This window comes from Streptosporangium sp. NPDC048047 (assembly GCF_040653115.1).
Classification (GTDB): domain Bacteria; phylum Actinomycetota; class Actinomycetes; order Streptosporangiales; family Streptosporangiaceae; genus Streptosporangium.
In genome coordinates this window covers 1-57671 of sequence record NZ_JBEZNH010000040.1, presented here as the reverse complement: position 1 = coordinate 57671, position 57671 = coordinate 1, and the positions used below count along the sequence as shown (strand labels likewise).

Genomic DNA, 57671 nt, shown 5'->3' with positions numbered 1-57671 from the left:
CACCGCCGCCTGCACCAGCAACTCGCCCGCACCCGTAAGGGCAGCAACCGCCGCAAGCGCGTGGCCGCCAAACTGGGCACGCTCCTGCAACGGGTCCGCTCCCGCCGCGCGGACTTCAACGCCCAGACCGCCGCGACGCTCACCAGCCGGTACGGCACCATTGTGCTGGAAGACCTCAAAACGAAGAGCATGACAACCAGCGCGAAAGGCACCGTCGAGCAGCCCGGTTCGCGGGTCACTCAGAAGTCCGGCCTGAACAAGGCCATCTTGGACAAGGGCTGGTACGGACTCGAACTCGCGCTGAACAACGCGGCCCGGTACACGGGCACCGAAGTGATCAAGGTACTGGCGGCGTACACGTCTCAGACGTGCTCGGCGTGCAGGGCGGTGGATGCGGCATCGCGCGAGAGCCAAGCGCGATTCGCCTGCACCTCCTGCGGACATGCCGAACACTCCGACGTGAACGCCGCCAAGAACATCAAGGCCGCCGGGCTGGCGGTCTCAGGACGTGGAGACCTCGCCGTTGGGCGGTCCGTGAAGCGTCAACCACCCCGAACCGCCACGCGGCAGCATGCCGCGCTGGCGGCACGGGGAATCCCGATCCTTTAGGGTCGGGAGGAAGTCAAGGGGAGCGATGGACACACTGCACAAGGCCGTGCGGATCGCCCTGACGGAGGCGGCGGACCCGGGCAAGGCCGAGGCGATGCGGGCCTACATGAAGTCGGACCTGCCCTTCCTCGGGGCCCAGGCGGTGCCGCGCCGTACGGCGCTGCGGAGGGTCTTCGGCGAGCACCCGCTGCGGGACGCGCACGAGTGGCGCGAGGCGGCGCTGACGCTGTGGCGGGACGCCGAGTACCGCGAGGAGCGCTACGCCGCGATCGAGCTGACCGGTTTCCGGCTCTACCGGGCCCACCAGACGCTCGACGCGCTGCCGATGTACGAGGAGATGATCGTCACCGGGGCGTGGTGGGACTACGTCGACGAGCTGGCCGTCCACCGCGTCGGCGGCCTGCTGGCGGCCTTCCCCGACGTCATGCGCCCGCTCATGCTGCGCTGGGCCCGCGACCGCGACCTGTGGCGGCGCCGTACGGCCATCCTGTGCCAGAACCGGTTCCGGGGCGCCACCGACCCCGGTCTGCTGCACGCCTGCATCGAGCCGAGCCTGTCCGACAACGACTTCTTCGCCCGCAAGGCGATCGGCTGGGCGCTGCGCGAGTACGCCAAGACCAATCCGGGCGAGGTGCTCCGCTACGTGGACCACATGGGCATCACCGGCCTGAGCCGCCGCGAGGCACTGAAGAACCTGACGGACCCCGGGAACCCGAGGGGCGGCCCGAGGGGCCCGAAGCGCCCGGAGGCGTGAGGACCGCGGGGAGCTGGGAGGCCGCCCGCCGGCCCCCGGTCCGGCGCCGCCGGGCGGCCCCTCCCGGGGAAGGAGGAGAGGCCACCCGCCGGACCGTGCCGGCGGGGCGTCAGCGGGGCGTCACTTGAGCGCCCCGGCGGTCAGGCCCTTCTGGATCTGGCTCTGGAAGATCGTGTAGACCACGAGCATCGGCAGGATCGCCATGCTGAGCGCCGCGAACAGGGCCGACCAGTCGGCGTCGTAGCCCGCGGCGGTGGAGATGTCGGCGATGCCCTGGGTGAGCACCCACTTGTCCCGGTCGGAGTTGAGCAGCACCAGCGGGAGCTGGTACTGGTTCCACTGCCCCAGCACGTTGAAGATCGTCACGCTGACGATGCCCGGCCGGGCCATGGGCAGCATGATCTGGAAGAACACCCGGGTGTGCGAGGCCCCGTCCACGAACGCGGCCTCGGCCACCGCGCCGGGCAGCGTCCGGAAGAACGCGGCCAGGAAGAACACGGTGAACGGCAGCGAGTAGGCGATGTAGACCAGGACCAGCCCGGCGTGGGTGTTCAGCCCGATGAACGGCCCGACCACCGGGAGCGTCCCCATGTTCTGCACCACGAAGAACAGCGGGGTCAGCGCGAGGTAGACCGGGAAGGCCAGGCCCGAGACGAACAGGAGATAGATCGCCCGGTTGCCGAAGAACCGGTAGCGGGCCAGCACGTAGGCGGCCATGGAGCCGAACAGCATGGTGCCGGACACGCCGAACGCCACGACGACCACACTGTTGATCATGTACTGGCCGATGTGAGCCTGGTCCCACGCCCGCGCCCAGTTGTCGAGGCGCAGGACGGCCGGCAGCGACCAGGCGTCGCCGAAGATCTCGTCCTCACTCTTGACCGACGCCAGGAAGGTCCACGCGATCGGGATCACGACCAGGACCGTCCACACCAGCAGAGCGAGGTGCGTCAGGACCCCGAACGGGCCGAGCCGCCGCCTGCGCTCCTCCCGGGCGAGGGCCCGGCTCCGGGGAATCGCCGCTTCCGCCACTAGAACTCGATTCGCTCACGCCGCGACAGGCGCAGGGCCAGCGCCGCGAACCCGATGGTGAAGAAGAAGAGCACCACGCCCATCGCCGAGGCGTAGCCGAACTTGAAGTACTGGAAGGCCGTGCGGTAGATCTCCGCGGCCATCACGGTCGTGGAGTGGTCGGGCCCGCCGTGCTCGGCCGTCATCACCCACACGATCGCGAAGACGTCCAGCGCCGCGATGCCGAGGTAGACCCAGCCGACCTGGATGGTGTCCCACAGCAGCGGCAGGGTGATCCGGAAGAAGAGCTGCGCTCCCCCGGCGCCGTCGATCGCCGCCGCCTCGAACAGGTCGCGCGGGATGGAGGCGATGCCGGCCGAGAACAGCACCACGTAGAAGCCGACCGCCTGCCAGACGAGCACGCCGAGGATCGACCACAGCGCCACGCCGGTGTCGGACAGGAAGCCGACGGGCTCGAACCCGAGGGCCATCAGCGGCGCGTTGAGCATGCCGCTGCGGTCGGGCCGGAAGACCTGCTGGAACAGCACCGCGACCACGGCGACGGCCAGCACCTGGGGGAAGAAGAACACCACCCGGTAGAACTTCGACCCCCACACGCCCGCGGCGCCGCCCCGTCCCCCGGCGTTGAGCAGGAAGGCGAAGAACAGGGCGATGCCGATGGTGAGCAGCGGCATCAGGATCAGCAGGAGCAGGTTGTGGCCGACCGCCGTCCAGAAGACGTCGTCCGCGAAGAGCCTGCGGAAGTTCTCCACGCCGACGAACCGGGGGGACGCGGTGACCCCGCGCCAGTCGGTGAGCGCGATGTAGAACGCCTGCGCGTAGGGGGCGATCACGTAGATCAGGTACAGCGCCACCGGGACCGCGAGGAACCCGGTGACGAACCTCAGCCTGCCGTGGTTCACCGGCCGTCCTCCGCTTCCCCGGCCGTCGCGCCCGCCGCGCCCGCCGCATGCTCCGTACGCGCCGGACGCGGAGCCCCTGCCGTATGAGCCGTGCCGCCGCTCACCCCGCCTACCTCGAGAACTTCTTCACGGAGGAGTCGTTCTTGATGGAGTCGGCCTTCTTCTGCGCGCGGTCCGCCCACTGGTCGACGGTGAGCTTGCCGTTCATGAGCTGCCCGGACGCGGCGGCCACCTCGTCGTGCAGCTCGGCGTACCACTTGCGGAACAGGAACCAGACCGTGTTGTCGCCGGCGGCGGTCAGCGCGTCGGAGGAGCTCTTCAGGCCCGGCTTGAGGGTGCGTCCCTCACCGGCGCCCTTGACGATGGTCAGCGTGGAGACCAGCTCCATGAACTTGCCGGCGCCCTCCTTGGAGAGCATCGCGCGCATGTACTCCATGCCCGCCCGGGGGTTGCCCGACTTGGACGGCACGACGTACTCCTCGCCCGGCTGGGCGTGCAGCGCGCCGTACGGCAGGGCGTCGGAGGAGGTGAAGTCCGGCAGCGGGAACATCGCGTAGCCGAAGTCGGCGGGGGTGGTGTCCTTCTGCTCGTTCTCCAGCCAGGAGCCGCAGGGCAGCATGGCGACCTGGCCCTTGTTGTGGGCGGTCTGGGTCTGGATGTGGTCCAGTCCCGCGGTGCCCTGCAGGAGGTACTTGGCGCCGAGCTCGGCGAAGGCGGCGGCGGCCTTCTTGACCGGTTCGGCCTTCCAGGCGCCGTCCTCGAGGTTGTCGATGTTCTTCAGCACGTCCTTGCCGCCGATCTTCGCGGCGAGCGTGAGGATGGTCTCGTAGATGTAGTAGGGGTGCTTTCCGGCGTAGGTGAACGGCGCGGCCTTGCCGGACTTCTTGATGGTCTCGCAGAGCTTGAGGAACTCGTCCCAGGTCTTGGGCGGCTGCCAGCCCTCGGCGTCGAAGAGCTTCTTGGAGTACCAGATGCCCCAGACGGTGTTGGCGTAGTTGAGGACGTACGGCGTGCCGTCGTAGCTGCCCAGTTCGATCGCGACGGGGTCGATCGTGTCGCGCACCTTGACGGCCGGGTCCTCCCAGCTCGGCGCGTCGAACAGCGGGGTGAGGTCGGCGAGCTGGCCGTCCTGGACGAGAGCGCCGAAGTCCATGGCGTTGGCGCCGGAGTTGTTGATGAACTCCGGGGGGTTGCCGCCGGCGAAGCGCGGCTGGAGGGTCTTGGCGACCTCCTTGGTCGCGTTGTGCTTGATCTCCAGCTTGGGGTGCTTGGCCTTGATCAGCGCTTCGTGGATGTCCTTGGCGTAGGCGTCGCCGAAGCCGCCGTCGAAGATCCAGATCTCCAGGGGCTTGTCCTCGGCGAAGCCGAGCGGGTTGGCCGCGCTGGTGGCTCCGGCGGCCGGCGCGGACTGGGAGGCTCCGCCGCCGGTGCCCGCGGGGGTGGCGCAGGCGGACAGCGCGGGCAGCGCGATTCCCGCGAGGACCGCGCTGCGCAGCAGCTCGCGCCGGGACAGTTGGGTCATTCTTCCTCCTGGGGGGTGATCAGGCACCTCGCCGGATCCTTCCGGCGTAGCGGTTCTCAAGGTCGCGGTTGTGCTCGTCGCCGCCGGTCACGTTGGCGGACCGGTAGACCGGCGGCGTGCGGCCCGCCTCGGCCAGGGCGCGCACCACCTCGGCGACGACCATCTGGGCCAGCAGGGCGGAGGTGATGGTGGAGACCGCGCCGAACGTGCCGCCGCCCGGCAGCGGCATGACCGCGTCGCCGTACGGCGCGCCGTTGTCGAGGACCACGTCGGCGAGGTCGAGGAGCTTGCGGCCCGAGGGGTGGCGGGAGGTCATCTCCGTGCTGTGCCGTACGGAGGTCAGGGCGACCAGGGCGTGGCCCTTCTCCTTGACGACGGAGGCCAGCTCCACCACCGAGCCGTTCACCCCCGAGCTGGAGATCAGCACGAACGCGTCCTGGGGCCGCACGGGGGCGAGGTCGTAGATCCGCCGGGCGACCTCGGGGTCGCGCTCCAGCTCGCCGGGGGCGCCGAGGAGGACGTCCACCGGGGCTCCGCCGTACAGGACGAGGTCGCGCAGCGCGAGGCGGTTGGTCGGCACGAGCCCGCCCGCGCGGCCGGCGATCTCCATCGCGATGGCCTCGGAGTGGCCGGAGCCGAACGCCTGGATGACGCCGTCGTCCAGGACGGACGCGGTCAGCAGCGCGGCGGCCCGTCCCACCGCCTCCGCCTGCGTGCGGGCGACCTCGTCCATCAGCGTCCGCACCTCGCGGGCGTAGTCCGCGGCTCCGATCCCCATGCCGGTCTCCACTCGTCAGTTCCTTTCCACGCGGTGGCTCTCGAGCGCCCGGATGGTGAGCTCGAACGCCCGGTCGGTCTGCTCGTAGGTGCGCTGCGCGACGGCGACGTAGACGGTGTCGAGGACGAACAGCTGGGAGTGGACGGCGGCCAGGCCGCCCAGCCGGAAGGTGGTCTCCCTGCTGGCGGTGGTCAGCACCAGGCGGGCGAGGTCGGCCAGCGGGGAGCGGGCGAAGGAGGTGACGGCGACGGTCGTCGCGCCGCGGGCGGCGGCCTCGGCGAGCGGTTCCAGGACCTCGCGGGTGCGGCCTTGGTGGGAGACCCCGATCGCGACGTCGCCGGGGGCCAGCAGCGCCGCCTCGGCGAGGGACTCGTGGGCGTCGGCGTGGCTCCAGCAGGGCATCCCGATCCGGCGCAGCCGCCCGGCCATCATGCCCGCCGCGGACCCGCTGGTGGAGACGCCGAAGATCAGCGTCCGGCCGGCGGCGACGACGGCGTCGGCGACCCGCGCGACGACGGCGGCGTCGAGCTGGGCCGCGGTCTCCTGGATGAGCCGGGAGTCGGCGGCGGCCATCACGCCGATCGCGACGTCGAGGGGGTCGGTGGGGGCGATCTCGTGGCCGACGCCGGCGTCCCAGTGGGCCTGCGCGGCCCGCCCGGTCTCGGTGGCCAGCGCGACCCGCAGCCCGGCGTAGCCGCTGAAGCCGAAGACCCGGCAGAACCGGGTGACGGTCGCCGGGGAGCTGCCGCTGCGCTCGGCGAGCGCCATGATCGTGGAACGGGCGGCCGCGGCCGGGTCGGCCAGGATGGCCTCGCCGACCCGGCGGAGGGCTCCGGGCAGCGTGGGCGTCTCGGTCTGGATGCGTCCGAGCGCGCCTGCGGCCACAGACATTCCTTTCATCCGTCGGGAGGTTGGATGAAAATTATTCTTACCCAGGGACCGCGTCAACCCCTTGCCGCTTTCCGATGGAAAGTGATCCTTTGACGAAGGAAATCATGCGAATTCCTGGAAACCGCGTTGATTTCGTCGGCACCCCCTGCTTTCATGCCATTCGGCTACATCACGGCGGGCCCGCCCGCGGGCCCGGCTCGCCGCTCCGACGGCGGGCCGGGCCGCCGATACCATCCGATCATGCGGATCTCCCAGCTCAGCGCCGCCACGGACGTCCCCGTCCCGACCATCAAGTACTACCTGCGTGAGGGCCTCCTTCCTCCCGGGGAGCAGACGTCGGCCACCCGGGCGGAGTACGGCGAGGGCCACGTGCGCCGGCTGCGCCTCATCCGCGCACTGCTGGAGGTGGGCCGGCTGCCCATCGCCGCCATCCGCAAGGTGCTCGCCGCCGTGGACGACGAGGGCCTGGACATGCACACCGTGCTCGGCACCGCCCACTACGCCCTCGCGCCCGGGGTCGAACCCCGGTCCGGCGACGAGGACTGGCGGCGCGCCCGCGCCGAGGCGGACCGGCTGATCGGCGACCTCGGCTGGCGGATCACCCCCCTCGCACCCGCCCGCGACGAGCTGGCCCAGGCCGTCCTGACCCTCGACCGGCTCGGCATGCCCGCCACGGACGAGAAGCTGCGGTCCTACGCCGGGGCCGCGCTCCGGCTGGTCACCGAGAACGAGACCGGCGTCATCCCCTTCGCCGGCCCCCGGGAGAGCGCGGTCGAGGCGCTGGTGGTACTGACCGTGGTGTACGGCCGGATCTTCGACGCCATGCGCCGCCTGGCCCAGGAGTCGGTCTCGGCGGATCTCTTCGAGGCCGGCGCGCCCAGGACACCCTGAACCCGACAATCATCCCAAAACCGGACAAATGGGCATCGGTAACATTCTGTTCACATACGGGCAACAGCCGGGAAATCCCCCCTTGCGAGTCTTGCAGCGCACCAGACATCTCTCTCCTCAAGGAAGTCCCGCGGATGACCTTCAAGGCCGAATACATCTGGATCGACGGCACCAAGCCGACCGCCAAGCTGCGCTCCAAGACCAGGATCCTGGCGGACGGCGCCGAGCCTCCGCTCTGGGGCTTCGACGGTTCCAGCACCAACCAGGCCGAGGGGTCGTCCTCCGACCGCGTGCTCAAGCCGGTCTTCACCTGCCCGGACCCGATCCGCGGCGGTGACAACGTGCTCGTGCTCTGCGAGGTCCTGAACACCGACATGACCCCGCACGTCAGCAACACCCGGGCCAGGCTCGTGGAGGTCGCCGAGCGGTTCGCCGGCCAGGAGTCCTGGTTCGGCATCGAGCAGGAGTACACCTTCTTCAAGGAGGGCCGCCCGCTCGGCTTCCCGCAGGGCGGCTTCCCCGCCCCGCAGGGCGGCTACTACTGCGGCGTCGGCGCCGACGAGGTCTTCGGCCGCGACGTCGTCGAGAAGCACCTCGACCTGTGCCTGGAGGCCGGTCTGGCGATCTCCGGCATCAACGCCGAGGTCATGCCCGGCCAGTGGGAGTTCCAGGTCGGCCCGGCCGGTCCCGTCGAGGTCTCCGACCATCTGTGGGTGGCCCGCTGGCTGCTCTACCGCGTCGCCGAGGACTTCGACATCGCCGCCACGCTCGACGCCAAGCCGGTGAAGGGCGACTGGAACGGCGCCGGCGCGCACACGAACTTCTCCACCAAGGCGATGCGCGAGGGCTACGACGCGATCATCACCGCCTGCGAGGCGCTCGCCGAGAACGCGCTGGAGCACGTCAGGAACTACGGCGCCGACGTCGAGGACCGCCTCACCGGCCACCACGAGACCGCCCGCTGGGACCAGTTCAGCTACGGCGTCTCCGACCGCGGCGCCTCGGTGCGCATCCCGTGGCAGGTCGAGGTGGACAAGAAGGGCTACATCGAGGACCGCCGCCCCAACGCCAACGTCGACCCCTACACGGTCACCCGTCTCATGGTGGACACCTGCTGCACGGCGCTGGAGAAGGCCGGCCAGGTCTGACCGTCCCCGCCGCCCCTCGTCCGGGCCGCGGCCGCCCCCGTCCGGGGCGGTCGCGGCCCTTCGCCGTCCCCGGGGTGCTCCTGTACGGAATATGGGGCCGAATTTGGCAGTTTGGGACAACACTAAACGGTGACAGCGCGCCGTAGCATGACTGCGATGCGAGACGTCGTGGAGCAGTTGCAACGCCTGGGCATGTCGGGCTACGAGGCCAAGGCGTACGTCACGCTGGTCGGGGCCGGACGGCCGCTCAACGGCTACGAGGTGGCCAAACGCTCGGGCGTGCCGCGCAGCACGGTCTACGAGACGCTGGGCAAGCTGGTGTCTCGGGGCGCCGCCTACGAACTGCACGAGGAGGAGGGCGTCGTCGGCTACCAGCCGCTGCCGCCCGCGGCCCTGCTTGAGCGCATGCGCCGGGAGTTCGACGACTCGATGGAGTCGCTGCAGTCCTCGCTGCCCACGATCGCCGCGCCGCCCGAGGTTCCGCCGACCCACAACCTCAGGGACGCCGAGTCGCTGCTCACCCGTGCCGGGGACGTGGTGGCCGCGGCCCGCTCCTCCCTGCTCGTCGCCGCCTGGCCGGAGGAGACGGCGCGGCTGTCCCCGCTGGTCCGCAGGGCCGCGAAGCGCGGGGTCGAGGTGTCGGAGACGTGCTCCGGGGCCGAACGGGGCCCGGTGGGGGACGCGACGGGGGACATGACCGGGTCCGGGCGGGACGTGGCCGGGGGCACGGCCGGTGAGGACGCCGGGAGCCGTCTCCTCGTCGTCGTGGGCGACCGCCGGGAGGCCCTGATCGGCGGCCTGGCGAACGGCGCGGGCTGGGGTGTGTACACCCAGGACCGCGCCGTGGTGCTGCTGGCCGAGCGATACATCGCCGGCGTCCGCCGTTGATCTTTCGGGGTGTCCGATATAGGTATGACCACCTATGACATCCTTCAAGGAAGCGCCGTCTCCTGGAAGGCAGATAATGGATAAACCGGTCATCGTTACGGTTGACGACGACCCGGGCGTGTCGCGGTCGGTGGCGCGTGACCTGCGACGCCGCTACAGCCACTCCTACCGCGTCGTCCGGGCCGAGACGGCGGCCCAGGGCATGGAGAGCCTTCGCGAGCTACGGCTGCGCGGCGACGACGTCGCGGCCGTCCTCGCCGACTACCGCATGCCCCAGATGAACGGCGTGGAGTTCCTGGAGCAGGCCATGGACCTGTACCCCCATGCCCGCCGCGTGCTCCTCACCGCCTACGCCGACACCGACGCGGCGATCCAGGCGATCAACGTCGTGGACCTCGACCACTACATGCTCAAGCCGTGGGACCCGCCGGAGGAGAAGCTCTACCCGGTGCTGGACGCCCAGCTCGACGCCTGGCAGCGGACCGACCGGCGCGAGGCCGGCGAGCTGCGGGTGGTGGGCGCCCGCTGGTCGGCGCGGTCGTACGAGGTCCGCGACTTCCTGTCGCGCAACCAGGTGCCCTACCGCTGGATGCTGGCCGACACCCCCGAGGGCGCCGAACTGCTCGCCGCGGCGGGCGAGACGGGCGCGACTGAGACGGGCGCGGGCGGAGCGGGTGGAGCGGGCGCGGGCGGGACCGGCGCCGCCCCGCCGCCCGACCGGCTGCCCGTGGTGGTCACGGCCGAGGGCGTGACGCTCACCGCCCCCTCCGTCCCGGAGCTGGCCGCGGCCGTCGGCCTGTCCACCACCCCGGCCACCGACTTCTACGACCTGGTCGTCATCGGCGGCGGCCCGGGAGGACTGGGCGCGGCGGTCTACGGGGCCTCCGAGGGGCTGCGCACGGTGCTGGTCGAGCAGCACGCCTCCGGCGGCCAGGCCGGGCAGAGCTCCCGCATCGAGAACTACCTCGGCTTCCCCGACGGCCTGTCCGGCGCCCAGCTCGCCGACCGCGCCCGCCGCCAGGCCCTGAAGTTCGGCGCCGAGCTGCTCACCGCCCGCCAGGTCACCAGCCTGGAGGTCAGGGGCCGGGCACGGGTGATCGGCTTCGCCGACGGCGGCAGCATCGCGGCGCACACCGTGATCCTGGCCACCGGCGTCGCCTACCGGCGGCTCACCGCCCCCGGCCTCGACGGCTTCATCGGCTCCGGCTGCTACTACGGCGCGGCCCTGACCGAGGCGTCCGAGTGCGCCGGCAGCGACGTCTACGTCGTCGGCGCGGCCAACTCGGCCGGGCAGTGCGCGGTCCACCTGTCGAAGTACGCGCGCACGGTCCACCTCCTCGTCCGGGGCGACTCGCTGGAGAGGTCCATGTCGCACTACCTGATCGAGCAGATCTCCGGGCTGCGGAACGTCGAGGTGCACACCGGGACCGAGATCACCGCCGCCGAGGGCGACGGCCACCTGGAGCGGCTGGTCCTCAAGGGGCCGGACGGCGAGCGGGCGGTGGACACCGAGCGGCTGTTCGTCTTCATCGGCGCCGAGCCGTTCACCGACTGGCTCGGCGACACGGTCGAGCGCGACGCCCGGGGCTTCGTCCTCACCGGGCCGGACCTGACCGCCGGGGGGAACCGCCCCCGCAACTGGCCGCTCCAGCGCGAGCCGTACCACCTGGAGACCAACGTGCCCGGCGTGTTCGCCGCCGGGGACGTGCGGGCCGACTCCATCAAGCGGGTCGCCTCGGCCGTCGGCGAGGGGGCCATGGCCGTGGCGCTCGTCCACCGCTACCTGGAGAAGGCATGAGCGGGGCAACCGGAGAAGACCGGGCCCGCGGCGTCGCGGAGGCCGGGAGGAAGGCCGCATGACCGATCCTGAAGTACTCAGAAGGCTGTTCCTGTTCGACAGGCTCGACGACGAGAAGATCGGCTGGCTGGTCTCCCACGGCGAGGAACGCGGCTACGACGCGGGTGAGACGGTCCTGCGGCAGGGCGATCCCGCCGAGTCGTTCTTCGTGCTCATCGACGGCGAGGTCATGATGACCACCGAGACCCCCGCCGGGCCGGTCTCCATGGCCCCCACCTCCCAGCCCGGCGTCTACGCCGGGGCGATCTCGGCCTACCTCGGCGACCGCGCCCCGGACTCCTACGCCCACTCTCTGCGCGCGACCAAGCCGTCGCGGCTCTTCGTGCTCCCGGCGAAGAAGTACGGGCACATGATCGGCGAGTGGTTCCCTATGGCGGTGCACCTGCTCGACGGGGTGCGCCTCGGCGGGCTCGCCCAGCGGGACTTCATCGACCGCAGGCAGCGGCTGACCGCGCTCGGCACGATCACCGCCGGACTCACCCACGAGCTCAACAACCCGGCCGCGGCGGCCGTGCGCGCCGTGGGCGAGCTGCGGGAGATGGTCCGCTCGTCGCGGCGGGAGCTGGCCGCGCTGGCCGAGTCGGGCATCCCCGCCGACCGGCTGCGCGCCCTGATCGACCTCCAGGAGGGCTGCACGGACGGCGCCGCGGAGGTTCCCGCGCGGTCCCCGCTGGAGATCTCCGACGCCGAGGACGCGCTGGGCGAGGCGCTGGAGGACGCCGGTGTGCCGGACGGCTGGGAGCTGGCCCCCGCCCTGGTGAGCGCGGGCTTCGGTCCCGGCGGGCTGGACACGGTGCGCGAGGCGGTCGGCGAGGAGCACCTGTCCGGCGCGGTGCGCTGGCTCTCGGAGGCCGTCGAGATCAGCCAGATGCTGGACGAGGTGACCGACGCGACCGGGCGGATCTCCTCACTGCTGGCCTCCGCCAAGCAGTACTCGCAGATGGACCGGGCGCCGTACCAGACGGTGGACGTGCGGGAGCTGCTGGGCAGCACGCTCGCCATGTTCAAGGGCAAGATCCCGCCCGGGGTGAGCGTGGCGACCGACTACGACCCCGAACTGCCGCCGATCCCCGGTTACGCCGGGGAGCTCAACCAGGTGTGGACCAACCTGATCCACAACGCGCTGGACGCGATGGACGGCAGCGGCACGCTGACCGTCCGCACCCGCGTGGAGTACGACACCACCGCCCTGGTGGAGATCTGCGACACCGGCCCCGGCGTCCCGGAGCACCTGCAGGAGCGGATCTTCGAGCCGTTCTTCACCACCAAGGCCGTCGGCGAGGGCACCGGGCTGGGGCTCGACATCTCCTACCGCATCGTGGCCGGCCGGCACGGCGGCGACCTGCGGGTGGAGTCGAGGCCCGGCGACACCCGCTTCCAGGTACGGCTCCCGCTCGTCGAACCGCCCGCCTGACCGCCCGCCCGGCCGTCCGGCGGAAGCCGGGCGGCCGGGAGCGGAGGCGGAGCGGGGACGGGGTCCTGAGACGCGGGACGGGACCCGGGGGCGGGGCGGAAGCGGGACGGAAGCGGGACGGCCCGGCGGCTCAGGGGCCGTGGACGCCCTTGACCGTCTCCATCAGGCGGGCGAGGACCCGGCCGCCGGAGACGCGCAGACCGTCGTGCTCCCACTCGTTGGTCACCCAGGCCCGCACCCCGCCCACCGCGCGGGCCGTCTCCATCGACAGCCCCTCGTCGACGTACATGTCGTCGTAGTACACGGCGGCGGCGACCGGGACCCGGTTGGCCGCCAGCCGTACCGGGTCGTAGAGGGCGGGCCAGCCGGAGCGGGCCGCGATGATCTCGGCGGCGCCCCTGAAGGGGCGCAGCGCGGCGATCTCGTCGAACATCCAGGGGTAGATCATCTCCCCGGTGGGCAGCAGCGGGCGCGCGTCCTCGGCGAAGTCCTCCGGCAGCAGGCGGTGCGCCGCCCAGGCGGTGGCGCCGCCCTGGGCGTAGATCGACTCGTGCAGGACCGCGTAGAGCGGGTTGCCGACGAACCCGGTGGCCGTCATGACCTCGTACAGGAACGGGTCGGAGAGCCGGCCCCCGGCCCACGCCTCCTCCAGCATCCAGTGCAGGCGGTCGGCGCCGTCGCCCGTCCCCAGGCACATGCCGAGGCTCTGCAGGCGGCGCACGGTCAGCCGGTCGCCGTCGGGCAGCAGGACCTCCCGGTCGCGCAGATGGTCGGCGATCGCGTCCAGGCGGGCGGAGTCGCCGGGGTGGCGGGCGAAGTACCGCTCGGCCTTGGCGCGGACCCTGGGGTAGGTCCGCGCGTAGACGTCGTCGGCGCTCGCCGTGAGCCCGGCCAGGCCACCGGTGACGTAGCAGGCGGAAATGCCCTCGGGCGCCCGCGACAGGTAGGTCAGTGTGACGAACCCGCCGTAGCTCTGGCCGAGGGTCTCCCACGCCCGCCCGCCGCACAGCTCGCGGCGGATCAGCTCGGCGTCGGCGACGATCGCGTCGGCGCGGAAGTGCGCGAGGCGGGCGGCCAGCCCGGCGTCGGAGCCGGAGACGGTCGCGGCGGTGACCGGGGTGCTACGGCCGGTTCCCCGCTGGTCGAGCAGGAGCACCCGGTGGGTCTTCAGCGCCTGCCCCAGCCAGCCGTCCGCGCCGGTCGGCCGCGGCGACCTGCCGCCCGGCCCGCCCTGCAGGAAGAGCAGCCACGGCAGGTCCTCGTCCCGCCTGGCCGGGTCCACCGCCTCCCGGGCGAAGACCTCGATGGTCTCGCCTCCGGGGTCGGCGTGGTCGAGGGGGACGGTGAGGACGTGGTCGGTGAGGGCCACGCCGGGCAGCAGGACGGTCACCCGCCGAACGGTACCGGAAAGCGGCGAACCGGCGGACTCCTCGCCGCGCGCCTGCTCGGCGTTCCCCCGGCCGACGTCTACGATTCCTGGTCGTGACGATCGACAGCGGCGGGGACGACCCCGCCTACCGGCGGCTCGCTGACGTCCTCCGGACGCAGATCACCCGCGGCGAGATGGAGATGGACCGCCCGATCCCCTCCGCGGAGGCCCTCGGGGAACGGTACGGCCTCACCCCCGAGGACGTACGGCGGGCGGTCCAGGTGCTCCGGGACGAGGGGCTCCTCTACACGCTGGAGGGCACGGGGGACTTCGTGTCCTCGCGCGCCGAGGAGACCGGCGGCGGCTGACCCGCGGCCGCCGGGCGCCCCCGCCGCCGGGCGCTCCGGGCCGCCGGCCGGCTCCGGGCCACCGGGTTCCGCGGGCCGCCGGGTTCCGCGGGTGCGACGCCGGACGAGCCCGTCCGCGCGGAGCCGGCTGGAAGCCCTCCGGAGCCGCCGTGAGCATCCGGAGCGGACGTGGCGTCAGGGCCGCGGGCTCAGCCCGCCGGCGGCTCGTCTCCCCCGGCGCCGAACGCCCTGGCCAGCAGGTAGCAGCCCAGCGCCAGGACGGCCCACGCCGCGGTGGCGGCGGTCAGGACCGCCCACAGCGGCCACCTGGCGGCCAGCCCGGCGGCGATGACCGCGGCGAAGCCGAACAGCCCCACCGCGCCGAAGGTCGCGCCCCGGGCCTCGTTGCGGGCCTGGCGCACGCTCTCCTTCTTGGCGACCAGCGTCAGCGACGCCATCAGGATCGCCGGGAACGCCAGGAAGAGGCCGCCGAACCGCGGACCGGCCACCGTGGCGATCACGGCGGCGAGGGCGGAGACCCCGGCGCCGAACGCGAACCGGACCAGCCACTCGCGCGGCCTGGTCTCCGCGAGCTTGCGGGGGGCGAACCGCACCTCGTCGCGCCGCTCGTCGCCCTGCGGGCGGTCGCCGGAACCATCGTGGCCGCCGCGGTCGCCGCGGTCGCCGCGGTCGCCGCGGTCGCCGCGGTCGTCGCGGTCGTCGCGGTCGCCGTGGGGACCGGTGCGGCCGCCGCCGGAGTCGCGCCTGCCGGGCAGGCCGCGGCGCCGGTCCTCGTGGTCGTCGTGGAGGTCGCTCGTCACGGCCACACCACCAGGTAGCCCGCCACGGCCACGACCAGCCAGACGCCGAGCGCGGCCGCCGACCCCTTCCAGGCGCCCCACCGCTTCAGCAGCGGCACCCCCACCAGGCAGTAGACGACGAACGCGACCGCCCCGACCGCCATGCCCAGAGCGGCCTGGCGGACGTCGAGCACCCCGCTGAGTCCGGCCGTCACCAGCATGCCGCCCAGGGCCACGGAAGGAGCCGCGGAGAACACGCCCGCCAGCCTCTTCGGGGCGATCGTCTCCGCCAGCGCGGCGAACAGCAGCACGAACAACCCGCCCGCCGCGGCCTTGAGCAACACCTTGACGACTTCGAGCCCCATGGCACTCCTTCTCCCGGGCATCCCTCACCCAGGGCACCACGCTGCCCGGGGTCCCGCCGGTCATACCCTCCGCCACGCCGTACGGCCGCCGGAATCCGGTCGTGGAATCCGGCCCCGGAGTCCGGTCGCGGGAGCGGGTCCCCTCCGGGCCGGCGCCGCCCGCCGCGCGGCGGGTCAGGGCCCGTCGTCCTCGCCCCAGGCCCGCCGGATGGCGGTCGGCAGGCCGTGGGGGTGCCCCCGGGGGGCGGTGATCCCCGGATCCCGGCGCAGTTCCTTCACCAGGGCCACGCAGAGCAGGAGCATGACGGCCACGAACGGCAGCGCGACCAGGATCGTGGCGCGCTGCAGCCCTTCCAGGCCGCCCGCCAGCAGGAGCACCAAGGCGATCATGCCGGTCAGCACCCCCCACATCACGACCAGCGGCCGGGGCGGGTGGAGCGATCCCCTGCTGGACAGCGAGCCGAGGACGAGCGCGGCCGCGTCCGCGCCGCTGACGAAGTAGAGCGCGACGAGGATCACGGTGATCGCGGTGGTGACCAGGGCCAGGGGCAGGTGGTCGAGCAGCGTGAACATCGCCGACTCCGGTCCCTTGGCGAGGGTCGCGGAGAAGTCCACCGTGCCCTCGCGCTGGAACCACACGGCGGCGCCGCCGCTGATGACGAACCAGAGCACGCTGACGCCGGACGGGACGAGCAGGACGCCGATGACGAACTCGCGGATGGTCCGCCCCCGGGAGATCCGGGCGATGAAGGCCCCGACGAACGGCGCCCACGACATCCACCACGCCCAGTAGAAGATGGTCCAGGTCCCGAGCCACTGCTTGTCGATGAACGCCCCCGTCCGCGAGGACATGGGGATGAGGTCCTGCAGGTAGCCGCCGACCGACGCGGGGAGCAGGTCGAGGGTGGCGATCGTGGGGCCGAAGACGAAGATGAGCACGGCCAGGAGGGCGGCCAGGTAGATGTTGGCGGTGCTCAGCCACTGCACGCCCCGGTGCACGCCGGTCGCCGCCGAGACGACGAAGGCGATGGTCAGCACGATGATGACGATCACCTCCAGCCGCCGGCCGCTGAGCCCGAACAGCGCGTTGAGGCCGTACTCCACCTGGAGGGCGCCCAGCCCCAGGCTGGTGGCGGTGCCGAAGACCGTGGCGAGGACGGCCAGCAGGTCCAGCGCCCGTCCCGCCTGCGGCCGGGGCCGGCCGCCGAACAGCGGGGTGAAGGCGTCGCTGAACCGGTTGCCGCGCCCCATGCGGAAGGTCGAGTACGCCAGGGCCAGTCCGGTGATCGCGTAGATGGCCCAGGGGTGCAGGGTCCAGTGGAACAGCGAGTACTCCATCGCGACGCGCGCGGCCTCCGGCGAGCCCGCGGTGACGCCCAGTCCCGGAGGCGGCCGGAGCAGGTGCGTGACGGGCTCGGCGACGCCGTAGAACATGAGGCCGATGCCCATGCCGGCGCTGAACATCATCGCGACCCACGCGAGGTTGGAGAACTCCGGGGTGTCGTCGTCCTTGCCGAGCCGGATCGTGCCGTACCGGCTCGCCGCCAGTACGACCGCCAGGACCAGGAAGAGGTCGGCGGCGACCACGAACAGCCAGCCGAAGCCGTCGAGCACCCAGCCGAGCGCGTCCGTGCCCGCCGTGTTCAGCGATTCCGGGGAGATCACCCCCCACGCCACCATCGCGAGCAGCAGCGCCACGGCGACCGCTGCCAGCGGGACATCGAGTTTCCGCATGGAACCGGGCCCCCGTCATCGATGCATCCCCCGTATCCGGCTTACTGCCCGGTGCGAAGTTCGCGAACCGTGACAACCGTCCCGGGGGGTGAGACCGTCGAACAACCGACGGCGCTCGGAGGGGGACTGGATGGTTCCGGGATACCGCGAGGTGCGAGAGCTCGGCGGCGGGGGCGGCGGCCGCGTGGTGCTGGCCACCTACGAGGCCACCGGCGCCTATGTGGCCATCAAGTATCTCGGCGCCTCCCTGCGGGACTCCCCCGGGTTCCTGGCCGGGTTCCGGCGGGACGCCCGCGTCCTGGCCGACCTGCGCGATCCCAACGTGGTCTCGTTCCACGAGTACTACGAGGACGTGATCCAGGCCGCGATCGTGATGGAGCTGGTGGACGGGGTCCCGCTCCGGAGGATCCTGGCCCGGCACGGCGCCCTCGGCCCCGAGGCCGCGCTGGTGGTGCTGCGGGACTCGCTGGCGGGCCTCGCGGCCGCGCACTCCGCGGGAGTCGTGCACCGCGGCCACCGGCCGGAGAACGTGCTCGTCCAGGCGGACGGCGCCGGCAAGCTGACGGACTTCGGCGTGGCCGCCCGCACCGGCGAACCGGGGCCGCCGGGCGGCCTGCCCTACGCGGCGCCCGAGCGGTGGGACGGGCTCCCGGCCGGTCCGGCGGGCGACCTGTACGCGGCCGCGTGCGTGTTCTTCGAGTGCCTCACGGGGCGCCCGCCGTACGGCACGGCGCCCGCGGGGCCAGGCCCGGAGACCGCGGGACCGGCGGAGCTCGCGGAGCTCGCGGAGCTTGGGCGGCGGCACCGGATCGAGCCGGTCCCGGTGGAGGCGGTTCCGGCCCCGGTCCTTCGGCTCCACGGGCTCCGCGAGCTGGTGGCCCGCGGACTGGCCAAGGACCCGGGGGACCGGCCGGCCACGGCCCGGGATTTCGCCGCGGTCCTGGAGTCGGTCGCACCCGCGGCCTGCGGACCGGACTGGGAGCGGCGGGGGCGGCAACGCCTGGCCGAGCTCGCCATCGGGCTGGCGCTGGCGTTCCCGCTGGCCAGGACCGCTTCCAGGGCCACTCCCAGGGCCGGCGTCCCGAAGCCCGGGAACACGGCCGGCCGGGCGGGCACGGCGCGCCGGCCCCGGCTCGGCCCGCGGATCGCGGCGGCCGCGGGGATGATCGGCGTCGCGGTCGTCACCGGACTGGTGGTCGCGGGCCGGACCCCCGACCGGCTCGCCTCGGGCACGGTCTTCACTCCCGCCCCGGGACGGCACGCGGGCGGCACGGCCGCCTCCGGCGACCACGGGACGGCCCGGTCGGCCGGCCGCGGACGGTCCCGGGACCCCGTCGCCCCCGGCCCCTCCCCCGGGCCGCCGAGGAGCGCCGCCCCCGGCCGGACCGCGCCGCCCGCGCCCACCGGGCCGGGCGGCTCCCCGGACCGGTCCGCTCCTCCGGCTCCCACCGGCGGGCTCGGGCGTCCGGGCCCCACCGCGCGGCCGGGCAGTCCGGGACCCACCGCGACGGCCACCGGTCCGGGCCGGCCGGGTCCCACCGCGACGGCCACCGTCCCCGGCCGGCCGAGCCCGACGGGATCGGCGCCCTCCCCGGGCACGCCGCCCCCGGCCGGGCCTTCGCCCACCCCCTCTCCCGGCGCCCCGGCCGCGGAGGCGGAGATCATCTCGTTCGACGGCTCCGAGGTCGGCTTCCGGGTGCGGGCCGCGGGCACCTCGGCGGTGACCGTGCGGCTGGGGTTCGCCCAGAAGGTCGTCGGCGGCGAGGGCGGGCTGACCGGCGGCGTCCGCACCCTGACGCTGTCCGGTCTGACGGAGTACGCCCGCCGGGTCCCCGGGGAGTTCGCCGCCCTTCCCCCCTGCGGGGAGTACGTCCACCGGCTGGTGACGATCGCCGTCGTCCCCGGCGGCGAGATGCGCTCCCGGGACGTGCGGCTGGGCCTGCCCGCCTGCGGGCGGGGCACGGCCTCCGGGCCTTCCGGGCGCTCCGGCCTCTCCGGCTCCTCCGGGCTCTCCGGGCCCTCCGCTCCGGAGGCGGACCCGGATCGCACCGGGACGGGCTCCGGCGTCTCCGGGACGGGCGGCCTCCCGGAAATCGGAGACCTCACGGGGACGGACGACGTCTCGGAGGCGGCGGGGGCGGACGGCTGAGTGGAGGTCCGGCCCGGCGGGCGGACGGCTGAGCGGGTTCCGGCCCCCCAAAAACCGGGTGAAGAGCGGCCGGTACCCAGGTTTCGCAAAAAATCACCTGGAACCTCGTCTTGTGGCTGGAAACCGGCATCGCTAGCTTGTCGATCGACAACCGACCCCCGCGGAGGCTTCCTTGACCAAGCTTGGCAACGTCCTGATCCCTGTGGCCGACATGGGAGAGGCGATCGCCTTCTACTCCGGGACGCTCGGCCTGGCGGTGCGCTTCCGCGACGGCGACCGGTTCGCGGCCCTGGACGGGGGCGGCGCCACGGTCGCGCTGGTGGCGGCGGAGGAGCGGGTGGCCGGGGAGGTCACCGCGCCGTCCTACCGGGTGGACGACGTCGCGCGGGCCGTGCGGGAGCTGGCGGACGCGGGCGCGACCGTGGTGCGCGAGCCGGAGGCGGGACCGCACGAGACGAGGGCGGTGCTCCGCGACCCCTCGGGGAACACCCTCGTCCTCTACGCACCCATCTGAGCGGTCTTACCCAGTTTTAAGATCTATGCACGCTTTACCGTGACGTAACCTATTCTTGAAGCATGTAACCCCTCCCGTCACGGAAGTCACTGGCCAATGGTGCCGCCACACGCGCCCCGGTCCCTCTCCGACCGCCCGCGTGAACGCACCATCGTTCGACCCCGTCCCCGATGCCCAGGTCGCGAAGGCGGCGCGACCACACACGCGTGGCCATCGGGGTTCTCGCGAAACTCTCTATGACCCCTGAGATGCACAAGTTCATCGAGCTGCTGGAAAGCCAGCTCGGTTACTCCGAGAAGTCGGACGGTTACACGAAGTTCGGCGGCTGGTACGACGGCACCGTGGTGTCGAAGGACGACTACTCCTCCGCCCCCTGGTGCGACATGTACCTGTCATGGGCGGCGCACAAGCTCGGCTACGAGAGCTGGGTGGGGCAGTTCGCCTACACCGTCTACCACGCGCGGTGGTTCAAGGAGCAGGACGCCTGGGGCACCACCCCGGAGCCCGGCGCCATCGTCTTCTTCGACTGGGGCGGCTCGAACAAGATCGACCGCATCGACCACGTGGGCATCGTGACCAAGGTCGAGGGCCGGAAGATCCACACGATCGAGGGCAACATCGACGGCGGGGTCGCCAAGCGCAAGGTGCGCGACACCGACAAGGTCGTCGGCTACGGCTACCCCGAGAAGATCAAGGCCCGGCTGGAGAAGGAGGCGGCCCAGAAGAAGACCGTCATCACCTCCTCCGACGTCCGGTCCGACAACTCGGTGGAGGTCTCGCCCGACCCCGGCGCGCTGGCGCTGTTCGCCGTGCCCGACCCCGTGCCGGTCGAGAAGACCGGCACGAAGACAACCGCCAAGCCCGCTCCCAAGCACGCCAAGGGCCCCGGCAAGCACGCCGCCCCCTCCCCGTCCCCCGCCCAGGCTGAGACCCCGGCGACCACGACCACGACCGTCAACGGCGCCGGCACCGGTACGGCGGGCGCCACCGGGACCACCGGCACGACGGACGCGACGGCGGGGATCACCGGCACGACGGCCGGGCAGGCCGCCGCGCCGTCCGGGGCCTCGGCCGGAAAGCACGCCAAGCCGGCCACCGCGGACACCAAGGCGATCTCCGCGGACCCGGTCGCCTCCGGCCGCGACCTGTCCCTGCCCGTCCCCCAGCTCGGCAGTCCGACCGTTCTCGCGCCGGTCCTGCTCACCGCGATGGCGATGATCGCCCATGCCAGGATGAAGCAGTCGCGGACCCGCCTCGCCTTCGCCGGCGCGGTCCCCGCGGCCCCGTCGCGGAAGGCGCCCGCCCGCCGGGCCCCCGGCCGCCGCCGCGCACCGGGACGCCGCCGGATGACCAAGAACGCGCCCGCCACGACCGTGTCCCCCGTCTCCACGGCCCCGGTCGTCGAGTCGCGGACCGCCGGGACGGTCCTCCCCGAGATCACGCCAACCCCGGTCCTCATCCCCGCGGCCACCACGGCGCGGGACGGACTGGTGTCCCTCCCCGGGGCCGCGACCGCACGGACGGCCGTCTCCACCACCGCGGCGGTCCCGCCGGCCGGGCAGGCCGTCGCCACGGCCTCGTCCCTGCACGTCCACCGGGCCGACGAGGCCCTGCCGGCGGCACTCGCCCGCACCGGCTCCCACGGTGCGGAGGCCGAGTCGTTCCCCGACGCGGCCAGCCTCACGCACGCCGAGGAGACCGATCTGACGGCCCTCCTCGCCCGCGTGAGCGAGACGGCGGAGAGCTGGCTCTCCGCCGTCTCCGGGGACCGCCCCGAGGCCGCCTCCGAGAGCTGGTTCTCCCCCGTATCGGGCAGCCGGTCCACGACCGCCTCCGAGGGCTGGTTCGCGTCCGTTCCGGAGAGCCGGTCGGGCGCGGCCGGGGACGCCGCGGGGACCGGAGACGCCGGGAGTCCGGAGCGGGCTCCGGACCGGGAGATCTCCCCGGTCCGCCGCCACGACGGCCCGAGGGCGCCCTACCAGGGCAGACGCCGCCTGCGCGAGCATCCCGCCGAGGCCATCGCCTTCACGCAGGACGCCCGGCAGCAGGGCCGGCGGCACCACCGCGAGCACCCGCTGGAGACGTCCGGCTTCGCCCAGGACGTCCCGCTGCGCGGCCGGCGGCACCGGCGTTCCGAGTCCGTGGCCGGCACGACCGTCCGGCTCGGGCCCGCCCCGGCGGCCCGCACCCGGTCCGTCGACCTCCCGAGCCGGTCCGTCGACTTCCCGAGCCGGTCCGCGGACGTCCTGAGCCGGTCCGCGGCCGTCCTCGCCCAGGAGGACATCGTGGTCGGCGGTGACGTCCTGGTGCGCGGCGGTTACCGGGGACGCCGCCGGGCGAAGGTCCCGGAGCGGGTGTGACCGCCGCTCCCGGCCCCGCGAGGGATCCGGGAGCGGCGCGCCCGGGGGTCTCCGGATGCCCCATGACGTCCGGGGGCCCGGGGGTCTCCGGACGCTCCATGACGTCCGGAGGCCCGCCGGGAGCGGCGCCTCAGCGCCCGTCGTCCGGGTGCCGGCCGGGACTGCGGCGCAGCCGTTCCAGCTCCGCCTCCAGATCGGCGATCCTGGTGTCGGCCCCGGGGCCGGCCTGCGGGGCCTGACCGTACGGCGGCTGCGGGGCGACGGCGGGCCCGTCCCCCGGCCCCATCGGGAGGGGGTGCGGCGAGCGCCGCGAGTGGACGGGCCGCCGCGGCGCGCCGTACGGATCGTGCCCGCCGTACGGGTCCGCGCCGTACGGGTCGTACCGCCCGGACCGGTCGTCCTGGGGCACGGGCCCGTGCCCCGCCGTCCGGGGGACCTGCCGCGCGTCGTACGGGATCTCGGGGAAGGGCGGCGGCGCCTTCGGGCGGCGCCTGCGCCCGAGCACGACGGCCAGGGCGCCGAGCGCGGCCACGAGCGCCAGGCCTCCGCCGCCCCACATCAGCCACGGCGGGATCGGGCCCGGGCTCCTGTCCCGGCCCGCGGTGATGGCCTGCTGGGAGTCGGAGATGTACCGGGCGACGTAGGGGTGGTTCGGGTGCAGCGCCTGGACCTCCCGGAACTTCGGCAGCGCCTCGGAGTAGTGGTCGGCGAAGAACAGCTCCAGCGCCTCGTTGTAGGTCCTCGTCGTCACCGACTCGGCGGGCCGGATGTTCTTCTCGTTCAGCTTCTCCTTGACGACGCCGACCGGCAGCACGAAGCTCTCCCCCTCGGTGGAGCCTCCGTCCTGCTGGATCAGCCCGCCGACCAGGATGCCGATGACCTTGCCGTCCCTGCTGAACACCGGCCCGCCGGAGTTCCCCGGGTAGGAGGGCGCCTGCGTCTGGATGTACGGCACGCCCTCGGGGGTCTGCCTGGAGGCGTTGTAGGGGCCCTCGGTGAACGCGGGTTCGAGCTTGGACTCGATGTTGAAGATCGAGGTCTGCGTCACCGTGCCGGGGAAACCGCTGATGTAGAGCGTGTCGCCGACCCGCACGTCGGAGTCGGCGCCCAGCGGAACGGTCGGCAGGTTGTTCATGCCGTTGGCCTTGAGGATCGCGACGTCCTTGCCCGGATAGACCGTTCCCCTGGCGACCAGCTCGATGGGGACCGCCTTGGCGGTCTTGTCCACGCCGCCGCCGGGCAGGCTCTGCAGCAGGGACAGCGAGCTCTCGACGTTACGGATCTTGATGTTGTCGGCGTTCCAGATCTGGAAGATCTTGGCGGCGGTCCGGACGATCTCGTCGTCGGAGGCGAACTCGCCGAGGTCGGCCACCAGGTCGGCGGCGTCCTTCTTGTTGATCTTCTCGAGTGCCTGGGACGCGAAGGTCCGCGCCAGCTGCGCGTCCTCCTGGCCGACGCAGTGGGCGGCGGTGACCATGTAGCCGTCCGGCGTGACCCACCAGCCCGTGCACAGCCCGCCCGCGGTGGCCTTCACGACCCGCTCCGGCTTCCCCGGCGAGAAGTAACGGCCCGGGTTCCCGGCCATCTGCTGGACGATCCACCGGTAGATGCTGTTGTCGTCGGAGGAGATCTTGCCCGACCGGACGGCCTCGACCCCCTGTACGGTCAGGTTCCTGATCGCCGCCGGCTTGGCCACCGGGGTCGGCACCGCGACGTCGGCGGTGTAGGACACCGAGGTGAGCTGCACGGCCGGATGCGTCCGGGCCGCCAGCCGCGTTCCCACGGGAATCTCCGGATCCTTCGGGGCCGCCAGGGCGGCTCCGGGTGACGCCATGACGCCGGCCAGGACCAGCCCCGCCAGCCCGGCCGCGACGGTTGTTCGTGCCTGCATTAGCTCGCTCTCCCCAAACTCGCTTTCCGGAGCGGAGCATTCCGGGCACGACTTGGGGAGGACTTGGAACCGGCTGGCAGCCCCGCCCGCTCATCGGCGGAGCGCGGGCCGGGCACGCGGCGGGCACCGTACGGCGCGGCCGGCGCGCGCTCCCCGTCCGGCGACGGGGCACGGGCCGGGGACGCGGGCACACGGCCCGCGTCCCCGGCCTCTCGCGGGGCGCGTCAGCACGTCCAGGGGCTCCAGGAGTTCCAGGGGCTCCACGCGCTCCAGGCGCTCCAGGCGCCGACGAGCGTCCACGACGGCGGGCAGGGGGTGTAGGACGGCGAGCAGGAGGTGTAGCAGGTCCACCCGGACACGATCGGCGTGACCGGCGTCAGGATCTCGATCGGCCACACCGGCACCGTCCCGATCGTCACCCCGGGGATCATCCGCACGGGCGGGACCACCGGAGGCACTGGAGTCACCGGAGGCGTCGGAGCCACCGGGACCGGCGGTCTCGGCCTCGCCGGGCCGGTGGGACCCGCCGGGCCCGCAGGGCCTGAGGGGCCGGTGGGGCCTGAGGGACCCGCCGGACCTGCGGGGCCGGTGGCCTCCGGGAGGCTCGCCGGGCCGGGAGGGCCCGCGGACCCCGCCGGACCGGGAGGACCCGCGGACCCCGGCGGGCCCGCGGGACCGGGCGGGCCGCCGGGCCCCAGGGCGTTCCCCGCGCCGGGGGGCCTGGTCGCCGCCGGGGCTCCCGGCGGACCCTGGAACCCTCTCGGACCGGTGATCCCCTCCGCCTGCGCGAGAGCGAGCAGCGCGGCGAGGTCGCCGTCGAAGCGCGACTCGCCCGGTGGTCCGGGCGGTCCGGCGGGACCGGGCCGTCCGTCCAGGCCGTTCCTGCCGTTCAGCCCGGCGGGGCCTCTCTTGCCGCGGAATCCGCGGGGCCCCCTGCATCCCCGTCCGCCGCAACGGCCGCAACCGCAGCGATGGCAGCAGCGCCGGCAGCCGCAGTGCCGGCGGCAGCCGCAGGTCGCGCTCGTGGTGAGAGTGGTGTGCCGGGGAAGGAGAAGCGCTGAGGCCCGGTCGCCCTGACCGGCCGTGACCTGCCCCGCCTGGTTCGCGTACGCCGGAGCCTCGTTCGACGCGACGGCGAGGAGGCCGGCGACGGCCACCGCGGCCAGGGCTCCCGCCTGCCTGCCGGGGGCGGAGCGCGGCGCTCGCCCGCACCGTGGAAGAAGCACGTGAATCTCCCTGTGTCCTTGATGGCGAAAATCTTGCTTGATTACGCACCGAATGTGCTGATCAGCCAAAAAGGTACTTCGGGGTGCAATAAACCATCCGGGCGACACAGTTCGCCGGAAGCAAATAGATGCCAGGAAATCATAACCCTCGCACCTTCTCGCGGGGGTTAATCCCTGTTGTCGGATCCAATCCGAGAAAAACCTGGCGCACCCGGTGCGCCTATCCAGAAAAGGCGATATTTCCGGCGGCCGGCATCTCGACGCGCCGGCCGGGGTGCCGCGCATGCCGGGGTCCAGGGCCGACAGGACGAACATGCGCGGCACGTCTTCCGAACCCGAGGGGCACGGAGGGCGACGGCTCCCGGCCGTGGGCCGCGGACGGCGACGGCTTCCGGTCACGGGGCCGCGGACCGGGGACTCCGGCCGGGGACCGGACTCTCCCCGGCCGGAGGACTCGGAAAGGCCCCGGCGCTTAGAACGCGAAGACCAGGCCGGTAGCCCTGCGCAGCTCACAGGAGTTGGGGTAGGTCCGCTGGAACCGGATGTACCGGCCGTTCCAGGAGCCGTACGCCCGCGCCGTGACCGGCTGGTAGATGCGCGAGCAGAAGATCGGCGACACGACGCTGACGAACGCCGGGTTGCCCTGCGCCGGGGTCAGCTCCCTGCACGCCGCGTACGGGTTCGGGTGCGTGCCGCGCACGGGAGAGCAGCTCAGCCAGACGGTCCGCGGCTGGGTGAACGGCCCGTAGGCCCTGGCGACCGACAGCGTGAGCTGCCTGACGCCGGGGAAGGGCGGCCTCACGGACGGAGGCGGCAGGGGCATGGGAGGTGGTACGGGCCGGCCGGGCCCGGGCGGTACGGGCATGGGAAGCGGTACGGGCCGACCGGCTCCGGGCGGCATGGGCCGGGGACCGGGTGGAGGCGGCGGGATGTCCGCCGGGTCCGTCATGCCCTGCCAGGCCGGGTCCGCCTGGAGCTGCGCGGAGCCCGGGTCGTACCCGGGGTCGTACCCGGGATCGCTGGGCCCGGCGGCCGCCTGGGCGGCGGTGACGGTGCCGCCGAGCAGGATCAGGCCGGTGACGGTCGTGCACAAGAGACGTCGCATGGAATCCCCAAAGAAAACGCGTTGCCTGAAAGGCCGGAAAGGGGCTTTCTAGCCTTTTCGGGGGGATGATGTGCGTCCTGAACAGTGAAAATGCTATATCCGCTAAGGCCGGGATGTCGCACGGCGACTCGCCGCCGGACGTCATCTGTGACCCGTTTTTCCGGCACGGAACCGCTTAATCAACACGTAACCGATTAATCAGCACAAAACTACCCGGCCGACGCGAAACCGCTTCGCCGGAACGGACAGGCGTCCCGGCCGCCGACGCCATTCTCGCCGAGACCGGCGCCGTCGCGTGGGCGCATCGGGAAAACCGCGGGGAACTCGGCGAGGACGGCCCAGACCGGCGCGGGTGACCCCGGGCCGGCGACGCGGGTCACCCCAGGCCGGCGCCGACGAGCCTGCCGCGCGGCTCCTCCGCCGGAGCCTCCTCCTCGTCGTGCCCCTCCACGGAGAGGTCCGGCAGGATCCGGTCCAGCCAGCGGGGGCACCACCAGTTCAGCCTGCCCAGCAGGGCCATGGTCGACGGCACCAGGAGCCCGCGGATGACGGTGGCGTCCACCGCGACGGCGACGGCGAGGCCGACACCGAAGATCTTGACCATGGGGTCGGGGTAGGCGATGAAGGCCACGAAGACGGCCACCATGATCAGGGCCGCGGAGGTGATGACCCGGCCGGTCGACCCCAGCCCCTCGGCCACCGCCCGGCGGTTGTCCCCGTGCCGCAGGTACGCCTGCCGTACGGCGGTGAGCAGGAAGACCTCGTAGTCCATCGACAGGCCGAACAGCACCGCGAACAGCATCAGCGGGATGTAGCTGTCGATCGGCACCGTGAAGAAGATCGCGGTCAGGAAGGAGCCGTCCACGCCGACCGGCGGGTCCATGCCGACCAGGGCGCTGCCCAGGCCGAAGGAGAAGACCAGCGACAGCGCGCCGAACGCCGCGCCGAGCGAGACCAGGTTCATCACCGCGGCCTTGATCGCCACCACGGGCGACCGGAACGCCAGGAGCAGCAGCAGCGCGCTCAGCGCCACCACGACGGCCATGACGATCGGGGTGCGCTCGGCCATCCGCGCGTTCGCGTCGGCCATGCCCGCCACCTTGCCGCCCACGTGCACCTCGGCCCCGTCGAGGCGGATCGCGCGCACGCCCTCGACCACGTCCAGCGCCCGCGGGTCGCCGGGGCCGTACTCGGGGATCGCCTGGACCAGCGCGGCGGTGCCGGTGTCGTTGAGGACGGGGTCGGCGGTGTGCGCCACGCCGTCGACCGCGGAGACCTTCCTCTTGAGCTCCTTGAGCACGGCCGGCTCGGGCCCCGAGGCCGGAGCCTTCTCGTCGAGCGAGGCCACCACGATCAGCGGCCCGTTGAACCCCGGCCCGAACCCGGCCTCCAGCAGCTCGTAGGCGCGGCGGGCGTCGGTGCCCTTCTCGGCGTAGCCGTCGTCGAGCGTGCCGAGCTTCATCCCGAGGGCGGGGGCGGTCAGCGCGCCGAGGATCACGACGCTGAGCGCGAGCACCCGCCAGGGGCGTCGGGCGACCCAAGTGCCGAGCGCCGACCAGCCCGAGGCGCCGTGGCTTCCCTTCCGGCCGCCCGCGAACGGCAGGCGCAGCGCGTTCACCCGGTGGCCGAGCAGGCCGAGGAGCGCGGGCACCAGGGTGACCGCGGTGATCACCGCGCAGACGACCGAGACCCCGGTGATCCAGCCGAGTGTCTGCAGCATCGGGAACCCGGCGAGCATGAGCGCGCTGAGCGCGATGATCACCGTGCCGCCCGCGAAGACCACCGCGCCGCCGGAGCTCGCCACGACCCGGCGCACCGCCTCGTGCACCGGCACCCCGGCGGCCAGCAGTCCGCGGTGCCGGCTCAGCAGGAAGAGCGCGTAGTCGATGCCGACGCCGAGCCCGATCATCGTCGCCATGATGGAGGCCTGCTTCGGCACGTCCACGACGTGCCCGAGCAGGCTGATCAGGCCCAGGCCGGTCGCGATGCTGATCAGCGCCGTGAAGATCGGGATCATCGCGGCCACCACGGTGCCGAACGCGAAGACCAGCACCAGCAGCGCGCAGAGCACGCCGATGATCTCGCTGGCCCCCGTCTTGATCTCCTTGTCGGCGGGGGTGGAGGCGACGGCGGGCACCGCCTCGATCCCCGCCGCCCGCGCGGGGGCCGCCGCGTCCGAGACCTGGCGGCTGATCTCGGCCACCTTGTCGGTGTCGTGGCCCTGGAGTTTGGCGGTGATGATGCCGATCTGGAGGCTGGAGGCCATCCCGCCGACCCGGTAGGGGGTCTGCACCTCGGTCACGTGGGGCAGCGCGCGGATCCCGTCCATCGCCCGCTGGACCGCGTCCTTGCGGCTCTTGGCGGTGAGGGGCCCGTCGGGCGAGTAGAGCACGATCTGGACCGTGCCGCCCGTGTCGTAGCCGGGGCCGAAGCCCTCGCGCATCAGGTCGTGCGCCCGCTGGGCGTCGGTGCCGGGGATGGCGACGTTGTTGTTCACCGGGCCGGGGAACAACAGCGAGCCCGCGGTGAGCAGCACCGCCACGGCGACCCACAGCGCCAGCACGGCTCCGCCGTGCCGCGCGCACCAACTTCCCAGCCGCCCCAGCAAGCCCGACATCGGTGACCGTCCCCTTGAGAACTCTCGAAACCGGCGCGGCCCTCGTACGGCACGCGAAATCCCCAGGAGAGCGTATTGCGAAATATCGCGAAATAAGGGATCTCAACGGTGAATGAGACGATGAACACACTCGTACGCCGGACCCCGTGCGCATCAGCCGCCCACCGGGACCGCCCCGTGCCGCCGCCCAGGCCCCAGCGGCCCCATCGGCCCCAGGAACCCACAGGTCAACGCCGTGACGACGCCTCGCCCCGGATCCGGCTCAGCCTTCGCCCGCCGGGTCCTCCGAGGGACCGGGCTGTTCCGTGGCGGGCGGGTCCGGCGGCGCGGAGGGGTCCGGCCCGGTGGAGGGCTCCCCGGGCCCCGGCCCGGACTGCCCGGCGACGCCGACGGTGATCACGACCGTGGCGCCCGGCGCGGCGCACCCGCCCGGCTCCGGGCTCTGGGCCAGCACCTTCCCGTCCCGCTCCGGGTCGTCGACGAGCCGGGGCCGGAGCCGTACGGCGAGCCCCGCCCCGCTCAGCGCGTCACGCGCGGCCTCTGCCGTCCGCCCCACCACCGACGGCACCGCCGTGCCGCGCCGGGACACGACGAGCGCGACCCTGTCGCCGGAGGAGGCCCGCGCACCCGCGCCGGGGGTGCTGGCGAGCACCTCTCCCCCCGGCCGCGCCGAGCAGCGCGTGGTCACCGCCCCCCGGGCCAGGCCCGCCCGGGTGAGGGCCGCCCCGGCGGCCTCCGTGTCCAGGCCGGCCAGCCGCGGGACGGCCACCCCCGCCGAGATCTCCAGATCGACCCTGGTCCCCCGGGCGACGGTGGCCCGCGCCCGCGGCCGGCTCCCCACGACCTGGCCGATCCGCCGGTCGGAGTCGGTCCGGGTGAGCGCGCCCAGGATCAGCCCGGCCTTCTCAATGAGCCGGGACGCCTCGGCGTGGTCGAGCCCGGCGAGCGCGGGAACGCTCACCCCCGGAACGGCCGGCGGCGGGGTGGAGGCGCCCTCTCCCGGCGGGACGGCGGTCTTCCCCGTCTGCGACCTCGTGGGCGGGACGCGCGGCGCGGTGGCGCCGGACGTGTTCTCGGCCGGGCGGGCCGTACGGCCGGGGTGCGCCGTGAGCCGGTCCCGCGTGCCGGTCTCGGCGGACGGACCGATCAGCCCGCCGCCCATGGCCTGGCTCCCGCCCCCGCCCACCGCGGGTACCAGTGCCCCCGCCAGCACCGCAGCGCTGACCAGCAGCGCGCCGGACATCGCGACGGAGGCCCTGGTGACCGCCCGCCGGGGATGGGCGGGCGGCTCGGTCACCCTGGCGGGGAAGGCGGCGGGTCCCGGTGGGACGTCGTGGCCCGCCGCCCGCCCGGCGGACGACGGACCCGCCGTGTGCCCCATGGACGACGGGTCCGCCGTGGACCCCTCGAACGACGAGGGGCCCGCCGGGTACCCCGCGGGCGACGAGTCGGCCGCGTGCCCCCTGGATGACGGGTCCGCCGCGTGCCCCGCGGACGACGGGTCCCCCGCGGACCCCTCGAACGGTGAGAGGCCCGCCGGGTACCCCGCGGGCGGCGGCCCGGTACGGCCCGCGCGCGGCGTGACGCCCGCCGACGGCCCGCCGCCGTCCTCCCCGAGGAGTGCGAGCAGCAGCTCCCGGCTCGTGGGGCGGTCGCGGAAGTCCTTGGCCAGACAGCCCGCGACCAGCCTGCCGAGCCAGCCGTCCAGGCGGCCCAGCTCAGGGGGCGCGGTGAGGACGCGGTGCAGCACCGCCGCGACCGAGTCATGGCCGAACGGGGGCCAGGCGTTGGCCGCGAAGCACACGGTGGCGCCCCAGGCGAAGACGTCGGCCGCCGGGCCCACCTCGGCCCCCTCCACCTGCTCGGGCGCCATGTAGGCGGGGGTGCCCGCGCCGCCGGTCACCGGGGCGGCGCCAGTGTCCAGCGCCCTGGCCAGACCGAAGTCGATCACCCTGGGGCCGTCCGGGCCGAGCAGCACGTTCTGCGGCTTGAAGTCGCGGTGCACGATCCCGGCCCGGTGGATGGCGGCCAGCGCGGTGGCGGTGCCGATCGCCAGGCGTTCCAGGGCGCCTCCGGCCCGGGGACCGCCGATCTCGACCTCCCGCTGGAGCGATGGCCCGTCGACGAACTCGCTGACGATGTAGGGGCGGTCGCCCGCCAGCCCGGCGCCGACCACCTGGGCGATGCAGAACCGGGCGACCTGCTTGGCCAGCTCGGCCTCGCGCAGGAAGGCGTGCCGGTCCTCCCCGAGCGACCGGTACAGCAGCTTGACGGCGTAGTGCTCGTCCCCGCCCCCGGGATGCGCGGCGAGGTAGACCGTTCCCTGGCCGCCCTCCCCCAGCCGGCCGATGACCTCGTACTCCCCGAGTCTCCGGGGGTCCGATGACGTGAGCGGCTCCGTACGCGGCACGTGAGCCTCCCTCCCCCGCCGTCGCCCCTTGCATCCACTCAAGAAGAGGTGTCCCCGGCAGTCAACGGTGACCAGGCCACCGGCGACCCGACCGTGACACTCATGTGATGCTCAGGTCAGTGCCTTTCCCCCCGATCCCCCCGAAACCGGCCCCGCCCGTCCCCGGGTGACCCGGTAGCCTGGCGAGGTGCTGGAACAGATCACGGCGACCCGCTACGTGACGCCCCTGCGAGAGGGCGGGTCGCTGCCCGGGGTGGTCGAGGCCGACGACCTCGGCACCTACGTCGTGAAGTTCCGGGGCGCCGGGCAGGGCCGCCGGGTGCTCGTCGCCGAGGTCGTCTGCGCCGAGCTGGCCAGGCGGCTCGGTTTCCGCACCCCCGAGCTGAAGGTGATCGACATCGACCCCCAGCTCGGCGCCCGCGAGCCCGACGAGGAGATCCAGGACCTGCTCAAGGCCAGCGAGGGCGCCAACCTCGCGGTCGACTTCCTGCCGGGAGCGCTGGGCTTCGAGCCCCTCACCTGGCCGCCCGACCCGGAGTTCGCCTCCCGGCTCATCTGGTTCGACGCGCTGATCCACAACGTCGACCGGAGCTGGCGCAACCCCAACCTCCTGCTGTGGCACGGCGACGTCTGGCTGATCGACCACGGCGCGGCCCTGTGGTTCCACCACAACTGGCCCACCGCCGATCCCCGGCGCGGCTTCCGCGCCGACGACCACGTGCTGGCCCCCTTCGCCACCGAGACGGCGCGGGCCGACGCCGAACTCGCCCCGATGATCACCCGGGACCTCCTCGACGCGGTGGTGGACGAGGTCCCCGACGAGTGGCTGGAGGACGAGCCGGGCTTCGACGGCGCGCAGGCCGTACGGCAGGCGTACGTCGACCACCTGCTGGCCCGTGTCCAGGAGCCGCGGACGTGGGTGCCGGAGCCGCCCGCAACGCCGGGGCGGGCCCCGCGGCAGGAGACGAAGACCGGCTCGGTGGGCGCGTTCTGGAAGGACAACCGGTGAGGGACGTCTACGAGTACGCCGTGATCCGGGTCATCCCCCGCGTCGAGCGCGGCGAGCTGATCAACGCCGGGGTGCTGCTCTACTGCCAGCCGCGCGACTACCTGTGCGCGCGGGTGGAGCTGGACGAGGCGCGGCTGCGCGCCCTGGACCCCCGGGCCGACACCGAGGGGGTACGGCAGGCCCTGGGCGTCTACCAGCGGTCCTGCACCGCCGAGGAGGGCCCGCTGGCCGCCGAGCCGCTGGGCGGCAGGTTCCGCTGGCTGACCGCCCCGCGCAGCACGATCGTGCAGACCGGCCCGGTCCACGCCGGCCTCACCGCCGACCCCGACGCGGAGCTGGAGCGCCTGATGACCTGCCTGGTGCGCGGCGTCTGACCCGGCGCGGCGCACCGGTCACGGCCCTCCGCTCAGAACGGCACCTCAGAACAGCACCGACATGAAGGTGCCGACCTCCTCGAACCCGGCCTTGCGGTAGGCGGCCCTGGCGGGGGCGTTGTAGTCGTTGACGTACAGCGAGACCACCGGCGCGAAGCAGCCGAGCGCGTGCTGGATCACGGCGGCCATCCCGGCCGCCGCGTGCCCCCTGCCCCGCAGCTCGGGGTGGACCCACACGCCCTGCACCTGGCAGGCCAGCGGCGTCACCGCGCCGATCTCGGCCTTGAAGACGACCCGGCCGTCCTCGATCCGCGCGTAGGACCGGCCGATGCGGATCAGCTCGGCGACCCTGGAGCGGTATAACGCGCCGCCGTCCCCGGCCTCCGGGGAGACGCCCACCTCCTCGGTGAACATCGCCACGCAGGCCGGCAGGAGGATCTCGAACTCGTCGGGCCGGACCCGCCTGACCAGCGGGTCGGGCGGCACCGGCGACGGCCGGACGGCCGCCATCACCGGCTGCGCCCAGCGGACGGCCCGAGCCGGGCCCCAGTGGGGCTCCAGCCGCTCCCACAGCGGTCCCACGGCCTCCACGGGGCCGACGATCGACGAGCAGCGGCGGCCCTGCCTGCGGGCACGGTCGGCGAAGGCGTGCACGGCCTCGTGGCCGGCGTTGACCGGCACCAGGTTGGCACCGGCGTAACAGAGGGCGGTCAGGCCGCCGCGCGGTCCGAAGCCCCACATCTGCCCGCCGAGCCTGGCCGGGCTGAGCCCGACGGCACGGACCCGGGAGGCCACGAAGACGTTGGCCACAGGGTCGGCGTCGAGCAGCGCCAGAACCTCGTCACGGTCGTTGTCGTCGAGCACGCGCGACGCCATCGTGCGGAGCATCACGGCCTCAGCCTACGCGACCCCCTCGATTTTGGCAGGAACCAACTCAGAGGCCGTCATCCCCCCATGGCGATCGCGCGGGCCACCGGGCGCTCCTCTGCGGGCACGGGCTCGGGGTTTCCGGCGCAGCGGACGTCGGCGGCGATTCCGGGACGACGTGCCGCGCCGTATGCGGATCCCGTCCCGTTCCCGGCCGTTCCGGTCCTGGCGGCTCCGGCACGGCGGGCGTCATCGGACGCGGCCGGCGGCGCGGGCGCGGGCAGGACACCGTCCCTGAGGTAGGCGAACAGGCGGCGGTCCACGCACGCGTTCCCGTCGAGGGCGACGCCGTGGTTGCCGCTCGTCGCGCTCACCAGCCGGGAGGCGGTGAACAGCCGGCGCAGCCGCAGCGCCCCGTCGTACGGCGTGGCGGCGTCCCGCTCGGCCTGGATGAGCAGGATCGGCGGGAGCCTCGGGTCGTCCCGCAGCCCGACCGGCGTGCCGCCCCGCTGCGGCCAGAACGCGCAGGGGGCGTTGTACCAGGCGTTGGACCAGGTGAGGAAGGGCGCCCGGCTGTGCATCCGCGTCATGTCCCGCCGCCAGACGCCCCAGTCGCGCGGCCAGGCGGCGTCGCGGCACTGCACCGCGAGGTAGACCGCGTAGCTGTTCTCGGCCGCGGCGTCGGTCTCGACGTTGCGGCGGTAGGCGGCGAGCAGCGGCCCGGCGTCGCCCTTGCGGACGTAGGCGGAGAACGCCTTGGCGAACTGGGGCCAGACCAGGTCGGAGTAGCCCGCGACGGTGTAGAGGTCGTCGAGTTCGCTCGGGCCGAGCCTCCCGCCCGCCGGGTGGTCGCGCAGCCGGTCGCGCATGGCGTACCAGGCGAAGGAGACGGCCTTCTGGGTCGGGCCGAGCCGGTAGAGGTCGTTGTGGCGGGCCGTCCACCGCAGGAAGTCCTGGTGCCGCCGGTCGAAGGTGACGTTCTGCGCGAGGTTGGACTCGTACCAGATCCCCTTGGGGTCCACCACGCTGTCCAGGACCATCCGCCCGACCCGGTCGGGGAAGAGGGTGGCGTAGACCGCGCCGAGATAGGTGCCGTAGGAGTAGCCGAGATAGTTGATCCGCCGCTCGCCGAGCGCCTCCCGGATCGCGTCCATGTCCCGGGCGGAGTTCTCGGTGGTCATGTACGGCAGCAGCCAGTTCCACCGGCTCCCGCACGCCTCGGCGTACCGGCGGGCACGGTCCGCCAGCACCGACTCCTCCCGGCGGTCGCGCGGCACGTAGTCGGGACGGGGGGCGTCGTAGAGCTTCCCTGGGCTCATGCAGCGCAGCACGGGCCGGCTCCTGCCGACGCCCCGCGGGTCGAAGCCCACCACGTCGAACCGGCCGGACAGGCCGGGAGGGAGCTGGGCGGCGACCCGCCGGGCAAGGTCGCGGCCCGAGGCGCCGGGCCCGCCCGGGTTGACCAGCAGCACCCCCAGGTGGTCGCGGCCGGGTGCGGCCGTCCCGCGGATCCGGGTCAGGGCCAGGCTGATCGTCCGGGACGGGTCGCCGTAGTCGAGCGGCACCCGCACCGAGGCGCACTCCTCGGTGTTCGCCGCCCGGCCGGGGACGGCCGGCGGTTCGAAGATCCCGGTGCCGTGCTGCCCGCCGCAGGGTTTCCAGACCGGCTCGTCCCGCCGCTGCGCCACCGCCCCCTGGGGCGCCCCGAGCGCGGCGACCAGCAGCGATACGCCCCCGATGACCCCGATGACCCTTTTCACATCATCCCCCTACTCCTACGGCAGAGGTGATGGTCTCCCGGGGTGGGACGGAGCCACCGGCGACACGGCCGGTTCTTTACCGGCGCACGCCCGGCCGATTACCTCCGCGAGGGACGCGGGACCGACGGCGGCGCGCCCGGACCGGGAGGTCCGACGGCCGGTCCGGGAGGTCCGCCGCATCACGCCGGACGGCCCCGCGCGAACCATCCGGGATCCGTCTCCGGTGAGCAGCGGACGCGTGGAGCGGCGGGCCCTCGCCGAAGGCGGGTGGATTCCCTTCTCCCGTGACCTCAGGTGACGGTGGAGACGACCACCCGGCGGTTCCTGGCGCGTCCCGCCGGATCGTCCGAGCCGTCGGACCTGGTGTTCGGCTCGACCGGTTTGGTCTCGCCGTATCCCCGCGCCTTCAACCGTGATCGCGCCAGGCCCCCCTCGCCCGCCAGCCACTCGACGACCGCCTGGGCCCGCCGTTCGGACAGCGACTGGTTGTAGGAGTCGTCGCCCTTGGCGTCGGTGTGCCCGTCGACGGCGATCGGCGCGCCCGCTTTCGCCTTCTCCCCGATCTCCCGGGCGATGCGCCTGAGCTCGGAGGCGGCCGCGGGCTTGATGACCGCCTCGTCGAAGTCGAACAGCACGTCGGCCCTGAGAGTGAAGGCGATCGAGTCGTCTCCCTTCAGGATCTCGCTCTTGCCGACCTCGTACGACTTCAGCTCGGCGGCCGGGATCTCCACCGCGGGCACCTCGACCGCGGGCACCTCCACCGCCGGCACCTCGACGGCCGGGACGCACTCGTTCCGGTCGTTGCAGGCGTTCGGCCGGATGATGAACGGGCGGATGACGAACGGCCGGATCACGAACGGGCGGATGATGAACGGCCGGATCACGAATGACACGATCCCGCCCTCCTTCGGTTCGACCTGGCACACCTCGGGTGTCGACACGCCCTCGGCGTGCCGCGCCTCGGCCCGCTTTCCGTCGGCCCGAACCGGATCGAGCTTGATCCCGCCCGCGTCGACGCCGGGTATCTCGACCGGCGGGATCTCCACGGCGGGAATCGACACCGGCGGGATCGACGCCGCGCCGAGGCAGCCTCCGGGAGCCGGGGCGATCTCGGTGCACTGGGCGGGAACGCGCTGTGCGGGGATGTCGACGCCGGGGATGGTGACGGCGGGAACGGTGGTGCCGCCGATCTTCGCCTCCGGGATAACCACCGGGTCGGCGTGCACGGCCGGGATGTCCACCGCCGGGATGAGCTTCCCGTTCGGGCAGTTCGCCGGCTCGGACCCGGTCGGCACCGGCGTCGGCGTCGGCGAGGCCGGGCCGCCGGACACCTCGGTGGTCGCGGTGGTCGCGGTGGCGCTTTGCGAGCTCGCGTGGGCCGGCGTCTGGCGCTCCTCCCCGCCCCCGCCGATCGTCGTGGCACCGCACGCGGCCGTCACCACGACGAGCAGCGGTGTCAGAAACCTGATTCTCGTCGTGATGGATCTTCCGGAGATTCTCCACATGACCCTCGACGATAGGAGATCCACCTTCAGGATCCGTATAGCGCGTTCATCGAGGCCGAGCGGCGGGGAGCCTTCCCGGGGCACGGCCCGAACGCGCCCGCGAGGTGTGCGGGCCGGCGCGGCCGGCCACGCGCGAACCCGGTGGTCGTTTCCGGTCACGGCACCGGACGGATCGTCCCCGCCCGCTGCGGCCGTCCGGGCGGGGATCCGTGGAACCGCGGCCGTCCGGGCGGAGATCCGTGGAACGGAGTCCGGGTGTGGATCCTCACCGTGGCGAGGATCCACGAACCGCACGTCCTAGCCGACGACGACCTGGGCGCCGGAGCCGTCCTCGTCGTCGAGGTCGACCTCGACGCCCATCTCCTCGGCCAGGCGCAGGGCCTCCTCGATGAGGGTCTCGACGATCTGCGACTCGGGGACGGTCTTGATGACCTCGCCCTTGACGAAGATCTGGCCCTTGCCGTTGCCGGAGGCGACGCCGAGGTCGGCCTCGCGGGCCTCCCCGGGGCCGTTGACGACGCAGCCCATCACCGCGACGCGCAGCGGGACCTTCAGCCCGGCGAGCCCGGCCTGCACCTGCTCGGCCAGGGTGTAGACGTCGACCTGGGCGCGGCCGCAGGACGGGCAGGAGACGATCTCCAGGCCGCGCTCGCGCAGGCCCAGCGACTCCAGGATCGCGGTGCCGACCTTGATCTCCTCGACCGGCGGGGCCGACAGCGACACCCGGATGGTGTCGCCGATGCCCTCGGCCAGCAGCGCGCCGAACGCGACGGCGGACTTGACCGTGCCCTGGAACGCCGGGCCCGCCTCGGTGACGCCGAGGTGCAGGGGGTAATCGCAGCGGGCGGCGAGCAGGCGGTACGCCTGGACCATCACGACCGGGTCGTTGTGCTTGACCGAGATCTTGATGTCGCGGAAGCCGTGCTCCTCGAACAGCGAGCACTCCCACAGCGCCGACTCCACCAGCGCCTCGGGGGTGGCCTTGCCGTACTTCTCCAGCAGGCGAGGGTCGAGCGAGCCGGCGTTGACGCCGATCCGGATCGGCACGCCGTGGTCGGACGCGGCGCGGGCGATCTCGCCGACCTTGTCGTCGAACTTCTTGATGTTCCCGGGGTTGACCCGGACCGCCGCGCAGCCGGCCTCGATCGCGGCGAAGACGTACTTCGGCTGGAAGTGGATGTCGGCGATCACCGGGATCTGCGACTTCTTCGCGATGATCGGCAGCGCCTCGGCGTCGTCCTGGGACGGCACGGCGACGCGGACGATCTGGCAGCCCGAGGCGGTCAGCTCGGCGATCTGCTGCAGCGTGGCGTTGATGTCGGCGGTGACCGTGGTGGTCATCGACTGCACCGAGACCGGCGCGTCCCCGCCGACCGGCACGGAACCGACCATGATCTGACGGGATTTGCGACGCTCGGCGATCGGCCGGGTCCGTACGGACGGCATACCGAGAGCAACAGAAGTCATTTTTCAGCCCTTGAAAAAGTCGACGGCGTTGACAGTCTAGGCAGCCGCGGTGAGCTCCCGGGCACGAACCCGCGCCCAGGTGTCGGCGGCGAGCACCTCCTCGACCGAATCGGCCTCGGTGACGGCGTGCTCGGCGACCACCGCGGCGACGGTGTCGACGATGCCGGGGAACGGCAGCCGGCCGGCCAGGAACGCCTCCACGCAGACCTCGTTCGCGGCGTTGTAGACGGCCGGGGCGGTGCCGCCTGCCTCGCCGACGTGCCGGGCCAGCGCGACGGCGGGGAACGCCTCGTCGTCGAGCGGCTCGAAGGTCCAGGTGTGGGCGCGGGTCCAGTCGACCGGGGAGGCGGCGCCGGGGACCCGGCCGGGCCAGCCCAGGGCCAGAGAGATCGGCAGCCGCATGTCGGGCGGGCTGACCTGGGCGACGACCGAGCCGTCGGTGAACTCCACCATGGAGTGGATCATCGACTGCGGGTGGATCACGACCGTGATGCGGTCGAAGCCGATGTCGAACAGCAGGTGCGCCTCGATGACCTCCAGGCCCTTGTTGACCAGTGTGGCGGAGTTCACCGTGACGACCGGCCCCATCGACCAGGTCGGGTGGGCCAGCGCCTGCTCGGGGGTCACCCCGGCGAGCTCGGCGCGCGGCCTGCCGCGGAAGGGGCCGCCGCTCGCGGTGACGATCAGCCGCCGCACGGCCGAGGCGTCGGGACCGGCGGAGCTCGCCGCCCACAGGCACTGGGCGAGCGCGCTGTGCTCGGAGTCGACCGGGATCAGCTGCCCCGGCCCGGCCAGGCGCTTGACCAGCGGGCCGCCGACGATCAGGGACTCCTTGTTGGCGAGCGCCAGCGTACGGCCCGCCTCCAGCGCCGCCAGCGTCGAGGTCAGCCCCAGCGCGCCGGTGATGCCGTTGAGCACCACGTCGGAGGGCCAGGCCGCGGCCTCGGCGACGCCCTCGGGTCCGGCGAGGACCTTCGCGGTCACGCCGAGCGCGGACAGGGCCTCGCGCAGCGCGGGGACGGCCGCGGGGTCGGCGACGGCCACCGCCTCGGGCCGGAACTCGGCCGCCTGGCGGGCCAGCAGGTCGACACGGGAGCCTCCGGCGGCGAGCGCGGCGACCCGGAACCCGCCCGGGTTGCGGGCGATGACGTCGAGGGACTGGGTCCCGATGGAGCCGGTCGAGCCGAGCAGGACGACGGAGCGTGTCATGTCTGGGTCCATGGCCCCATTCTCGCGGCTCCCGCCCACCGGTCGCGCCCCGCATCGGGAGCGGGTTTCGCGGAACGCGGGAGACGGGCGATAAAAAGCGCAATTTAAGTCCGAATTTAGATATAGCAATACCTGTAAATCTTGAGAAATATAGACATGCGGCGCACTAGCTTCCCGACCCATCGATTCAGGTTTTCGGAGGTAGAGAAATGCGCCGTACGGCACGCCTGGTCCCCACCCTCACGCTCGCCGCGGGCAGCGCCCTGCTGCCAGCGGCGTTCGCCCACGGCGCGTCGGCGGCCGCCGCACCCGGCGCGGCGGTCGCGCACGGCTCGTCGGCAGCGAGCGCGCATGACCTGTCAGCGGTCGCGCACGGCCCCTCGGCGGCGGGCCCGCACGGCGCCGGCGCGGCGCGGAGCGCCTCACGACCCGCCGCGCGCGCCGCCGCGGTGAAGGCGGCCCCGGAGCCGGTCGGGAAGGAGGCCGCGGACACCCGGAGCGAGCAGCGCGCCGTCAGCCGCTACTGGACCGAGGCGAAGATGGAGTCCGCCAAGCCGCTCGACGTGCCCGCGCCCAGGAAGGAGGGCGTCCGGCTCACCGCGGCCGCGACCGCCGAGCAGGCCGCGGCCGACCCGGTCGAGGTCCCGGCGACCCGCCCGGGCGGCGGGACCGTGACGCCCGCCGCCGCGGCGGCGGCGCGCACCTCCAGCGGGGCGGCGTGGACCCGCGGCGGGACGGTGGCGAAGACCGCCGGCCGGGTGTTCTTCACCTACCAGGGCCGCAACGCCTCCTGCTCGGCCACCGCCGTCACCGGCGGCAACAGGAGCACGGTGATCACCGCCGGGCACTGCGTGCGGATGGGCGGCGCCTTCCACACCAACTGGGTGTTCGTCCCCGGCTACGCGAACGGCGAGCGCCCGTACGGCACCTGGGTGGCGACGGCCCTCTACACCACCCCGCAGTGGAACGACGGCGAGGACGTCAACTACGACGTGGCCGCCGCCGTGGTGGCCCCGCTGGAGGGCAGGTCGCTGACCGACGTCGTCGGCGGGCAGGGCGTCTCCTTCAACCAGCCCCGCAGGCAGCGGATGCACGCCTTCGGCTACCCCGCCGCCGCCCCCTACGACGGCTCCAGGCTGACCTACTGCGCCGGCCAGACGTTCGACGACTTCATGATGTCCCGCGACCTCGGCCTGAACTGCACGATGAACGGCGGGTCGAGCGGCGGGCCCTGGTTCGCCGGCTTCGACGAGAACACCGGGCTGGGCACGGTGAACTCCGTCAACAGCTTCAAGTACGGCTTCGCCGGCGGCTGGATGTTCGGCCCGTACTTCGGCGCCGAGGCCCGCGACGTCTACGAGGCCGCCCAGGAGGCGACCACACCCATTGACCGAAAGTAGTCACAACGACACACCACGTAGTGCAAAATCAGTCCTCATGACCTCAAGCCTCCCCCTGCTTGCGGGTGCCGCGCTCGTCGCCGGGCTCGTCGGCGGCCCCGCGGCCCGTCCCGCGACCGACGCGGCGCCCCCCGGACCCGGCCGGACGGCGTCGGCCGTCGCCCAGCGGACACGCCCGGCCGGCGCGGTGACACCCGGCACGCCCGGTGCGCCCGGTACGGCGGGCCCGTCCGGTACGGCCGGTCCGGCGGTCCCGGTCGCCCCGGTGGCCCCGATCGCGGCCGGTGTCGCCGACGTGGCGGAACACGCGGCCGCGGACGACGCGTACGGTCACCGGCGGGTGCTCGGCTACTGGACCCCCCGGCGGATGGCGGCGGCCGTCCCGATCGGCATGCCCGGGGAGGTGACGGGGCTGCTGGACGGCCGCCGCGCCGCCGCCGGCGGTGGCCGTACGGGGGCCTTCGGGGTGAAGGACCTTCCCGGTCCCGCCTCCGCAGGGAACGACCGCCCGGCCGTCTCGGGCGAGCGCCTGGCCGCTCCCGCGGCCGGGACCCGGCGGGCCGCCCCGGTCACCGGGGCCCGCTGGGTCACCGGCGGCTCGGTCGCCCAGACCACCGGGCGGGTCTTCCTCACCATCGGCGGGGTCGACTACGTGTGCTCGGCCAGCTCCGTCCGGAGCGCCAACCGCGACCTGGTGGTGACCGCGGGGCACTGCGTCAAGGACGGCACGGGCGCCTGGGCGGACAACTGGGTCTTCGTGCCGGGCTACGACCGGGGGCGGCAGCCGTACGGGCAGTTCACCGCCCGCCGCATGTTCGTCGCGGGCCCCTGGGCGCGCGGCGCCGACGACAGCTACGACGTGGGCATGGTGGCGCTGAACACCAGGGACGGCAGGCACCTCGGCGACGTCGCCGGGGCGCAGGAGATCGCCTTCGGCGCCCCCCGGGGCCGCCCGGCCCACGGTTTCGGCTTCCCCGCCGACGCCCCCTACGACGGTGAGCACCTGGTCTACTGCGCCGGGCCCGTGCGCGACGACCCGCACGAGCAGACCACCGACCAGGGCATGCGCTGCGACATGACCGCCGGCTCCAGCGGCGGCCCCTGGCTCACAGGTTTCGACGCCGCCACCGGCCGCGGCACGATCACCTCGGTGAGCAGCTTCAAGTACAGCGACGACCGCGGCACGATGTACGGCCCCTATTTCGGGAGCACCGTCAGGGACCTGCACACCGTCGCCGAGCGGTCCTGACCGGGGCGGCCCCGGCGGCGGGGCAGGAGACGGCGGCCGGAGAGGGCGTGGCCCGCGGCCCGGTGAGGGGTCGCGGGCCACGCGGAAACGGCTCGGAGGGGGCCGCCGGGCCGGGCCCGGCGACCCCGCCGGACGGTCAGAGAGAGGACAGGCCGGTGAGGACCATGACCTTCTCGTAGGTGAGGTCCTCCATGGCCGAGCGGACGCCCTCGCGGCCGACGCCGGAGTCCTTGACGCCGCCGTAGGGCATCTGGTCGGCGCGGTAGGACGGGACGTCGCCGATGATCACGCCGCCGACCTCCAGCTCCCGGTTGGCCCGGAAGGCGATGCCGAGGTCGCGGGTGAACACCCCGGCCTGCAGGCCGTACCTGGAGTCGTTGACCGCGGCGAACGCCTCGTCGACGCCGGAGACGGTCTGGACGGTCATGACCGGGCCGAAGACCTCCTCGCAGCCGAGCTTGGTGTCGCCCGGCACGTCGGCGAGGACGGTGGGGGCGACGGTGGCGCCGTCGCGGGTGCCGCCGGTCAGCAGCCGGGCGCCGGCCGCGACGGCCTCCTTGACCCAGCTCTCGACGCGCTCGGCGGCCTCGACGGAGACGAGCGGCCCCACCTGGGTCTTCTCGTCGGCGGGGTCACCGGTGACCAGGGCCTCCACGGCCGGGACCAGCTTGGCGAGGAACGCCTCGCTCACCTGCTCCTCGACGATGACCCGCTGGACCGAGATGCAGCTCTGCCCTGCCTGGTAGTTGGAGAACAGCGCCGTCCGGGAGGCGGCCCAGTCGAGGTCGGCGTCGGCGAGCACGACGGCCGCGGCGTTGCCGCCCAGCTCCAGCGTGACGTGCTTGCGCGGCACCCGGTCCATGATGGCGTAGCCGACAGGCCCGGATCCGGTGAAGGAGACGACCGGCAGGCGCGGGTCCTCGACGAGGGCGGAGGCGCGGTCGTTCGGGACGGGCAGGACCGAGAACATACCGGCGGGCAGGTCGGTCTCGGCCAGGATCTCCCCCAGCACCAGGGACGACAGCGGCGTCGCCGGGGCGGGCTTGACGATGATCGGGGCGCCGACCGCGATGGCCGGGGCGACCTTGTGGGCGACCAGGTTCAGCGGGAAGTTGAACGGGGTGATCGCCAGGACCGGGCCGTGCGGGACGCGGGAGACGTAGGCGAGGCGGCCCTCGGAGGCGGCCTCGGTGTCCAGGCGCACGGTCTCGCCGTTCAGGCGGCGGGCCTCCTCGGCGGCGAACCGGAAGGTGGAGACGGCGCGGCCGACCTCGCCGCGGGCCCAGAAGATGGGCTTGCCGTTCTCCTCCATGATGAGCCGGGCGATCTCCTCGGTCCGCTCGGTCAGGCGGCGCGCGACGTGGGCGAGGGCCGCGGCCCGCACGTGGAGGGGCAGCGCGGCGGCCTGCCTGCGTACGGCGTCGGCCGCGGCGACGGCCTCCTCGACCTGCTCGGGGGTCGGCACGGAGCAGACGCCGACGACGCGGCCGTCATGGGAGTTGGTCACGGTGAGCTCGGCGTCCCCCGTGGCGGGGCGGCCGGCGAGCCAGAAGGGGCGCACGTCCATGGCTCAGACGCTATGTCACGGCCCTCGGGGCGGTGTTGCTCCACGATGCACAAGACCCTTGCGCCGCCGCGCCGTTACGCATAAAAATATCTCGCTCTCTGCCTGTAACGAAAACAGGGCCAATTATGGATATTTCTGAGATGGCACCTGTTTCATGGAGCGCGGCCCTGATCACGTCACCGATCGCCACCACCCGAGAGCGGAAAGGCATGGTCGCATGACCTCTACGGCGCCACGCGGCCTTCAGGGCGCCTATCTGGTCGGCGAGCGCGCCGGCCAGGACGAACTGCGCGGCAGGCTGCTCGACGTGGCCAGCCAGCTTCTGATCACCGTCGGCCCGGAGAGCCTGTCGATGCGCCGCATCGCGGCCGAGGCCGGATGCTCGACGACCGTCATCTACACCATGTTCGGCAGCAAGGAGGGACTGGCCGAGGCTCTTTACCTGGAGGGCTTCGAGCGGTTCCGGCGGCGGCTGGAGGCGGTGCCGCCGCACCGCAACGCGCTGGAGCACCTGACCGCGCTCGGTCCCGCCTACCGGGAGGCCGCGCTCGCCGAGCCCGGGTACTACGCGCTGATGTTCGAGCGGGCCATCCCCGGCTTCTCGCCGAGCGAGCGGGCCAGGACCCTCGCCAGGGCGGCGCTGAACGTCCTCGACCGGGTGATCGCCGACTGCATCTCGGCGGGCTATCTCATCCCGACCCAGCCCAGGAAGATCGCCGACGCGCTGTGGGCGGCGGCCCAGGGCGCGATCGGTCTGGAACGCGCCGGGCATCTGCGCGACGACCGCACCTACCAGACCGTCACCTACGCCACCATCTCCCGCTACCTCGCCGACCGCTCCTGACCGTCCGGCCTCCCGGTCGTCCGGACCGTCCACGCCGCTCGATCCGCCCCGGACCGCCGGGCCCGGCGCACCGCGACCGCTCCGTCCGCGCCTCCGGCCGCGCCGCGGCCGGCCCCGGCCTCCCGGCCGCCGGACCCGCGGCGGTCAGCCCGCGACGGTGAGCGCGACCCACAGCTCGGCGCGGGCCGCCGGGTCGTCGAGGTCGCGGCCGAGCAGCTCGGCGACCCGGCGCATGCGGTAGCGCAGGGTGTGCCGGTGCACACCGAGCCGCTGCGCCGCCGCGTCCCAGTGGCCGTTGCAGGCGAGGTAGGCGCGCAGCGACTCCAGCAGGTCGGCGCGCGAGCCGTACTCGCGCAGGGGGGCGAGCAGCGCCGCGGCGAACGCCGCACCCGCCTCCGGGTCGAGCAGGGCGAGCAGGCCCTGCCCTGCGAGGTCGGCGAAGCGCATGACCCCCGCCGTGCCGCGGCGGGCCCCGGCGAGCGCCCGGTCGGCCTGGTCGAGCCCGGTGCGCAGGTCGTCGAGGCCGACCGGGGCGCCGATCCCGACGGGGCCCTGACCGGCCGGCGCCACGGCCAGCGCCGCGGCCGTCTCCTCAGCACGGTCCTCGGCCACGACGACGACCACCCGGCCGTCGAGGGGGGCGGCGAACTCTCCCCCGGCGGCCTCCAGCGCCGCCTCGGCGTCGCCGGCCGCGCAGAGCACGGTCAGCGGCCCGTCCGGCAGCCCGTCGCCCAGCCGTTCCAGCGCCTCGACCCCGGCCCGCACCTGCCCGGCGAGCAGCAGCCCGAGCACCGCCGAGCGGACCCGCCGCTCGGCGGCCAGGTGCTCCCGGCCGTGCTCGACGGCGAGGGTCAGCAGTGAGCCGGCGGCGTTGACCACGGTGTGCGCGACCGGGGTGAACGGCCGTTCCAGGCCGACGGCGAAGAAACCCCTGGCCCGGCGGGCGCCGAGCGGCTGCACGACGACGTGCTCCCCCGGCGTGGACAGCGACAGGCTCGCGGGCGCGCCGCTCCCGGGGGGCCTGCGGAGGCGTTCCAGCTCGGGGCGGAGGGCGGCGACCCGGGAGGCGCCCCGGCCGGTGGCGTGCCGTACGGCTCCGGACTCGTCGAGCAGGACGGCCCAGCCGCCGAGCTCGCGGGCCAGGCGGTCGATGACCGCGCGCGGCCCCTCGGGGCGCAACGCGGCGCGGGTGAGGCGTCCCTGGGCGGCGAAGGCGCGGCTGATCTCGTCGTACTGCTCGGCCGCGATCAGGTCGCTGACCAGCTTGCTGATCGCGACGAAGGGCGTGTCGCGGGGCACCTCAACGAGCGGCAGCCCGGCCCGCGCCGCCGCGGCCACCAACTCGGCGGGGACCGTCTCGTGCCCCAGGCCGACGCCGAGCCCCAGGCCGGTGACGCCCTTGCCGACCAGCCGGGCGACGTACGGCGCGGCGTTGCCGGCGTCCAGGCGCATGCCGGTGGTCAGCACCAGTTCGCCGCCCTCCAGGAAGGGCGTCGGGTCCTCCAGCTCGCTGACCGCGACCCAGCTCACCGGCCGGTCGAGGCCGTCGTGCCCGGCCAGGACGCCGAGCCGGAGCGGCAGGCGCCGCACGACGGTGCGGAGCGTCGGCGCCACGGTCCACCTCCGGTTTGTACGTTACGTCCAGCACGCTCTTCGCAATTTTGCCATAGTGCATCATCAGAGCACCGGCGGACGCGACATACCTTCGCACTATGAGCACCGTCACCCAGGGCGGCCCCTCGCTTCCCCAGGAGCGCCGGGTCGTCACCGAGATCCCGGGCCCCAAGTCGCGCGAGATGTTCGCCCGCAAGCAGGCCTCCGTCCCCCAGGGCATCGGCACCACCCTGCCGGTCTTCGTGACGCACGCCGGTGGCGGTGTCGTCGTGGACGCGGACGGCAACTCCCTCATCGACTTCGGCTCCGGCATCGCGGTGACCGGCGTGGGCAACGCGGCCCCGCGCGTGGTCGAGCGGGTCACCCGGCAGGTCGCCGACTTCACCCACACCTGCTTCATGGTCACGCCGTACGAGTCGTACGTGGAGGTCTGCGAGAAGCTCAACGCGCTGACCCCCGGCGACCACGAGAAGCGGACCTTCCTCCTCAACAGCGGCGCCGAGGCCGTGGAGAACGCGGTCAAGGTCGCCCGCAGCGCCACCGGGCGCGACGCGGTCGTGGTGTTCGACCACGGCTACCACGGCCGGACGCTGCTCACCATGACGCTGACCGCCAAGAGCATGCCGTACAAGCACGGTTTCGGGCCGTTCGCCCCCGAGGTCTACCGGGTGCCGCTGGCCTATCCCTACCGCTGGCCGACGGGGCCCGAGAACTGCGCCGAGGAGGCCGCGGCCCAGGCCATCGACCAGATCTCCAAGCAGGTCGGCGCGCAGAACGTGGCGGCCGTGGTGATCGAGCCGATCGCCGGCGAGGGCGGCTTCATCGAACCGGCCAGGGGATTCCTGCCGAGGATCGCGGAGTTCTGCCGTGAGAACGGCATCGTCTTCATCGCCGACGAGGTCCAGACCGGCTTCGCCCGGACCGGGAACCTGTTCGCCTGCGAGGACGAAGGCGTCGTCCCGGACATCATCGTGACCGCCAAGGGCATCGCGGGCGGCCTGCCGCTGTCGGCCGTCACCGGCCGCGCCGAGCTGCTCGACAAGGTCCACCCGGGCGGACTGGGCGGCACCTACGGCGGCAACCCGCTGGCCTGCGAGGCCGCGCTGGGCGTGATCGAGACCATCGAGGCCGACGACCTGGTCGGCAGGGCCCGTCACATCGGCGAGGTCATGCTGCCCCGGCTGCGCGCCCTCGCCGAGCGTCACCCGGTGATCGGCGACGTGCGCGGCCGCGGCGCCATGATCGCCATCGAGCTGGTCGTCCCCGGCACCAAGGACCCGCACCCCACCGCGGCGGGCGAGATCGCCAGGCGGTGCCACGCCGAGGGCCTGCTGGTGCTGACCGCCGGCACCTACGGCAACGTGCTGCGGTTCCTGCCGCCGCTGGTCATGCCCGACCACCTGCTGGAGGAGGGCCTGACCATCCTGGAGAAGGCCATCAGCGAGGTCTGACCGTTTACATCCTCATAAAAGGGGCACCCGGCTTGATGGCGGGTGCCCCTTTTGCTGCCATATGGCATGCGCACGGGACGTGATTTAACCGCTCCTTGGCTCTCAGCACGACGATCACGGGAGATCGCGGCGTTATAACGGTTGCGATACGAGATCGCAGATCACGACCGGAGGCGCGATGAGCCGGCGGCCGACCAGAGGGGGGCAGGACGCCATGACCTTCGATCCCGAGGGCCTGACCCGCACCCAGCGGGAGGGCGACGCCTGCGTGGTCTGCCACAAGAAGTGGCCGCGCCCGCGCATCAGGATCGGGCGGCTGCCCGACGAGGCGGCCCTGTTCGCCTGCCCGGAGTGCGCCGACGCGCTGCTGCAGGACCCGCGGGAGAACGTCTACCCGCTGCCCCGCCGCGCGGCCTTCTTCTAGGCCCCGGCGTCTCCCGGCTTCTGGACCCCCCGCGTCTCCCGGCGGAGAAGGGGCTCGCCGTAGCGCCGGGAAGGGCCGGGAAAAGGGCCGTGCCCTCCTCCGCCGGAGCGGGGAAGGGCACGGAAGACGCGGTCCTGCGCCGGTGTCACCGGGCAGGGGCGCCTACTTGGTGAAACCGACCTTCGTCCAGTCCTTGTCGGCGTAGCCGAAGGAACCGTAGTTAGCCAGGGTCTTCTTGGCGGCGTGGATGTCGGGACGCTGGTAGATCGGGAGGGTGTGCACCTCGTCCCAGATCAGCTTGTCGGCCTGGTTGCCCAGCTCCATGGCCTTGGCCGGGTCCATCTCCCCGCCCGCCTGCTCGATCACCTTGTCCAGCTCGGGGGTGCCGATGCGCGGGAAGTTGCTGCCGAAGTTCTCCGGGCTGGTCGGCGTCTTGTAGATCTGCGACAGGCCGTTCAGCGGGAACGGCGTGCCCAGCCACGAGAACGGCGTGAGGTCGAAGTTGCCGGGGATGATGAAGTCGTCGAAGAACTTGTCACCCGGCACCGGCTCGACGGTGATCTTGACGCCGACCTCCTTCAGCATCGCCTGGGTGAGCTCGCCCTCCTGCTTGGACAGCGCCAGGTCGGCCGGGACGATGAAGCGGAGGTTGAGCTCCTTGCCGTCCTTCTTGCGGTACTCGCCCTCCATCTTCCAACCGGCGGCGTCCAGCAGCTGCTTGGCCTTCTCCGGGTTGTACTTGCCGAGCTCCCCGGAGTTGTCCACGTAACCCTTCTGGGTGTTCATGTAGACGTGGTTGTTGAGGAGCTGGATCGGCCAGTCCATGTCCTTGAGGTCGGACTGGGCGATGGCCTCGCGGTTGATGCCGAGCACGACGGCCTGGCGGACCGACTTGTCCTTCAGCATCTCCGAGGAGCCGTTGAAGGTGAAGTGACGCCAGTTCGGGGCCGCCGCCTTGCGGATGTCGACGTTCGGCACCTCCTTGGCCCGCTTGAGGTCCGCGGCGTTCGCCGGGATCTCCACCGCGTCGATCTCGCCGTTGGCGAAGGCGCCGATCATGGCGGTCGCGTCGATGGCCCGGAAGATGACCTTGTCGAGCTTGGCCTTCTGACCCCACCACTTGTCGTCACGGACGAGGGTGGCGGTCTTGGCGGTCTGGTCCATGGACTCGACCTTGAACGGGCCGGCGGTGACCGGGATCTTGTCGATCCAGCCCTTGTTGAAGTGCTCGGGCGTGTCGTTCGTCGAGACCGGGTAGAGCGGCGAGAACAGGTTCTTCCAGTCAGGGAAGTTCTTGGCGAAGGTGACCACCACCTCCTTGTCGGAGGCGCCCTTCTCCACCGACGCGATACGCTCGTAGCCCTCGGTGGAGGAGACCTGGAACTTCTTGTTCTCGCCGTTCAGCGCCTTCCACTGCGCGACGAAGTCCTTGTAGGTGATCGGCGTGCCGTCCGACCAGGCCGCCTTCTCGTTGAGCTTGTAGGTGACGACCTGCTTGCCGCTGCCGGCGTCCATCTTCCACTCGGTGACGTAGTCCGGGTTGTTGTTGACCTCGGCCTTGTCGTTAGCGATGGCGATCAGCGGCATCAGCGGCTCGATCACGTCGTCGGTGCTGGCGTTGGTGCCGTTCACCTGGTTGTAGTTCCACTGCTCCTGCCACTGGCTGAGGCCGAGCTTCACCACACCGCCGTCGGCGACCTGCTCATAGGCGACCGGGTTGATCGTGCTGCCGGGCAGCTCGGCGGCCTGCTGCTGGACGGCCTGGCTCGACTCGGCCTTCGGCTTGTCGCCGCTGCCGCCGCCGCAGGCGGTGAGGGCCATGGCCAGGAGCGCGGCTCCGGCGGTGGCCTTGTAGCCAACCTTCACGTGTTCCTCCATCGGGGATTCGTCAGGAGACCGCGGTCTCGTGGACCTCGGTCACCTCGGGGTAGTGGCAGGCGGCGCCGTGATCGGCGGCGGGCGCGAGCCGGGTGACAAGGGGTTCTTCGGTGTCGCACCGGCGCGCGTCCTCGGCGCTCAGCCGGGCGCGCTTGGGGCAGCGGGTACGGAACCGGCAGGCCGACGGCGGCGATGCCGGGCTGGGCAGGTCGCCCTCCAGCAGGATCCGCTCGCGCGAGCGCTCCAGGTTCGGGTCGGGCAGCGGGATGGCCGACAGCAGCGCCCGCGTGTAGGGGTGGGCGGGCCTGGCGTAGACCTCCTCGACCGTGCCGATCTCGGCGATCTTGCCGAGGTACATCACGGCCACCCGGTCGGCGATGTGCCGGACCACCGACAGGTCGTGGGCGACGAAGAGGTAGGACAGGCCGAGCCTGACCTTCAGCTCCTCCAGCAGGTTGATGACACCCGCCTGGATGGACACGTCCAGCGCCGACACCGGCTCGTCCAGCACGATCAGCTTCGGCTCCAGCGCCAGGGCGCGGGCGATGCCGATGCGCTGGCGCTGGCCGCCGGAGAAGTGCTGCGGGTAGCGCTCGGCGTGGGACGGCTCCAGGCCGACCAGGGTGAGCAGCTCGGCGACCCTCGCCCTGACGTCCTTGCGGCCGTGCGCGCGCAGCGGCTCGGCGAGGATGTCGCCGACCGGCATCCTGGGGTCGAGCGCGGCCATCGGGTCCTGGAAGACGATCTGCAGGTCCCGGCGGAGCGCGAGGCGCTCGCTCCTGCCCAGCGTGGCGCTGTCCTTGCCCAGCACGACGACCGTGCCGCCCTGGGGCGCCTCCAGCTGCATGATCTGCTGCAGGGTGGTGGTCTTGCCGCAGCCCGACTCGCCGACCAGGGCCAGCGTCTCGCCCTCGGCGATGTCGAAGCCGATGCCGTCCACCGCGTGCACGGTGCCGACCCGGCGCTTGAACACCGCGCCCTTCATGAGCGGGTAGTGCCGGATCATGTCCTCGACCTTGAGCACGGTCTCCCGCTCGGCGCGCGGCCGGGGCGCCTCCGTCTCGACGGGGGGCTCGGGAACCGGGTAGATCGTGGCGCCGTCGAGGTTCTTCAGCTCGATCTCGTGCGCGCGGATGCAGGCCGCCCGGCGGGTGCCGGGGCCCACCGGCTCCAGCTCGGGCTCGCCGTCGTCGCAGGCGTCCACCTTCATCGGGCAGCGCGGCGCGAACGGGCAGCCCGGCGGCAGCGCGGCCGGCGAGGGCGGGTTGCCCTCGATCGGGATCAGCCTGGCCGACGGGCGGTCCATCCGCGGGATCGAGGCGAGCAGCCCCATCGTGTACGGCATGCGCGGGCGGTAATAGATCTCCTCCACGCCGCCCAGCTCGACCGGCCGGCCGGCGTACATGACCAGCACCCGGTCGGCCAGGCCGGCGACGACCCCCAGGTCATGGGTGATCATCACGATGCCCGCGCCGGTCTCCCGCTGCGCGGTCTTGAGCACCTCCAGCACCTGGGCCTGGATGGTGACGTCGAGCGCGGTGGTCGGCTCGTCGCAGATCAGCACGTCGGGGTCGTTGGCGATGGCCATGGCGATCATGGCGCGCTGGCGCATGCCGCCGGAGAACTCGTGCGGGAACGCCTTGGCCCGGACGTCCGGGTGCGGGATGCCGACCAGGTCCAGCAGCTCGACGGCCCGCTTGGCGGCCTTGTCCTTGCCGACCTTCTGGTGGATCCGCACCGCCTCGGCGATCTGGTCGCCGATGGTGTAGACGGGGGTGAAGGCCGACAGCGGGTCCTGGAAGATCATGCCGATGGACTTGCCGCGGAGCCTGGTGAGCTCCTCCTCCGGCATGCCGATCAGCTCCTGGCCGTGGAGCTTGACCGAGCCGCTGATCTCGGCGCCCTCGGGCAGCAGGCCCATCACGGCCAGCGAGGTCACCGACTTGCCGGAGCCCGACTCGCCGACGATGCCGAGCACCTCGCCCCGGCCGAGCCGATAGCTCACGCCCCGGACGGCCTTGATGCCGCCGCGGAAGGTGACGTTGAGGTCGTTCACCTCGAGAATCGTCATGTGTTGCTCCCCGGGTCGAGCGCGTCGCGCAGGCCGTCGCCGATGAGGTTGACGCTGAGCACCAGCAGCACGAGCAGACCGGAGGGGAAGAGGAAGAGCCAGGAGTAGCCCGGGACCTTGTCACTTCCCGCCGCGATCAGGGTGCCGAGCGAGACGTCGGGCGGCTGGACGCCGAATCCGAAGAACGACAGCCCGGCCTCGCCGATGATCGCGGCACTCACGTTCAGCGTGGCGTCGATGATCAGCAGGGAGGAGAGGTTCGGCACGACGTGCCGAAAGATGATCTTCCATCCGGGGATGCCCATGTAGCGGGCGGCCAGGATGTACTCCCGTTCCCGCAGGGAGAGCGTCATGCTCCGCACGACCCGGGAGGTGATCATCCAGGAGAACACGGCCAGCAGCAGCACGAACCACAGCCAGGAGCCGCCCCTGAGGCGCGGCGAGACGATCGCGATGATCAGGAAGCTGGGCAGCACGAGCAGCAGGTCGGCGCCCCACATCAGGGCCTTGTCCAGCCAGCCGCCGAAGTAGCCGGCCGCGGCGCCGACGAGGGCGGCGAGGCCGGTGGAGATGAGCGCGACGAGGAAGCCGATGACGATCGACTTCTGCATGCCGTGCAGGGACACCGCGTAGACGTCCTGGCCGATCTGGGTGGTGCCCCACCAGTGGTCGGCCGAGGGCGGCTCCATGAACGCCGTGAAGTCCTTGTCCATCCAGTCGTGCGGGCCGAAGAACGGGCCGACGTAGGCCAGGAGGAGAAGCAGCAGCAACGCGATCAGACCGTAGCGGGTCTGCCGGTTGCGCATCATGCGGGCGAAAACGACCTTGGATCGCATCTCAGCTCACCCGCACCCGGGGGTCGAGGGCCGCCACGAGGAAGTCCGACAGCAGTCCCGCGACGAGCACGCAGACGGCGGCGAACAGGTTCACCGCGGCGACCGCGTTGGTGTCGTTCTGCTGGATCGAGTCCACCAGCCAGGCGCCCATGCCGTTCCAGCCGAAGATCTTCTCGGTGAAGATCGCGCCGGTCAGCAGCGTGCCGAAGGTGAAGGCGAAGTAGGTGGCGGCCGGCACCAGCGCGGTCCGCAGCGCGTGCTTGAGCAGCGCCGCCTTGCGGCTGAGGCCCTTGGCGCGGGCGGTGCGGACGAAGTCCTGGCCCAGTACGTCCAGCATCATGTTGCGCTGGATCCGGCTGTAGAAGGCGATCTGCCCGAGGCACAGGGAGATCGTCGGCAGGATCAGGTGGTTGAGCCGGCTGATCGTCTGGTCCCAGCCGCTCAGTCCCGGGGTGTACTCGCCGGTGTACTCCAGCTTGGTGCCCAGCAGCTCGTTCGTCCCGACCGCTCCGATGGTGAGCATCTTCGCCATCACGAAGACCGGGACCGCCATGATGACGAAGGACGCGACGCCGATGACCCGGTCGCTGACCCGGTACTGCCTGATCGCCGCGAAGGCCCCGACGGCCACGCCGATACCCGAGCCGAGGACCGTGCCGATGAGCAGCAACCGGAGGCTGACGCCGATCCGGCGGCCCATCTCCTCGTTGACCGACTTGCCCTGCCAGGTCTTGCCCAGGTCACCGGTGACGACGCCGGAGGCCCAGGTCACGTAGCGCTCGAAGACGGGCTTCTTGTCATTGAGGTTGTAGTCGTCCAGCGTCGAGTCGACGACGGCCTCCGCCACCGGCGGCTGACGGCCTTCGTACTTCGCCCTGGGGTTGAGGCTGGTCGCGGCGAGGAAGTACGCCATGCTCGCGGCGATCGCCACCAGCAGGACGTTGCTGACCAGCCGCTTCAGCAGGTAGGCGCCCATCGGCCTCCCCTCATGTATCGCCCGGGAGCGCGAGGGACGGCGGCGGTTCACCGCTCGGCGGACGTCACCTGATCCCAACTAGCGCATGGTTGATCCCGCTATGTCTCTTTTAAGGCGGGATGTGCGAAACCATACCTGGGGGTAGTGATTAGATCCGACCGCGGGGGGTAACGATCCGGATTCGAGATGTCCAGATCCTGTGACACAACGTCGTCTTCGCAGGTCAGAGCCCCGCTCTCGCGGCCTTCGAGCGCCGCCCGGCCCCGGGCGCGCCGAGGAGGCGTCCCCGGAGCCGGGACCGCCTCGGTGGGCGAAACCGTACGGAAGAACCCCTCGGCCCGCGGAAACCGTACGGCAGAGCCGCCTCCACCCGCGGAATCCGTACGGAGGACGGCCGCCGGCCGGGACCCCGCTGAATGCCCCGGCGGGACCCCCGCGAAAGGGCCGGCCGGGGCCCCGTGAGGAGCCCCGGCCGGTGGCCGCGCGGACGGCTCAGGCGGGCTGGAGCGCCGCCGCGAGCTGGTCGCGCACGCCCCACGGGGAGCCGTACTCGCCCAGCAGATCCAGGAACGGCACCGCGTCGAACGCCTCCGGCCCCAGCACCCCGGAGCCGGTCCAGGCTCCGGTGGCCAGCAGCTCCAGCGCGACGACCGGATGCAGGGCGGTCTGCCAGACCACGGCCTGGCAGCCGTACTCCCGCATCGACCACTCGTTGTCGACCACGTGGTACAGGTAGACCTCGCGCGGCCCGCCGTCCTTGCCGACACCCTTGACCCAGGTGCCCGCGCAGGTCTTGCCGCGCATCCGGTCGCCGAGGGTGGCCGGGTCGGGCAGGCTGGCGGCGACCACGTCGCGGGGCGAGGTCTCGACGCCGCCGACACGGATCTTGCCGGCGTTGTCCAGGCCGAGCTTGTGCAGGGTCTTCAGCACCCCGATGAACTCCTCGCCGAGGCCGTACTTGAACGTCACGCGCCTGGCGTCGACCCAGCGCGGGACGAGCAGCACCTCCTCGTGCTCGACGTTCACGCACTCCACCGGGCCGATGCCCTCGGGGAAGTCGAACACCTCCGGCTCGCTGAACGGCTCGGTGGTGCGCCAGCCGCCGTCCTCCCAGATGACCGGCGGGTTGAGGCACTCCTCGATGGTGGTCCAGATCGAGAAGGTCGGCGCGAAGTCGTAGCCGTCCACCACCAGGTTGGACCCGTCGCGGATCCCGATCTCGTCGATGCTCTCGAAGAGGTGGTCGGCGGCGTAACGGGCGAACACGTCGGCCAGGCCGGGCTCGACCCCCATGCCGACCAGGGCCAGCCGGCCCCGGTCGCGCCAGGCGCCGTCCATCGCGAACTGCTCGTCGCCCAGCTTCACCCCGGGCAGCTCGTACGGCCGCCGGGGGTGGGGGCGCGACAGCGACATGGCCATGTCCAGGTAGTGCGCGCCGGCGTTCAGCGCCGCCCGGAACAGGGGCATGGTGAAACGCGGATCCACGGCGTTGAAGAGCACGTCGCAGCGGTGCTCGGCCAGGGCCGCCTCCACCGCGGCCTGGTCGGAGGCGTCCAGCGCGATGGCGCTGAACCGTGGATCGGCGACCTTGGCCACCGCGGCGGCGGCCCGGTCCTGTTGGGAGTCGGCCACCACGATGTGTTCGAAGAAATGTCGGCGCGCGGCGATCGGAACGACGGCGGACCCCACGCCGCCCGCTCCCACAAGGAGGATTCTCATGGCCCGATCCTACTCACTGACTGGTCGACCAGCCAATAGCGAGGACACAAATTCACCACTGAATCCATCGTTGATCGCGAGCAGAGCTACGGAAATCGCGGCGATCCCGCCGTCTAACAGACATGCATGGGGACCCGCATGACAGATGCACCCGGAGACGAGGCGGGCGCTCCGGGGTCGGGGGAAACACCCGGAGCGCCCCTGACGGGCCACGCCCGGCGGGGGGTCGGGCGCGCCCGCGGCTCGTCAGGCGCGGGTCACCGGCGGGTCACGGAGAAGCCGGTCATTCCACCAGGTTCTTCCACCGCTTCACCCAGTCGGTGTAGTCAGTGCATTCCCCGCCCGCGCCGCCGCAATCCTTCGACGGGCGAACGGCAAAGAAGACGCGCTTCAGCCACGCCGCGTCCCCGACATGGTGGGCGTCGCAGACGCGCCGCGTCTCGCCGCCGCACGCCTCGGGGTTCGCCGGGGCGAGGCCGGTCCAGGCCGCGGCGGCGCGCTGCGCGGCCGGCGAGGTGATCCAGTCGAGCCACCGGTACGCGCAGTTCGGGCTGGCTGCGCCGGAGGAGAGCATCCAGGAGTCGGCCCACCCGGTCATCGGCGCGCCGCCGAGCGCCTTCACCGGACGGCCCGCCCGCGCGAAGAGGTCGGCGTGGTACGGCAGGGCACCGCCGAGCCGTACCCGGTCCGTCGCGAACGCCCGGATCACGTCCAGGGAGTCCCGCCAGTAGACCCGGCCGGGCCCGTCGTGCCGGGAGACCAGCTCCACGGCCGCGTCGAGCTGCTCCGGCGTGAGCTGGAACGGGTCGCCGATCTCCAGGTCCGGCCGCGTCTCCTTCAGCGCGAGCGCGGCCCCGGCGAGGCTCATCGGGGTGTCCCTGATCGCCGCCCGCTCGTCCTCGTAGAGGTCCTGCGGGCCCTTGGGTCGCTCACCTCGGTAGAGGACCTCGTCGGCGCTCCACAGGTACGGCACGCCGAAGACCTCCTCCCCCCGCCGCGTCGAGGGCAGCTCGCGCAGCCGCTCCGGAACGTCCTTGTAGGAGGAGAGGAGACCGGTGTCGATCGGCGCGACCTTCCCCTCCGCGACCAGCTGCCCGGCCAGCTCGGGCGAGGGCGACACGACGTCGTAGGACCCCGGCCGGAACTTCGCCGCCATCTCCTCGGCCGAGCCCACCCGGTCCAGCCGGACGACCCGGCAGCCGGTGCGCTCCTCGAAGGGCGAGACCCAGTCGGCCCCGGTCAGCGTCGCGCCGTACTCGACATGGCCCTGGAAGGTGAGCACACGCAGGATGCCCTCCCCCTTGCCGATCGAGGCCGAGGGCTTCGGCGAGGGGCTCCGTCCGGCCGGGCCGCCGGTCGTCCCGGGCCCCGGGGTGGCCCCGGATCCCGGCGTCGCGGCGGACGTCGCGGCGGACGTCGCGGTGGACGTCGCGGTGGGCGCCGGGGACGGCGAGCCGGTGGACGCGGGCGCGGCGTTCCGGGCGGGGGCGGGGCCCCGGGCGGCGGCCACCGACCCGGTCACGGTCCCGGCGGCGGTCACGGTGCCCGCCGCCACGCACGCGGCCAGCGCCAGACCACCCGCCAGCGCGCCCCGGCGTGTACGGCGCAGCCCGTCCCTGCCCACGAAGACCCCTTACCGACGCGTCGACATCTGTGCGGAGCCTACCCCGGCCCGCGTCCGGCCCGGCGGGGACTCGCGGCCGTGAATCCCCGCCGGGGTCCCGAGGCTGAGCCCGTCCGGCGGGCCGTCCCGCCCGCCACGAGCCCGGGTCACCGGCCTCTCCACCCCCCACGGGCCCGGGTCACCGGCCTTCCCGTCCGCCGCGCCCGCGGCGGACGGGGACGGGGGTGTCAGGAGTTGGTGGGGAAGCCGAGGT

General features: G+C 72.9%; 45 protein-coding genes (1 of these 45 running past the window's edge). 18 read left to right on the top strand and 27 right to left on the bottom strand.

Going from position 1 to position 57671, the window contains the following annotated elements; translation table 11 throughout:
* Window positions 1-609: the end of a transposase gene (locus AB0D67_RS27910; protein WP_362942122.1), read on the top strand. The gene continues 624 nt to the left of window position 1, outside the view; only the last 609 of its 1233 coding nucleotides appear in the window; the start codon falls outside the window, past its left edge; the stop codon is at window positions 607-609.
* 25 nt (window positions 610-634) lie between these two features.
* Window positions 635-1363 carry a DNA alkylation repair protein gene (locus tag AB0D67_RS27905; protein WP_362942119.1) on the top strand — a complete coding sequence of 243 codons (729 nt, stop codon included), beginning with the start codon at window positions 635-637 and terminating at the stop codon, window positions 1361-1363.
* Between the two features lie 120 nt (window positions 1364-1483).
* Here AB0D67_RS27905 and AB0D67_RS27900 read toward each other — a convergent pair whose 3' ends face one another.
* The 5 genes from AB0D67_RS27900 to AB0D67_RS27880 all read right to left on the bottom strand — a co-directional run bounded on the left by AB0D67_RS27900 (window position 1484) and on the right by AB0D67_RS27880 (window position 6488).
* Entirely contained in the window at window positions 1484-2395 is a 912-nt protein-coding gene (locus tag AB0D67_RS27900) for a carbohydrate ABC transporter permease (protein ID WP_362942116.1), read from the bottom strand.
* Window positions 2395-3297 carry a sugar ABC transporter permease gene (locus tag AB0D67_RS27895; protein ID WP_362942113.1) on the bottom strand — a complete coding sequence of 301 codons (903 nt, stop codon included), beginning with the start codon at window positions 3295-3297 and terminating at the stop codon, window positions 2395-2397. The genes AB0D67_RS27900 and AB0D67_RS27895 overlap by 1 nt, the downstream gene beginning before the upstream one ends.
* Window positions 3298-3406: 109 nt before the next feature.
* Window positions 3407-4819: an N-acetylglucosamine/diacetylchitobiose ABC transporter substrate-binding protein gene (gene ngcE / locus AB0D67_RS27890; RefSeq protein ID WP_362942110.1), complete on the bottom strand. Its 1413-nt coding sequence runs from the start codon at window positions 4817-4819 to the stop codon at window positions 3407-3409.
* 19 nt (window positions 4820-4838) lie between these two features.
* Window positions 4839-5597 (bottom strand): SIS domain-containing protein, encoded by a 759-nt coding sequence (locus AB0D67_RS27885; protein ID WP_362942107.1) that lies wholly within the window; start codon window positions 5595-5597, stop codon window positions 4839-4841.
* 15 nt (window positions 5598-5612) lie between these two features.
* A complete protein-coding gene (locus AB0D67_RS27880; protein WP_362942104.1) occupies window positions 5613-6488 on the bottom strand; it encodes a MurR/RpiR family transcriptional regulator in 876 nt (291 codons plus the stop codon).
* A 240-nt stretch (window positions 6489-6728) separates the two neighbouring features.
* Between AB0D67_RS27880 and AB0D67_RS27875 the strand changes: the two genes are divergently transcribed.
* From AB0D67_RS27875 to AB0D67_RS27855, 5 genes are all read left to right on the top strand, one after another.
* Window positions 6729-7379, top strand: a complete 651-nt coding sequence (locus tag AB0D67_RS27875; protein WP_362942101.1) for a MerR family transcriptional regulator — start codon at window positions 6729-6731, stop codon at window positions 7377-7379.
* A 134-nt stretch (window positions 7380-7513) separates the two neighbouring features.
* Window positions 7514-8527: a glutamine synthetase gene (glnII, locus tag AB0D67_RS27870; protein ID WP_362942098.1), complete on the top strand. Its 1014-nt coding sequence runs from the start codon at window positions 7514-7516 to the stop codon at window positions 8525-8527.
* A 156-nt stretch (window positions 8528-8683) separates the two neighbouring features.
* Window positions 8684-9415 carry a helix-turn-helix domain-containing protein gene (locus tag AB0D67_RS27865; RefSeq protein WP_362942095.1) on the top strand — a complete coding sequence of 244 codons (732 nt, stop codon included), beginning with the start codon at window positions 8684-8686 and terminating at the stop codon, window positions 9413-9415.
* Between the two features lie 76 nt (window positions 9416-9491).
* Window positions 9492-11213 carry an FAD-dependent oxidoreductase gene (locus tag AB0D67_RS27860; RefSeq protein ID WP_362942092.1) on the top strand — a complete coding sequence of 574 codons (1722 nt, stop codon included), beginning with the start codon at window positions 9492-9494 and terminating at the stop codon, window positions 11211-11213.
* A gap of 58 nt (window positions 11214-11271) precedes the next feature.
* Entirely contained in the window at window positions 11272-12687 is a 1416-nt protein-coding gene (locus AB0D67_RS27855) for an ATP-binding protein (protein WP_362942089.1), read from the top strand.
* A gap of 130 nt (window positions 12688-12817) precedes the next feature.
* On the opposite strand, the gene AB0D67_RS27850 is transcribed toward AB0D67_RS27855, so the two are convergent.
* Entirely contained in the window at window positions 12818-14077 is a 1260-nt protein-coding gene (locus AB0D67_RS27850) for an alpha/beta fold hydrolase (RefSeq protein WP_362942086.1), read from the bottom strand.
* Window positions 14078-14169: 92 nt separating this feature from the next.
* On the opposite strand from AB0D67_RS27850, the gene AB0D67_RS27845 reads away from it, so the two are divergent.
* Window positions 14170-14424: a GntR family transcriptional regulator gene (locus AB0D67_RS27845; protein ID WP_362942083.1), complete on the top strand. Its 255-nt coding sequence runs from the start codon at window positions 14170-14172 to the stop codon at window positions 14422-14424.
* A 188-nt stretch (window positions 14425-14612) separates the two neighbouring features.
* On the opposite strand, the gene AB0D67_RS27840 is transcribed toward AB0D67_RS27845, so the two are convergent.
* The 3 genes from AB0D67_RS27840 to AB0D67_RS27830 all read right to left on the bottom strand — a co-directional run bounded on the left by AB0D67_RS27840 (window position 14613) and on the right by AB0D67_RS27830 (window position 17302).
* Window positions 14613-15224 carry a DUF3147 family protein gene (locus AB0D67_RS27840; RefSeq protein WP_362942081.1) on the bottom strand — a complete coding sequence of 204 codons (612 nt, stop codon included), beginning with the start codon at window positions 15222-15224 and terminating at the stop codon, window positions 14613-14615.
* A complete protein-coding gene (locus tag AB0D67_RS27835; protein WP_362942078.1) occupies window positions 15221-15568 on the bottom strand; it encodes a DUF3147 family protein in 348 nt (115 codons plus the stop codon). The genes AB0D67_RS27840 and AB0D67_RS27835 overlap by 4 nt, the downstream gene beginning before the upstream one ends.
* Before the next feature lie 174 nt (window positions 15569-15742).
* Window positions 15743-17302: a BCCT family transporter gene (locus AB0D67_RS27830; protein ID WP_362942075.1), complete on the bottom strand. Its 1560-nt coding sequence runs from the start codon at window positions 17300-17302 to the stop codon at window positions 15743-15745.
* Window positions 17303-17432: 130 nt separating this feature from the next.
* On the opposite strand from AB0D67_RS27830, the gene AB0D67_RS27825 reads away from it, so the two are divergent.
* From AB0D67_RS27825 to AB0D67_RS27815, 3 genes are all read left to right on the top strand, one after another.
* Window positions 17433-19451, top strand: a complete 2019-nt coding sequence (locus AB0D67_RS27825; protein ID WP_362942072.1) for a protein kinase — start codon at window positions 17433-17435, stop codon at window positions 19449-19451.
* 172 nt (window positions 19452-19623) lie between these two features.
* Window positions 19624-19965, top strand: a complete 342-nt coding sequence (locus AB0D67_RS27820; protein WP_362942069.1) for a VOC family protein — start codon at window positions 19624-19626, stop codon at window positions 19963-19965.
* A 248-nt stretch (window positions 19966-20213) separates the two neighbouring features.
* Complete coding sequence (locus AB0D67_RS27815) at window positions 20214-22325, top strand: CHAP domain-containing protein (RefSeq protein WP_362942066.1); 2112 nt, start codon at window positions 20214-20216, stop codon at window positions 22323-22325.
* A gap of 130 nt (window positions 22326-22455) precedes the next feature.
* Here AB0D67_RS27815 and AB0D67_RS27810 read toward each other — a convergent pair whose 3' ends face one another.
* From AB0D67_RS27810 to AB0D67_RS27790, 5 genes are all read right to left on the bottom strand, one after another.
* Window positions 22456-24216 (bottom strand): trypsin-like peptidase domain-containing protein, encoded by a 1761-nt coding sequence (locus tag AB0D67_RS27810; protein WP_362942063.1) that lies wholly within the window; start codon window positions 24214-24216, stop codon window positions 22456-22458.
* Window positions 24217-24440: 224 nt separating this feature from the next.
* Window positions 24441-24635 (bottom strand): hypothetical protein, encoded by a 195-nt coding sequence (locus AB0D67_RS27805; protein ID WP_362942060.1) that lies wholly within the window; start codon window positions 24633-24635, stop codon window positions 24441-24443.
* A gap of 1279 nt (window positions 24636-25914) precedes the next feature.
* Window positions 25915-26547, bottom strand: a complete 633-nt coding sequence (locus AB0D67_RS27800; protein ID WP_362942057.1) for an SSI family serine proteinase inhibitor — start codon at window positions 26545-26547, stop codon at window positions 25915-25917.
* Between the two features lie 376 nt (window positions 26548-26923).
* Window positions 26924-29164 (bottom strand): MMPL family transporter, encoded by a 2241-nt coding sequence (locus AB0D67_RS27795; protein ID WP_362942054.1) that lies wholly within the window; start codon window positions 29162-29164, stop codon window positions 26924-26926.
* Between the two features lie 262 nt (window positions 29165-29426).
* On the bottom strand, window positions 29427-31574 hold the full coding sequence (locus AB0D67_RS27790; RefSeq protein ID WP_362942051.1) for a PASTA domain-containing protein: 2148 nt from the start codon (window positions 31572-31574) through the stop codon (window positions 29427-29429).
* Between the two features lie 187 nt (window positions 31575-31761).
* On the opposite strand from AB0D67_RS27790, the gene AB0D67_RS27785 reads away from it, so the two are divergent.
* Together AB0D67_RS27785 and AB0D67_RS27780 are read left to right on the top strand one after the other, a co-directional pair.
* Window positions 31762-32583: a HipA family kinase gene (locus AB0D67_RS27785; protein WP_362942048.1), complete on the top strand. Its 822-nt coding sequence runs from the start codon at window positions 31762-31764 to the stop codon at window positions 32581-32583.
* The gene (locus AB0D67_RS27780) at window positions 32580-32957 is read left to right on the top strand and encodes a DUF3037 domain-containing protein (RefSeq protein WP_362942045.1); all 378 of its coding nucleotides are present in this window, start codon (window positions 32580-32582) and stop codon (window positions 32955-32957) included. Before AB0D67_RS27785 ends, AB0D67_RS27780 begins: the two co-directional genes overlap by 4 nt.
* Before the next feature lie 45 nt (window positions 32958-33002).
* On the opposite strand, the gene AB0D67_RS27775 is transcribed toward AB0D67_RS27780, so the two are convergent.
* The 5 genes from AB0D67_RS27775 to dxr all read right to left on the bottom strand — a co-directional run bounded on the left by AB0D67_RS27775 (window position 33003) and on the right by dxr (window position 39765).
* A complete protein-coding gene (locus AB0D67_RS27775; RefSeq protein WP_362942173.1) occupies window positions 33003-33845 on the bottom strand; it encodes a GNAT family N-acetyltransferase in 843 nt (280 codons plus the stop codon).
* Between the two features lie 56 nt (window positions 33846-33901).
* Window positions 33902-35584: an alpha/beta hydrolase gene (locus tag AB0D67_RS27770; protein WP_362942042.1), complete on the bottom strand. Its 1683-nt coding sequence runs from the start codon at window positions 35582-35584 to the stop codon at window positions 33902-33904.
* A 290-nt stretch (window positions 35585-35874) separates the two neighbouring features.
* Window positions 35875-37089 carry an OmpA family protein gene (locus tag AB0D67_RS27765; protein WP_362942039.1) on the bottom strand — a complete coding sequence of 405 codons (1215 nt, stop codon included), beginning with the start codon at window positions 37087-37089 and terminating at the stop codon, window positions 35875-35877.
* A 297-nt stretch (window positions 37090-37386) separates the two neighbouring features.
* Entirely contained in the window at window positions 37387-38535 is a 1149-nt protein-coding gene (gene ispG / locus AB0D67_RS27760) for a flavodoxin-dependent (E)-4-hydroxy-3-methylbut-2-enyl-diphosphate synthase (RefSeq protein WP_362942036.1), read from the bottom strand.
* Between the two features lie 57 nt (window positions 38536-38592).
* Window positions 38593-39765 (bottom strand): 1-deoxy-D-xylulose-5-phosphate reductoisomerase, encoded by a 1173-nt coding sequence (gene dxr / locus AB0D67_RS27755; RefSeq protein ID WP_362942033.1) that lies wholly within the window; start codon window positions 39763-39765, stop codon window positions 38593-38595.
* A gap of 209 nt (window positions 39766-39974) precedes the next feature.
* Between dxr and AB0D67_RS27750 the strand changes: the two genes are divergently transcribed.
* Together AB0D67_RS27750 and AB0D67_RS27745 are read left to right on the top strand one after the other, a co-directional pair.
* Entirely contained in the window at window positions 39975-41165 is a 1191-nt protein-coding gene (locus tag AB0D67_RS27750; RefSeq protein ID WP_362942030.1) for a peptidase, read from the top strand.
* Window positions 41166-41202: 37 nt separating this feature from the next.
* Window positions 41203-42414 carry a hypothetical protein gene (locus AB0D67_RS27745; protein WP_362942027.1) on the top strand — a complete coding sequence of 404 codons (1212 nt, stop codon included), beginning with the start codon at window positions 41203-41205 and terminating at the stop codon, window positions 42412-42414.
* 136 nt (window positions 42415-42550) lie between these two features.
* On the opposite strand, the gene AB0D67_RS27740 is transcribed toward AB0D67_RS27745, so the two are convergent.
* On the bottom strand, window positions 42551-43981 hold the full coding sequence (locus tag AB0D67_RS27740) for an aldehyde dehydrogenase family protein (RefSeq protein ID WP_362942024.1): 1431 nt from the start codon (window positions 43979-43981) through the stop codon (window positions 42551-42553).
* A gap of 217 nt (window positions 43982-44198) precedes the next feature.
* Here AB0D67_RS27740 and AB0D67_RS27735 point away from each other — a divergent pair, with 217 nt between their 5' ends.
* Window positions 44199-44825, top strand: a complete 627-nt coding sequence (locus tag AB0D67_RS27735; RefSeq protein WP_362942021.1) for a TetR/AcrR family transcriptional regulator — start codon at window positions 44199-44201, stop codon at window positions 44823-44825.
* A gap of 144 nt (window positions 44826-44969) precedes the next feature.
* Here the strand turns inward: AB0D67_RS27735 and AB0D67_RS27730 are convergent, their stop codons facing one another.
* Window positions 44970-46439, bottom strand: coding sequence for a PucR family transcriptional regulator (locus AB0D67_RS27730; protein ID WP_362942018.1), 1470 nt, complete (start codon window positions 46437-46439; stop codon window positions 44970-44972).
* Between the two features lie 98 nt (window positions 46440-46537).
* Between AB0D67_RS27730 and gabT the strand changes: the two genes are divergently transcribed.
* Window positions 46538-47890, top strand: coding sequence for a 4-aminobutyrate--2-oxoglutarate transaminase (gene gabT / locus AB0D67_RS27725; RefSeq protein ID WP_362942015.1), 1353 nt, complete (start codon window positions 46538-46540; stop codon window positions 47888-47890).
* A gap of 214 nt (window positions 47891-48104) precedes the next feature.
* Window positions 48105-48314 (top strand): hypothetical protein, encoded by a 210-nt coding sequence (locus AB0D67_RS27720; protein WP_362942012.1) that lies wholly within the window; start codon window positions 48105-48107, stop codon window positions 48312-48314.
* Window positions 48315-48476: 162 nt separating this feature from the next.
* Here AB0D67_RS27720 and AB0D67_RS27715 read toward each other — a convergent pair whose 3' ends face one another.
* The 6 genes from AB0D67_RS27715 to AB0D67_RS27690 form a co-directional block, all read right to left on the bottom strand.
* Complete coding sequence (locus tag AB0D67_RS27715; protein ID WP_362942009.1) at window positions 48477-50180, bottom strand: ABC transporter family substrate-binding protein; 1704 nt, start codon at window positions 50178-50180, stop codon at window positions 48477-48479.
* A gap of 22 nt (window positions 50181-50202) precedes the next feature.
* Window positions 50203-52263, bottom strand: coding sequence for an ABC transporter ATP-binding protein (locus AB0D67_RS27710; RefSeq protein ID WP_362942006.1), 2061 nt, complete (start codon window positions 52261-52263; stop codon window positions 50203-50205).
* A complete protein-coding gene (locus AB0D67_RS27705) occupies window positions 52260-53099 on the bottom strand; it encodes an ABC transporter permease (RefSeq protein ID WP_362942003.1) in 840 nt (279 codons plus the stop codon). The genes AB0D67_RS27710 and AB0D67_RS27705 overlap by 4 nt, the downstream gene beginning before the upstream one ends.
* 1 nt (window position 53100) lies before the next feature.
* Window positions 53101-54075 carry an ABC transporter permease gene (locus tag AB0D67_RS27700; RefSeq protein ID WP_362942000.1) on the bottom strand — a complete coding sequence of 325 codons (975 nt, stop codon included), beginning with the start codon at window positions 54073-54075 and terminating at the stop codon, window positions 53101-53103.
* A gap of 492 nt (window positions 54076-54567) precedes the next feature.
* Window positions 54568-55794: a saccharopine dehydrogenase NADP-binding domain-containing protein gene (locus tag AB0D67_RS27695; RefSeq protein WP_362941997.1), complete on the bottom strand. Its 1227-nt coding sequence runs from the start codon at window positions 55792-55794 to the stop codon at window positions 54568-54570.
* 283 nt (window positions 55795-56077) lie between these two features.
* Complete coding sequence (locus tag AB0D67_RS27690; protein WP_362941994.1) at window positions 56078-57418, bottom strand: extracellular solute-binding protein; 1341 nt, start codon at window positions 57416-57418, stop codon at window positions 56078-56080.
* Window positions 57419-57671: the final 253 nt, after the last annotated feature.

Excerpts from the sequence above, each read along its gene's own strand:
- AB0D67_RS27795 (WP_362942054.1), bottom strand. The coding sequence starts at position 29,164 with ATGTCGGGCTTGCTGGGGCGGCTGGGAAGTTGGTGCGCGCGGCACGGC.
- AB0D67_RS27705 (WP_362942003.1), bottom strand. The coding sequence starts at position 53,099 with ATGCGATCCAAGGTCGTTTTCGCCCGCATGATGCGCAACCGGCAGACC.
- AB0D67_RS27885 (WP_362942107.1), bottom strand. The coding sequence starts at position 5,597 with ATGGGGATCGGAGCCGCGGACTACGCCCGCGAGGTGCGGACGCTGATG.
- ispG (WP_362942036.1), bottom strand. The coding sequence starts at position 38,535 with ATGCCGTCCGTACGGACCCGGCCGATCGCCGAGCGTCGCAAATCCCGT.
- AB0D67_RS27745 (WP_362942027.1), top strand. The coding sequence starts at position 41,203 with ATGACCTCAAGCCTCCCCCTGCTTGCGGGTGCCGCGCTCGTCGCCGGG.
- AB0D67_RS27810 (WP_362942063.1), bottom strand. The coding sequence starts at position 24,216 with ATGCAGGCACGAACAACCGTCGCGGCCGGGCTGGCGGGGCTGGTCCTG.
- AB0D67_RS27710 (WP_362942006.1), bottom strand. The coding sequence starts at position 52,263 with ATGACGATTCTCGAGGTGAACGACCTCAACGTCACCTTCCGCGGCGGC.
- AB0D67_RS27750 (WP_362942030.1), top strand. The coding sequence starts at position 39,975 with ATGCGCCGTACGGCACGCCTGGTCCCCACCCTCACGCTCGCCGCGGGC.
- AB0D67_RS27825 (WP_362942072.1), top strand. The coding sequence starts at position 17,433 with ATGGTTCCGGGATACCGCGAGGTGCGAGAGCTCGGCGGCGGGGGCGGC.
- AB0D67_RS27880 (WP_362942104.1), bottom strand. The coding sequence starts at position 6,488 with ATGTCTGTGGCCGCAGGCGCGCTCGGACGCATCCAGACCGAGACGCCC.
- AB0D67_RS27835 (WP_362942078.1), bottom strand. The coding sequence starts at position 15,568 with ATGGGGCTCGAAGTCGTCAAGGTGTTGCTCAAGGCCGCGGCGGGCGGG.
- dxr (WP_362942033.1), bottom strand. The coding sequence starts at position 39,765 with ATGACACGCTCCGTCGTCCTGCTCGGCTCGACCGGCTCCATCGGGACC.
- AB0D67_RS27735 (WP_362942021.1), top strand. The coding sequence starts at position 44,199 with ATGACCTCTACGGCGCCACGCGGCCTTCAGGGCGCCTATCTGGTCGGC.
- AB0D67_RS27740 (WP_362942024.1), bottom strand. The coding sequence starts at position 43,981 with ATGGACGTGCGCCCCTTCTGGCTCGCCGGCCGCCCCGCCACGGGGGAC.
- AB0D67_RS27700 (WP_362942000.1), bottom strand. The coding sequence starts at position 54,075 with ATGGGCGCCTACCTGCTGAAGCGGCTGGTCAGCAACGTCCTGCTGGTG.
- glnII (WP_362942098.1), top strand. The coding sequence starts at position 7,514 with ATGACCTTCAAGGCCGAATACATCTGGATCGACGGCACCAAGCCGACC.
- AB0D67_RS27815 (WP_362942066.1), top strand. The coding sequence starts at position 20,214 with ATGCACAAGTTCATCGAGCTGCTGGAAAGCCAGCTCGGTTACTCCGAG.
- AB0D67_RS27800 (WP_362942057.1), bottom strand. The coding sequence starts at position 26,547 with ATGCGACGTCTCTTGTGCACGACCGTCACCGGCCTGATCCTGCTCGGC.
- AB0D67_RS27905 (WP_362942119.1), top strand. The coding sequence starts at position 635 with ATGGACACACTGCACAAGGCCGTGCGGATCGCCCTGACGGAGGCGGCG.
- AB0D67_RS27865 (WP_362942095.1), top strand. The coding sequence starts at position 8,684 with ATGCGAGACGTCGTGGAGCAGTTGCAACGCCTGGGCATGTCGGGCTAC.
- AB0D67_RS27720 (WP_362942012.1), top strand. The coding sequence starts at position 48,105 with ATGACCTTCGATCCCGAGGGCCTGACCCGCACCCAGCGGGAGGGCGAC.
- AB0D67_RS27765 (WP_362942039.1), bottom strand. The coding sequence starts at position 37,089 with ATGTGGAGAATCTCCGGAAGATCCATCACGACGAGAATCAGGTTTCTG.
- AB0D67_RS27875 (WP_362942101.1), top strand. The coding sequence starts at position 6,729 with ATGCGGATCTCCCAGCTCAGCGCCGCCACGGACGTCCCCGTCCCGACC.
- AB0D67_RS27775 (WP_362942173.1), bottom strand. The coding sequence starts at position 33,845 with ATGCTCCGCACGATGGCGTCGCGCGTGCTCGACGACAACGACCGTGAC.
- AB0D67_RS27695 (WP_362941997.1), bottom strand. The coding sequence starts at position 55,794 with ATGAGAATCCTCCTTGTGGGAGCGGGCGGCGTGGGGTCCGCCGTCGTT.
- AB0D67_RS27860 (WP_362942092.1), top strand. The coding sequence starts at position 9,492 with ATGGATAAACCGGTCATCGTTACGGTTGACGACGACCCGGGCGTGTCG.
- gabT (WP_362942015.1), top strand. The coding sequence starts at position 46,538 with ATGAGCACCGTCACCCAGGGCGGCCCCTCGCTTCCCCAGGAGCGCCGG.
- AB0D67_RS27830 (WP_362942075.1), bottom strand. The coding sequence starts at position 17,302 with ATGCGGAAACTCGATGTCCCGCTGGCAGCGGTCGCCGTGGCGCTGCTG.
- AB0D67_RS27855 (WP_362942089.1), top strand. The coding sequence starts at position 11,272 with ATGACCGATCCTGAAGTACTCAGAAGGCTGTTCCTGTTCGACAGGCTC.
- ngcE (WP_362942110.1), bottom strand. The coding sequence starts at position 4,819 with ATGACCCAACTGTCCCGGCGCGAGCTGCTGCGCAGCGCGGTCCTCGCG.